The sequence below is a fragment of the Pseudonocardia alaniniphila genome, assembly GCF_022524485.1.
GTDB lineage: Bacteria > Actinomycetota > Actinomycetes > Mycobacteriales > Pseudonocardiaceae > Pseudonocardia > Pseudonocardia alaniniphila.
Genome location: NZ_JAKXMK010000050.1, coordinates 1 through 56945 on the forward strand (window position 1 = coordinate 1; position 56945 = coordinate 56945).

The window sequence follows — 56945 nt, forward strand, 5'->3', positions numbered from 1 at the left end:
AACCGGATGCGATCGCGCCGCCCGTTGACCAGCACTTCACACCACTCCTCGTCCTGGTCGAGGAGCAGGTCGCCGTCGAGTGCGGGAAGAAATACTTCGAAATCTGCCGATGAGGTGACTCCGGAAAGCATCAGCTTGTTCGGGTTACTGGTGGTCATTACCCCTCCGTGCGACCTCGTCCAGGTCAACGGAAGCGCGAATCGCCACGCGTCACACGTCACGCGTCGCGCCTCCGGCTTCTGGCTGCAATGACGATACAACGGGTTTCGTGACGTGCATGGAAATCTATACGGAAATCAACATAGACTTGTACGAGCGGCGGTGATCGCGCTCACGAAAAGCTTGGCGCGTTCTCTGCTCACCCCTAGGATCCGACCAATTCCCGATGCGCGCGAGCAGGACGCACATGGCACGTGTGCGCCATCCTGGTACTGCAACCTCCTGGTACCAGGATGCGGGCGGTGCTTACCTGGGACGATGAACTCCGTCGTCGAAGAACGCGTCCGCCGTGGTGACCTCGGCGCGTTCCTGCGCAGTCGGCGCATCCGCATCACACCCGCCTGGAACAACGGTGCTGGAATGTATTTCTTGTGACGCGGAGGTCGTCTCGTGGCGGCTGGGGCTGAATAGACCTTGCCGGAGCCATCTGCGTCCACCGCGGCGAATTCCGCGTGACCGCATCAGCGGGCGGTGTGAGGGTACGGATCATGACCACTCGAGTACGCACGTCCGCAGGGGCGGTCCGAGGAAGCTGGGAGGACGGGGTAGCCGTGTACCGCGGCGTGCCCTTCGCCGCGCCCCCTGTCGGACGGAACCGATTCGCCGCCCCCCGCCCCGTCGTCCCGTGGGACGGGGTGCGTGATGCCACTCGGTTCGGCGCGCCCCCACCGCAGCCTGACCGGCCGACGGAGGGAGTGGACTGGTTGAACCTCGCGGTCTGGACGCCCGATCCAGGTCGGACCGGCCTCCCGGTCCTGGTGTGGATCAGCGGTGGCACGTACCTGAACTGCAACTCAGCCAATCCGCACCTCGCGGGCGCGACGCCGGCGCGAGACGGTGCGGTCGTGGCGAGCGCCCACTACCGGACCGGGGCCGAGGGCTTCGCCCGGCTCGACGGCGCGCCGGACAACCGCGGTCTGCTCGATCAGATCGCCGCACTCCGGTGGGTGCAGGACAACATCGCCGCCTTCGGTGGGGACCCGGGCAACGTCACCGTCTTCGGGCAGTCCGCAGGAGCGGGCTCGATCGCTGCGCTGCTGGTGATGCCCGAGGCGGCCGGCCTGTTCCGTCGCGCGATCCTGCAGAGCCTCCCGGGCACCTTCTTCGCTCCCGATCTCGCTGCGGACGTCGCGACGGAGGTCAGCGCCGAGCTCGGCCGCTCGCCCCGTGCCGAGGAACTGGAGGCCGTCGCGCCCGATGATCTCGTTGCGGCGGCCCGGTCCGTGACCGACCGTCTTCCGCAGCGCGTGGGCCGGTGGGGTCCGGTGGCGTACACGCCTACGCCGTTCTCCCCGGTGGTGGACGGTGAGGTCCTGCCGGCGTCTCCGTGGGCCGCGCTCTCCGATGGCGCGGCGCGTGATGTCGATCTGCTCGTCGGGCACACCCGTGACGAGTTCAGCTTGCTCGCCGCAGAGCTCGGTACGGCGCCCGTCGACGACGCCGAGGTGGACACGCTGCTGAACGTGCTGACACCGACGCCGGGCGTGCAGCGGTACCGAGCGGCTCATCCGTTCGCCTCTCCGATCGAGCTGCGCGATACGGCCATGTCGGACTGGTTGTGGCGGATGCCGGCCCTCCACCTCGCCGAGGCTGCCCGCGCCGGTGGAGCGCGGGTGTGGCTCTACGAGCTCTGCTGGGGGTTCAACTCCCTGGGCGCCTCGCACGGCCTCGACACCTTGCTCGTGTTCGGCACCGCCGAAATCGAAACGGGGCTCACGGAAGCAGGCTCGGACGCCGTGGCGCAGTCCCGTGGCTTGTCGAACCTGATGCGGGCCGAGCACCTGTCGTTCGCCGCCACCGGCAATCCCGGCTGGGCCCGCTACACACCCCACGAGCGCAACACGCGCGTGTATGACACCCGGTCCACCATCACCCGGTACCCGGAGGAGCGGTCACGCAGGATCTGGCGTGATCGACGGTTCGGCGCCCTGGGCCTGACGACGTGACAGAGCGACAGATCCGGCGTGCGACTCACCCGGCCACGGGCCTGTTCCCCCGGCGCCCGCGGGGTCAGAGCCTGCAGCGGGCGTCGGGGGCGGGGGTCTGCAGGTCGATGAGGTAGGCGGCGACCACGTCGTTCACGCATGGGCTGGTGCCGGACAGCGCGACGGTGTGCTGCTCGCCCTCGACCGTGAGCATGCTGCCGCCGAGGGACCTGGCCAGACTGGTTCCCGCCTCGAACGGGGTGGAGGGGTCGCCGGTGATGGAGATGGTCAGCGTCGGCGGCAGGCCCTCGACCGCGTCGGCGTAGGGGTAGTCCAGCGTCGGTTCGACCGGCCAGAACTCGCAGCCGTCCCGGGTGCCGGCGACGCCTGTGCCGGAGTCGAGGAACGGGGCCGCTTCGAACAGTTGCCGGCGCAGCTCCGTCTCCTGCTCGGGTGTGCGGCGCTGCTCGTCCAGGCAGTTGATGGCGTAGTTGGCCTCGGCGTAGTTGGTCCACCGCCCGGTCGCGTCACGGCCGCCGAAGGCGTCGCCCAGCGCCAGCAACGTGTCGCCGCGGCCCTGCTGGACCTCGGTGATCCCGCGGAGGATGTCGGGCCACTGGGCGGCGGTGTACAGCCCCGCGATCACGGCGCCGGTCGCCTGGTTGTAGGTCAGCCGACGACCGGAGGCGGTGGGTACCGGCGCGTCGATGAGTGGCCGGACGATGCCCTGGAACACCTCGGCGGCACGGCCGGGATCGCCGCCCAGCGGGCAGGCCGGGCCCGCGGCGCAGGCGGTGGCCAGTTGCTCGAAAGAGCGCTGGAACCCGGCGTACTGGGTGAGCCGCCGCTCCACGGTCCCCAGCTTCGGGTTGACGGCGCCGTCGAGGACCATCGCCCGCACGTTCTGCGGGAACATCTCGGCGTAGACCGCGCCGAGGCGGGTGCCGTAACTCTGGCCGAGATAACTCAGCTGCTCGTCACCGAGCGCGGCCCGCAGTACGTCCATGTCCCGGGCTGCATCGCGGGTGCCCACCGTGGCCAGCACCTGCTCACCGCCTGAGCCCGCTGCGCACGCCGTCACCAGCCCTCGGGTGTCCTCCTCGGTCCACTGCCCTTCCTGGCCGATCAGCGTGGTCATCGGCCCGTCGTCCATCTCCGCGTCGGTGAAGCAGCTGATCGCAGGGGTCGAGGCGCCCACGCCGCGCGGGTCGAACCCGATCAGGTCGAACCGCTTGGTGACCGGGCTCTGCGCGAGCAGCTTCGCCGAGATCGCGGCCTGCAGGAGCCCGGCGCCGCCCGGGCCGCCGGGGTTGATCAGCAGCGACCCGAGCCGCTCGCCACGAGCGGGCACGCGCAGCACCGCGATCTGTGCGCTCGGCCCGTCCGGGTCGGCGTAGTCGAGAGGCACCTGCATCCGGACGCACTCCAGCTGCGGGTTGGCGGCGTAGACCTGCTCCTCGGTGGTGGTCGTGGCGTACTCGCCGCATGGCCCGAAGGGCAGCGGCTGGTCGTAGAAGCGAGCCAGCGCCGTGGCCGGGGACTCCGTCGCGGTGTCGACGGCGCCGCTCGGGGCGGCGCACGAGACCACAGCCAGCAACAGCGGCAGGCCCGTGGCCGCCAGCCGGCGCCGGGCCCGGGAAGAACGAACGGCCATGATCTCCTCCTCGGGCAAGGGTCTCGGGCAGTTGATCATCTCCCGTCGATCGACACCCTGCACGTTGAGTGCTTACGTCCAGCAGAGACAGGCTCGAATCGGGCGCGTTGCTTGGCGCGGGGCTACGCGCTATCGCGGGTCGGTCACGAAGACGTCCGCCAAAGCGGGGTTGTAGGCGTGCACGAGGATGCCGAAGATGATGGCGTCGAAGGTCAGATGGACGGTGACCACGTAGGGCAGTGATCGGGTGCGCTGGAAGATGTAGCCCTGCAGCAGGGCGAAGGGCACCGTGAGCAGCGGGCCCCAGCCTCGGTAGCCCAGCTCCCAGAGGAACGAGACGAACACCACGGACTGCAAGAGGTTCGCCTGCCAGAACGGGAAGTGGTGGCGGAGCAGGGCGAAGACGATGCAGATGAAGAACAGCTCGTCCCACAGCCCGACGGCGTTCACCCCGATGAACAGCCGGATGATCTCGTTGGCGCCGGTGATGTCAGGCCAGTTCCGGTAGGCGCCCGAGCCCAGGAAGTACACCGGCAGGATCAGGTAGCCCCCGACGACCACCAGCGCCAGGTAGCCGAACTCGAACCGGCTCCACCGGTTCCCGGTTCCGACCGGGAACGTGATGATGTTCTCCCGGTACCACCATCGGGAGAGGGCGTATGGCAGGGCGACCGCCGCTGACAGGGTGATCGCGAACCGGACCATCGCGGCGTTGCTCAGGTCCGCCTCCAGCGACATCGTGCTGATGACGACCAGGCCGGCGGCGATGAGGATCAGGTGCCGGAGCAGCAGACGGTCCACCACCGCTGCGACGACCAGACCGGCGACGATCAGCGCGTATCCGATCGGTCGCTCCTGCAGGCCGAACAGCGCGATCGCGGACACCACCACCAGTGCCGCGGCCAGCAGCCGGTTCCACGAGGGCCGTGCGATGGACCGGCCCTCGTGGCTGTCGGGAGTCGTCACACTGCCGCTCACCTCGCCAGCATGGCGGGACCTCGTCGGTGCGGACAACTTCGCCACGGGATCCGGGATCGCAGCCACCGCCGACCCGTCCATCGGCACGTGAGGCGCCCACCGTCACGGACGTCCTCAAAGACGGACCGACGGCTCGTGGCGAGCGTCGGCCGTAGCGGGCTGAAGCTGAGCCGGACCTTGGTCAGGGGAGCCGTATTTCCTTGAGCTGCCGGCGGGAGGTGATGCCCAGCTTGCGGAAGATGCTGCGCAGGTGGGCTTCGATCGTGCGTGGGCTCAGGAACAGCTGCGCGCCGACCTCTCTGGAGGTTGCGCCGGTGGCGACCAGCCTGGCGATGTGCAGCTCCTGGGCGGTGAGTGCGTCGGCGGGTTGGGCGGTTCGGCGGCGCGGGTGCTCGCCGGTGGCACGGAGCTCGCGGGCGGCACGGGCGGCGAACGCCTCGGCGCCCATGTCGGACAGCATGTCGTGGGCGATGCGGAGGTGCTCGCGGGCGTCGTGACGGTGGCCGCCGCGGCGCAGCCACTCGCCGTAGACGAGGTGCGTGCGGGCGAGGTGGGTGGCCATGCGGCAGCTTCCGAGCCGGTCGATGGCCTCGCGGTAGTGCTCGTCGGCGGTGATGCCGGTGCTGGTCAGCGCCTGTGAGCGGGCGGCCAGCCCGAGTGCCCAGTGGGTGGCGCCGGCGCGGGCTCGCGAGGTGAGTTCATCGAGGGCAGCGGCCGCCCGCTCCGGCTGGCCGGCGCGGGCGGCCGCCTCGACGAGCTCGGGCAGGGCGAGGTTGCGGTGCGACAACTCGTAGGACTGGGACGCCCGCGTGGCGGCGTCCAAGGCTGCCGCGTAGTCGCCGACGCCGTTGTACAGCACGGACATCGAGTAATGGGCCAACGTGACTTCGGTGCCCTCCTCCCGTCCGGTCGCCTGCTGGACGCTGGCCGCGAACAGCTCGGCGGCTTCGGATCGGCGGCCGCACCATGCAGCCAGGAGGAGCCGGGCGTGGCGTAGCGGAACGGCGCCGGTCGCCCGGGTGATCGCGGTCTCCTCGGCTGCGAGCTCGGCGGCGTGGGCGAGTTCGCCCGCGAGTACGAGCGCGGCGGACTGGAAGATGAGCGCGGCGGGGAGTTCGGCCAGCGCGCCCGCTTCACGTGTGAGTTGGACGTTCCGGCCGGCGAGCTTGTGGACCATCTCGTCGTCGAACAGCGCCGCCGCGGTGCGGCCTGCCAGCCACAGCGAGCGACGGCTGTCGGTGTCGAACGCATCCAGCGCCCGGCGTAGCCCGGGCACGCCCACCTCGTACCCCTGCGTGTATGTCGTCACCAGTCCGTCGAGCAGCAGATCGATCGGCGTTGGCGACCCCGGAGCAGCGGGCGCGGCCTGTGCCGCTTCGGCCACCTCCGGCACCCCGCGGCCGTACCGGAGGGGGCCGGTGATGATCGCCGCGTCGAGCGCATGCAGGTAGGTCTCGCGGGCCAGCGTGGCATCCAGCGGGGCGAGCGTCCTGGCCGCATCCAGCAACATGCCCGGCGCCTCGCTGCCGCGCGTCAGGTGGAACGCGATCTGGGCGCGCAGCAGCTCGAGACGGGCGCGTTGGAGGGCGTCCAGCGACCCGGCAGCGGCGATCGCCAGCAACTTCGAGGCGGCCTCCGACGCTCCGGCCTCGTGCTTGGCGTGCGCGCCGTCCAAGGCACGGCGGCGACGGCGGGTGGGTTCGGACGACAGTTCGGCTGCCTGCTGCAGGAACGCGGCCGCAGCGGCCAGCCCGCCCCGGCCGCGGGCCCGACCGGCTGAGCGCTCCAGCTCCGTGGCGACCTCTTCGTCGACGCCCGACACCGCCTGCGCACGGTGCCACGCCCGCCGGTCGGGATCGGACCACGGATCCGTGGCGGTGGCCAGCGCACGATGCACGCGGCGCCGGTCGGTCGGCGTCGCGGCCCGGTACACCGCCGAACGCACCAGTGGATGACGGAACCGCACCACGGTGTCGATCTCCACCAACCCGGCCGTCTCCGCCGGCCCGGCTGCCTCGTGCTCGATCCCGAGGTCTCCAGCTGCGCGCCACAGCAGCGCCACGTCACCGGTCGGCTCGGCCGCGGCGACCAGCAGCAGCAACCTGGTCTCGGCGGGCATACCACCGGAGCGCCGGCGGAAGGCATCCTCGACGCCGCGCGGGACGTCCAGGACGTCCGGCCGTCCGAACCCACCGGCCAGCCGCGCGTGCTCCGCGCCTCGGGGCAGTTCCAGCAGCGCCAGCGGGTTGCCGCGCGCCTCGGCGATGATCCGGTCGCGCACCTCGTCGTCCAGCGTTGTCCGGGCCGCGCCGGCCAGCAGTGCCCGCGAGTCAGCCTCGCCGAGCCCGTTCAGGCGCAGCTCGGGAAGCCCGGTGAGCGCCGGGAGGTCGCTCTCATCGGGGTCGCGCAGCGCGAACACCAGCCCGACCCGCTCGGCCACCAGCCGCCGCGCCACGAACGCGAGAACCTGGGCGGACGCCTGGTCCAGCCACTGGGCGTCATCCAGGAGGCACAGCAGCGGCCGGTCCTCGGAGACGTCGGCGAGCAGGTTCAGGGTGGCCAACCCGACCAGGAACCGGTCCGGCGCGGTGCCGCTGCGCAGCCCTAACGCCACACCCAGGGCAGCCTGCTGTGGCTCGGGCAGGGCACCGGCCCGGTCCAGCAGATGCGCGCACAGCTGGTGCAAACCGGCGAACGCGAACTGCGTCTCGGACTCGACGCCGCATGCGCGCTCCACCCGGAACCCCGACGAGGTCGCGGTCGCCGCGGTGTGCTCCAGCAGCGCGGTCTTGCCGATGCCCGCCTCACCGCGCACCACCAGCACCCGGCTGCGCCCGGCCCGAGCCTCCGTGAGCAAGTGTTCGACGGCCTCGCGCTCGGCGCGCCGGCCCAGCAGGTTCGCCAGATCCATGCCCCGTCCGACTCAGGCCGAGCCCTCCGTACCTGGTCGTGAGACTAGGCCATCGGCACCGATGTCGATCAGGTCGTCGTCGACGCGACGACGTCGAACCAGGCCGCGGCCTGCGGTCATCGACCAGGCGTGATCAGCCGCCTGGTGCTGCGTCGGCAGAGTGGACGACACCCATCGGACCGCCCATGCGGTCCAGCACGGTCGGTCCCGGCTCGCCCGCTGCGGAGGTCAGCGGAGCGAGGGGCTCGGTCGGAGGTGTGTCGTCGGGTCGGGGTGCCGGTCGGTCGTGGACATGTCCTCTTCCCAGGTCGTCGCTCGTATCGGGGACCAGGGAAGGCGGTGCCGCTGCGGCATGCTCAACCCGCTGTGAGGCAGCACACCCCACGGTCGGTTATGTCCGGCTTGCGTGTGCCGTGGCGGCACGGTGTCGGGTGGTGCTGTCGGCACAGGGTCGACCGGGACGGGACGGGGGGCTCCGGTGAGTGGGTACGTCGTGACGGGATCGGCGTCGGGGATGGGTGCCGCGGTGGCCGAACGGCTGCGCGCGGCCGGTCGGCCGGTGATCGGGGTGGACCTGCATGACGTCGACGTCGTCGCCGACCTCGGTACGCCGGAGGGCCGTTCGGCCGCTGCCGAGGCAGTGCTGGAGTGGTCGGGGGGCCAGCTCGACGGCGCCGTACTGGCGGCCGGGATCAGTCCGGTGCCGGGGCCCGACCGGCCGCGGCGGATCATGCAGGTCAACCACCTGGGCACGGTGGAGCTTCTGGCTGCGCTGCGGCCCGCGCTCGCGGCGACCGGCGCTGCCCGGGCAGTGGTGTTCGGCAGCAACTCGGCCACCATCACCCCGGGCGTCCCCCGGCACGTCGTCCGGGCGCTCCTCGCCGGAAAGGTCGACCGGGCAGCGCGGACGCTGCGGCTGGCCGGGGCGGTGGCGCCGAACATCGCCTATGCCGCGTCGAAGTCCGCGGTGGCCGAATGGGCCCGACGCGCGGCCGTGACCCCGGAGTGGGCCGGGGCCGGGATCCGGCTCAACGTACTCGCGCCCGGTCCGGTGGCGACCCCGCTGCTCGACGGGGAACGGGCACACCTCAGTCCGGCGGCGGCCGCGGCGTTCCGCTCGCTGCCTGTGCCTGTCGGCGGTGTCGGCGACCCGGGAGATCTCGCCGAGTGGGTCATGATGATGCTCTCGCCCGCGGCGGCCTTCCTGTGCGGAAGCGTCGTCGTCGTCGACGGCGGCACCGAGGCGTGGCTGCGTGCGGGTGAGTGGCCACGGCCCGTGCCGCTGCATCGGGTGCCCGGTTGGCTGCTGCGGTTCCGGGCCTTCGCCCGGTCCCGGTGAGCTGCCCGCACCATGCGACGACGAACCACTCCGCGGCCCCGACCTGGCCGGGGTCACTCGTCCCACAAGAGCGCGCTCACCCGGCGGATGACATCGCGTTGCGCCGGGTTGTAGAACTCCGCCATGACGGCCGCGGCCGTCTCGACGACCCGTCGCTCCTCGCCGCGGGCGCCAGTGGCCCGCGTCATCACCAGCGGGTGTTCGGCCCGGATCCGGCGGATGTACGGGAGCATCCGTGCGGCCAGGTCCTGCCGCGCCGCGGGGTCTGCGTCGGCGGGCAGGGCGTCGAACTCGGCGTCGGTCGGGTCGGTCGGCACGCTGCGCAGCAGGTCGGTGTAGGCCGCCAGACGATGCGCCCCCATCACCCGGGTCATGACGGCGACGAGCGCGCGGTCGGCATCCGACAGCGCCACCCCGTCCGCTGCCAACCCGACCTCGGACGGCAGGTCGACGGGCGTGTGGTTGCTCAGGATCAGGCCGAGCTCCAGCCGCACCCTGTGCAACCGGTCGATGGTGGCGGCCAACTCGGCGTCGATGGCGCGCAATGCCTCCGCCGGCGGGTGCTCGTCCTCGTCCATGGCGGCGATCTGGGCCAGAGAGAAACCGAGGCCGACCAGGCGCGTGATCCGCAGCAGGCGCACGAGGTCCCGGACGCCGTACTGCTTGTATCCGTTGGCGCGCCGCTCCGGCTCGGGGAGCAGGCCGAGATCGTGGTAGTGCCGCACCGCCCGCAAGGTGGTCCCGGCCAGCTCGGCGAGCTCACGGGTGCTCCAGGACATGGCTCCATCCCACATCGTGCCGCAACGGCATGGTCAAGCCCGCGTGCCGGGCGACCGTTCGGCACGCAGGCCGCGTGACATCAGGTCGCCGAGCTCCGATCGGGCACCACGCGGTGTCCGGGGTGGGTGAGCGCAGCCCGCCGGCCGTTGTCGATCGGACGCCGCGGACCCGGACGACAGGGCGACCAACAGGAGCACCGGAAGGGCGCCGGATCGAGGTCGATCGCGCCCTGCCGGCTGACGCCCGGCTGTCCTCGCACGGCCGCGTCGATCAGGTGGTTCATCTCCTGGTAGCGCCCGTCCGTCACGGACCTCGCGGAAGGAGTACCCGGCGTACTCGACCGTGGCACCGGTGAGGGCTGCACCGAAGCACTCCTCGATGGAGTGCTGGGAGAGCTCGCACAGGTCGGTGTTGGACATGATCGCCTCTCTGGCGGATGACGTTCGGCGTCTCGTGCACGCCACCTCGACAGGCTCGCGTCGTCGGCGGTGCGTTCGCGTCGGTAGAAGTCCCGTATGTCCTGGACGTCCTCCGCCGTGCGTGTGTCCCGGATCACCGACCGCGGACCGGGCCGCCGACTGGACTGTGCCGTGACGTCCACGTGTCTGATGCAGGGGTGTCCATCTCCGACCCCGCCTCCGACCCGGGCAGGCCGTGGTCCGCGGCGGAGGCTCCGCCGTTGCCGCACCAGCTCTTCCTGCTCAGCTACGACCCGGCCAGAGCCAGGCTGGACGACGACAGTGCCGCGGTCCGCGGGTCGCTGCTGCGGGCCGCCGCGATCGCGGAGCTGCGCATCGCCGGGCTGCTGCGCGACCGGGACGGTCGGGCCGAGCGGACGAGCGCGACGGTCACCACGCCTCTGCACCCGTTCCTCGCCGAGGTGCTCGACGACGTTCCCCAGGACCGTCCGCGCCGCTGGTTCGGGGTGCTGGAGCGGCGGTGGTACCAGGCCGAGGGGACCGTCCGCGATCAGCTCGCCGCCGCGGGTGTCGTCAGAGTCGAGCGTCGCCGGATCCTGGGGCTGATCCCGACACGTCGGATCGAGGTCCCCGATCCTGGGCCGGTAAGGGCGCTCCGGGCGAGTGTCCGGGAGGTGGTCCGAGCCGGCGCGGATCCCGCGGCGGTCCCGCTCCAGGAGGCCCTGCTGGCCGTGCTCGCAATCGACGGCGACGTGAGCACCATGTTCGGGTGGCGTGAGCTGCGGGCGCACAAGCCTGCGGTACGTGCACTGGCTCAGCGGATCGACCGGGAGCTGACAGGTCTACGCCCGGCGCTGTTCGCATCGATCGCGGCGCGCCGAGCCTCCGGGTGAGCGCCGGATCGGCACACCGCGGGCCGCTCGGGTCGATGACCGTCACGCAGACTTCCTGGAACACGCGCGCCAGTTCGTCGTATCAGCTGTCGAGCGCGCGCCGGACCCGGCGGTCAGCCGGTCAGCTGCCGCTGCAGAGCCTCCGCGTCGTGCATGGCCGACATGTGCCGGAACCGCCCGTCACGGACCGTGTAGATGGCGAACTCGACGATCTTGATCGAGGCGCCGCTGGGGGCCGCCCCGAGCCACTCCTTCACCGGGGTGCCGGTGTTGATCAGACGCGCGGCCAGGCGATCGCCGTCGATGGCCAGCTCCTGGGTCTCCCAGTGGAAGTCGGGGACCGCGTCGGTGATCCCGCGCAGCTGCGCGACGAGGTCATCCCGCGTTCCCGGCTCGCTCTGCAGGGTGATCGTGTCGTGGACGAACTCGTCCATGCGGTCGAACTCGTGGGCGTTGAGCGCCTCGATGTAGCGCTCGTAGAAGTTGCGCAGGTCGGTGCCGGACATGGGGACCTCTCTCTCTGCGCCCCGGATCGGGGCTGAACGCCGGTGTGCCGTGCGGGGGAGATCGATGGGGTCCCGAACTCCCTCGTCGGCCCCGACCCATCGGACACCGTGCCGTCGGGGCACACGCAAGTCCGGCGCGCGCCCGGCAGCCATGGCGGTGTGGTCCCGCTCTCATGGGCTGGAGTGTGCCGCGACGGCCGGGTGTTCGGTCGCGCTCGACATGTTGTTCGCATCCAGGGAAAGGTGACCATGCGGAAGCCGTTTGCCATGCACGTCACTCTCTTCATCCGCCCGGAGTGCCGCGAGGAGTACCGCGAGGCTCTCGACAAGGTCATCGATCAGGCGCGGGCCCGGCCGGAGTGCCGATACCTCTACGTCTACGAGACCGTCGACGATCCCGACACCATCCAGCTCGTCGAGAGCTGGTCCGACTGGGACACCTTCCAGAACGAGATCCTCGGGCTCGACTTCTACCGGGAGTACGCCGCGGCCAGCGAATCGATGTACGCCGCGCCGCGGAAGGTGGTGCTCCTGACTCCTCTGCACGGAAGCGAGTGGCGCTGAGCCGGCGACCAATGAGGATCAGGAACGGCGAAGATCGTCCCCGGCTGGATGCGCGAGCTGTCCGGGCCGGGGTCGTCGCGGCGATCGAACGCACGCTGATGCTCCGCAACACCGTGAGAGGAGCACGCATCATGTTGCCCTTTAGACGGCGGGTGTCCCGGAGCGGCGTGGCCGTCGCCGCCGCTGCGCTGGTCCTGGCCGGGTGCGCCGGTGGGGCCGCCGGGTCCGGTGCCGCATCGGCGAGGATGTCGGACGCCAGTTCGTCCACCTCGGCCCCCGATCCGATCGCGTGGAACGAGTGCGGACCGAACCTCGACTGCGCCACCGTCGAGGTGCCGCTGGAATACACCGAGCCCGACGGCGCGCAGATCCCACTCGCGGTCATGCGGCACCGGGCCACCGACCCGACGCAGCGCATCGGCAGCCTGTTCTTCAACCCGGGCGGGCCGGGGGTCGCCGCCACGGACACGCTGCGGAACATGCCCGCCACCGCAGGCGCCCCGGGCACGTTCTCGCCCGACCTGCTCGCCCGGTTCGACGTCATCGCGATGGACCCCCGCGGCGTCGGGCAGTCCGGTGCCGTCCGCTGCCTCACCGATGAGCAGCGCGCCGAGGCTGCGGGCACCGGGTCCGACCCGGCCGTTCCCGGGGGAAAGCCGCTGCCCGAGTTGCTGGCCGACGCCACCGCGTTCACCGACGGTTGCGCGGCGCACCAGAGCATCGAGTTCCTGGCAAGCCTGTCCACCGACAACGTCGCCCACGACATGGACCGGATCCGGGCCGCGCTCGGCGAGAACCAGATCACCTACTACGGCATCTCCTACGGCACCGTGGTCGGCCCCATGTACGCCACGCTCTTCCCGGACCGCGTCCGGCAGATGGTGCTCGACGCGCCTGTCGACACCGGACTCTGGTTCGGCGATTCCCTCGAGTTCCTCAACGAGGTCGCCGTGGCCAGTGAGCGGACGCTCAACGCGTGGTTCGAGACCTGCCGCACCGAGGGTGCCGCAGTATGCCCGTTCGGCGGCGGTGACCCGGAAGCGGCGTTCGACGCGCTGATCGTCGCGCTGGAGGCGCAGCCGCTGCAGGTCGCGCCGGTCGAGGGCGTCACACCGGGCGGCATGCTCGATGGCGCCATGGTGCTCGAGGCCGCCCGGGGCCTCGCAGGCGACCGGGTCACCTGGCCGGCGCTGACCTCCGCCCTGCTGGGCGCACAGAACGGTGACGGCACGCTGCTGCATTTCCTGTGGACCAGCATCACGGTCTCGCCTTTCGGGGTCCCGACCGCCATGCACGAGGTCCACACCGCGGTGCGCTGCGCCGACTGGCAGACGCTAACCGACGTCGCCGCGCACACGGCTGCTGCCACCGAGGTCGTCGCGGCGGTCGAGCGGATCGGCACCCGGGCCGCCTACAGCGCGCTCAACTGTGCCCTGTGGCCCGCGCCGAACGAGGACCGCGTCACCGGGCCGCTCACGGCCGCCGGCGCCCCACCGGCACTGGTGATCGGCGGTCGGCTGGACCCTGTCACCCCACACCACTGGGCCGAGTCCATGGTCGAGACCCTGGACTCCGCCGTCCTGCTCACGCGAGAGGGCGTCGGTCACGGGTCCTACGGCACCGTCCCGTGTGTCGACGCCGCGGTGGACGCCACCCTGATCGACGGCGTCCTGCCCGCCGACGGCACCGTCTGCAACCTTGAACAGCCAGGCACTACCGCCCCTGTCGCCTTCGCGCCCGGAGGGGGGAACTGAGAGCCTCGTGCCTCAACTGCCGCTCGGACGGCTGACGGACGCCAGGTATTCGATCCCTGCGAGATTCGTCCGAGCCTGTGTGAGCTCACGCGACACCGGTCGTCCGGCGGTGGATGGGCGGAGCACGGATGACAACGGTCAGGCGGTATGGCGCCGCAGGGGGCCGATCCGAAGCGTTCACGTCGCCCGCCTGCGCGAGGGTCACGGCTCCTCGACCAGAGACTCCTCGCCGGCAGGGATCTCGTGCCGCGGGCACGATACGGGCACGAATGGCCGCAACCGCCCGACCACGGCCGGGCACTACCGGAGATGACAAGATCGGCCCCCTACCTGTTCAGCAGGTAGGGGGCCGATTCTCGCTGCTAGCGCCGGGTGCCCCCGGCAGGATTCGAACCTGCGACACACGGTTTAGGAAACCGATGCTCTATCCCCTGAGCTACGAGGGCGTAGCCATGAGCATCGTAGCGGCGCCAGGTGCAGGTGCCCCGGTCCAGGGGGCGTTGGGGTGGTGAACACGACCGCATCGAGCGCGGCGTGCAGGCGCGGGATGTCTCGTGCCCGGCGTGCTCATCAGGGCTGATGATCCCGTGAGTGCCGGGTAACAGGCGGCGATCAGAGCGGCGACAAGGAGGCAGGCACAGACCGCGACTCCCAGGGACACCCTCGCCATGACCGCACCGTGGACGCCGCAGCATCAACAGATCGATCCACAGGCCGAGGGTTCGGCTGTCCCGGCGCAGGGTGGCAGGCCGCCTCTGCTGCGTCGTGGGGCCTGGCCTGTCGTCGTCGCGATCCTCACGGGCCTGGTGGTCGTCGGCAGCGTCGTCGTCGTGGCCGTCAATGTCGACGGCGCTGCCCGGCGCCCAGCCGATGCCGTCGCCGCGGAGAGCGTCGTCCCGGCCGCGGGTCGTGCCCCCACCGCCGCTGACGTTCCGGTCACGGTCCCGGACCTGTCGGGCAAGACCGGGAACGCGGCCTCGGAGGCTCTGGGATCCGCCGGGGTGCTGAACGTGACCTTCGCCCGGAACGACGCCCTCATGACGCAGCCGGTGATCGGTCAGAGCCCGGCGGCGGGTACGCGGCAACGGGCAGGTGACCCCGTCCACGTCACGCTGCAGCCCGCGGCTCCGGCCGCGCCGCCCTCGGAGTCGCACCGGAAGCTCAGCTCACGGGATTGGCTGGTCATCGCGAAGAACCCCGACGCGCACGTCGGCGAGCGGGTGATCGTCCACGGGCGGGTCACGCAGTTCGACGCGGCGACCGGAACCACGGCCTTCCGCGCGTCGGTGGACGGGGTGCGGCAGAAGCAGGCCTACGACTACGACACGAACACGCTGCTGGGCGGAGACGCTGCCGATCTGGAGGACATCGTGGTCGACGACGAGTTCACCGCGGAGGTCACGGTGATGGGGTCGCTGACGTACAAGACGCAGATCGGCGGGAGCACGACCGTTCCGGTGCTGCTGGTGCAGACCATCTCCAGGACGTCCTGACGGCCGCACCGCTCCTCGAACAGGCGTTCCGTGATTCGCACAATGGGATGATCCCTGTGGGGCCTGCTCGAAGCAGGCATGAAGAGGAGGCCGAAGCGCTCGTGGACGTCAAGACGCTCGTCGAGGTCGCGCCGCGCGACCGGTTCACCCGGGTCTGCGCGCTCACCGGCGCCGGGATCAGCGTGGCGGCCGGCTTGTCCACGTTTCGCGGGCCGGACGGCCTGTGGCGGCTCTCGCCGGAGATGGAGCGGGCGATGCACGCTCAGCTCCTGCCCTCGAACGTCGACGCCCTGTGGTCGGTCTGGGGCAGCATGTTCCACGTCGCCGCCCGCTCCGGGCCTACGGCGGCCCACCGGGCGCTGGCCGACGCGGGGGCCTCGGTGATCACGCAGAACGTCGACGAGCTGCACCAGCGGGCGGGGTCGCATGACGTCGTGGAGATCCATGGCTCGGCGGGGCGGGCCCGCTGTCTCGACGAGGACTTCTGCGGCTGGATCGGCCCGCGGGAGGAGGCCGAGCGCACGGATCCGCCGCAGTGCCCGCAGTGCGGGGAGCCGGCGCGTCCGGCGGTGGTCCTGTTCGGCGAGATGCTCGACCCGGAGGCCCTCACCACGGCACGCAAGCTCGCGTCGGAGTGCGACCTCTTCCTCGCGGTGGGCACCTCGGGCCGGGTGGCCCCGGCCTCCTGGCTCGCGCCCACCGCCCGCGAGGCCGGCGCCTACTGCGTGAACGTCGACCTGTACCCCGACGGCCCCCTCGACCCCGCCTTCCACGCTCGTGTGGTCGGCGACGCGCAGGAGGTACTCACGGAGTGGGCGCGCTGACCGTCGACGACGGGTCGTGCGCGGCGAGGTAGCCGGCGACTCCGTCGAGGAAGAGCACGAGTCCGAAGTCGAACTCCGCGTCGACATCCTGGTCGTCGAGCAGCGAGTCGATGTCGAACACCCCGGCCGCCACCACCCTGCTGAGCGCAGGCATCCGGCGGGGGTCCACAACGCGGGCCAGCACGGCGGCGTACTGGCGGCTGAACGCGTCCGGGTTCTCCGCGTAGCCCGCCGCGAGCTCGGAGCCGAGCCGGATCTGACCGTGCACGTAGGTCAGAAGGCTCATCACGATGCCCACCTTCTCGCCCTCGTCGATCGAGGTTCCGGAGAGTGCGGCAAGCGCGGATTCGAACCACGCGAGGTTCTTCGGGCCGACCGGCGGTCCGGTGATCGGTAGCCGGGCGAACCACGGGTGACGCTTGGCCACGGCCACGATGCTGTGCGACCAGAGCGTCAGACCCGATCGCCAGTCACCGCCGGCGGGCAGGTCCGGAGGGTCCCCCAGCGCGACGTCCGCCATGAGCACGAGCAGCTCGTCCTTGCTGCGCACGTGGCGGTAGAGCGCCATCGTCGAGTTCCCGAGCTCGGCCGCCACCCGGGACATCGAGACGGCTGCCAGGCCCTCCGCGTCCGCCACCGCCACCGCGGCGCGCGTGATGTCGGCAGCCGTGAGGGTGGGCTTCGGCCCTTTGCGGGGGGCTTCACGCAGTCCCCACAGCAGGGCGACCTCCTCCGGCAGGTCCATGTCGTCCGCCATGTCGCCCTCTCGTTCGCCGGCCGGATGTCAAGTCTAGGAAGGGGCTTCCGCTCGTTACTGCGTAGGCTATACGCTTTCTTGCGTATCTCATACGCAGAAGGAGGCGGGATGATCGTCGAAGCATCGGGGCTGTGCAAGGCCTACGGGTCCACCGTGGTCCTGGACGGGCTGGACCTGCAGGTGGAGGAGGGCTCTGTGCTCGCCCTGCTCGGCCCCAACGGGGCGGGGAAGACCACGACCGTCCGCATCCTCACCACGCTGTCGCGGCCGGACGGGGGCCGTGCGACGGTCGCAGGCCACGACGTCGTCCGCGAGGCGGCGAAGGTGCGCGCGGCGATCAGCCTCACCGGTCAGTACGCCGCCGTGGACAACGAGCAGACCGGCCGCGAGAACCTCGTCATGATCGGCAGGCTGATGCATCTCGGCCGGGCGGGAGCCCGCCGGCGCGCACTGGAGCTGATCGAACGGTTCGAGCTCGTCGAGGCGATGGACCGGCCGGTGAAGGGTTACTCCGGGGGCATGCGCCGCCGGCTCGACCTGGCGATGAGCCTTGTCGCCGCGCCGCGGGTGATCTTCCTGGACGAGCCCACCACGGGCCTCGACCCCACCAGCCGCAGCACGATGTGGGCAGCGATCACGGAGCTGGTGCGGGCCGGAACGACGATCGTCCTCACCACCCAGTACCTCGAGGAGGCCGACCGGCTCGCCGATCGGATCGTGCTGCTCGACAAGGGGCGGGTAGCCGCCTCCGGCACCGCGGACGCACTGAAGGCACAGGTCGGAGGGGAGCGGGTGGACCTGCACTTCGACGACCCCATGGAGTTCGCCCGCGGCGCCGAGATGTTCGCCGGGCGCGGCGGCCCGACCGATCCGGAGCGACTCGTGCTGAGCGTCGCCTCCGACGGCAGCGCCGAGCACCTGCACCGGGTGCTGGACGAACTGCGCGGCGGGCGGATCGCGGTCGCGCGCGTGACCTCGCACCGGCCCACCCTCGACGACGTGTTCCTCGCGGTGACCGCCCCGGCCGGCGAGCAGGCCCGTGCCGCCGTCCCCGCCTGACCACCACCCCGATCGGAGGACCACCATGACGACCACACCGACCATCACGACCGCCCCGGCCACGGCCCTGTCACCGGCCCACGGCGGAGTCACGAACGCGCTCAGCGACGCTTCGACCCTGATCGGGCGCAACGTGCGCCTGGCCCGGCGCAACCTCGACACCCTCATCGTGTCGATCGCCCTGCCGCTGCTGATGATGCTGCTGTTCGTCTACGTCTTCGGTGGGGCCATCGAGACCGGCACGGAGTACATCAACTACGTGGTGCCCGGGATCGTCCTGCTGTGCACGGGCTACGGCGCGGCGAACACCGCCATGTCGGTGGCCGCCGACCGCGCCAGCGGCATGGTCGACCGGTTGCGGTCGTTGCCGATCCGCAGCTCGGCGATGCTCACCGGGCACGTCACCGCCAGCGTCCTGCGCAACGCGGTCTCCACCACGATCGTCGTCCTGGCCGCGGTCGCCATGGGCTTCCGGCCCACCGGCTCGTTCACCGACTGGGTGCTCGCGGCCGGGCTGGTGCTGCTGTACGTGCTCGCGCTGTCCTGGGTCGCGGCAGGGATCGGGCTCATCGCGAAGAGCGTGGAGTCGGCGAGCGTGCTGGGTTTCGTGATGCTGTTCCTGCCCTACCTCAGCAGCGCGTTCGTGCCGACTGCGACGATGCCGTGGATTCTGCGGGCCGTCAGTGAGAACCAGCCGATAACGCCCGTCATCGAGACGGTCCGCGGCCTGCTCACCGGCACGCCGATCGGCGCGCAGGGGTGGGTGGCGCTCGCGTGGACGGTCGGCATCCTGGCTGTTGCCGCCACGGGCTCGACGTGGCTCTACCGGCGCCGCAATCTCACGTGACCGGATACCGGACGGGCGGCGCGAACACGTGGTGCTCTGCACAAGTACCTCTCAGGCGCGTCTCAGACGCGCAGGTCACACTGGCTGCATGCGCATCCTCGTTGTCGACGACGACCGGGCCGTCCGCGACTCGCTGCGCCGCTCGCTCGCGTTCAACGGCTACCAGGTCGAGCTTGCGAACGACGGGCAGGCCGCGCTCGACGCAGTGCTCGCACAACGCCCGGACGCGATGGTGCTCGACGTGATGATGCCTCGCCTGGACGGCCTGGAGGTGTGCCGTCGCCTGCGGGGAGGCGGGGACGACCTGCCGATCCTCGTGCTCACCGCGCGCGACGCCGTCTCGGACCGGGTGGCCGGGCTCGACGCCGGCGCCGACGACTACCTGCCCAAGCCGTTCGCGCTGGAGGAGCTTCTCGCGCGGCTGCGCGCGCTGCTGCGCCGCCGCACGCCCGAGGAGCTCGCCCTCGCCGACGGGCACGGCAAGACGCTGGAGTTCTCCGACCTGAGCCTCGATCAGGACACCCGCGAGGTTCGTCGTGGAGACCGGTCGATCAGCCTCACCCGCACCGAGTTCTCCCTGCTGGAACTGCTGCTCGCCCATCCGCGCCGGGTGCTCACCCGCGCCCAGATCCTCGAGCAGGTCTGGGGGTACGACTTCCCGACCACCGGCAACGCGCTCGAGGTCTACATCGGCTACCTGCGCCGCAAGACGGAGGCGGACGGGGAGCACCGGCTGATCCACACCGTGCGGGGCGTCGGATACGTCCTACGTGACACGCCGCCGTGAGGCCAGGCATCGCGACGGTCGGTGAGCGCGCGCGGGCGTACTTCCTCGCGCTGAGCGACCGCGCACGGCCGCGCCATGCGGACCCCCGTCCGCCCGCCGAACAGCACGCGGTCGCGAACGCCCCCACCGCCCCGATGCGCCATGGCCGTCCGGACGGATCGGTCCCGCGCATCGCCGCGCTCGACCAGGTGTCATTGCGCGCTCGCATCGGGATCCTGGCCGCGCTGGTGGCCGCGCTCGCAGTGGTGCTGGTGTCGATCGCGGCATTCGTGACGGTACGCGCCAACATCCTCGAGACCCTCGACGCCAACCTGCTGCAGCGCGCCTCCGCCGCCGCCCAGAGCGAGCTGGCCGACCCCCGGCAGCTGGCCACCATCCCCACCGAGGTGCTCGGCGCCGGCGACATCCGGCTCGCCCTCCTGCTCTCCGACGGACGGGCGAGCTCCGCGGAGGGCCAGGCATCGGCACCACCGCTCGGGGTCGACGAACTGGCGGTCGCGCAGGGCGTCGAGACATCCTCCGCCCGCACGGCGTCCGAGGACGGGATCCAGTACCGCGTAGTGGCCGTGCAGGCAGGGCCGGGGCAGGCCCTGGTGATCGCGCAGCGGCTCGACTCCACCCAGCAGGTGCTCACCAAGCTCGGCGTGGCCCTGCCGATAGTCGGCGGGATCGGTGTGGTGCTCGCCGCCTTCGCGGGCTTCTTCATCGCCAGGGCCGGGCTGCGGCCCGTGGACCGGCTCACCGCCGCCACCGAGCGGGTGGCCGCTACTGGCGAGCTGCGGCCGATCCCCGTCGAGGGTTCCGACGAGCTGGCCCGGCTCACCCGCAGCTTCAACGACATGCTCGGCGCGCTCGCCGCGTCCCAGGAACAGCAACGCCGCCTCGTCGCCGATGCCGGCCACGAGCTGCGCACACCGCTGACCTCGATGCGCACCAACCTCGAACTGCTCGCGGCAGCCAGCAGGCCCGGTGCACCCACGCTCCCCGACTCCGATCGCGCGGAGATCCTCGAGGACGTGCAGGCGCAGGTGGCCGAGCTGTCCACGCTCGTCGGCGACCTCGTGGAACTGGCCCGCGACGACGTTCCCCTCGTGGTGCACGAGCCGCTGGAGCTGACCGACGTGGTGCTCCGCGCGCTGGAGAGAGCCCGGCGGCGGGCCGGGGACGTCGAGTTCGTGCCGATGCTCGTGCCGTGGACGCTCGTGGGCGACTCGACCGCGCTCGAACGCGCCGTGCTCAACCTGCTCGACAACGCCGCGAAGTGGAGCCCGCCCGGGGGCCGGGTGCGGGTGCAGATGCGTCCGCTCGACGAGTGGTGGATCCTGCTCGAGGTCGCGGACGCCGGGCCCGGCATCGCCGAGGAGGACCTGCCCCGGGTCTTCGACCGCTTCTACCGCGCGGCCACGTCCCGCACGATGCCCGGCTCGGGCCTCGGCCTGGCGATCGTCCGCCAGGTGGCGGTACGGCACGGCGGCGCCGTGTGGGCCGGACGCGCCCCGGAAGGTGGAGCCCTGCTGGCGGTACGCCTGCCGGGGCGCCAACCACGCTTCTGACGCCCTCACCCGCTCGGCGATCCCCCCGGCTGCCTCTTAGGCTCGACCGTCACGAACTCGGACCTCTCGGACACGGTGGAAGCAATGGCGAACGAGAACCCCGACCCCCACGCGACGCCCCCTGGGCCGCATGATCGCGTGCCGCCGGCCGGGGTGGGCGGTTACGGCGGAGGGCCCACCTACCACGGTGACCCCTACACCGATCCCTACCGCACGGTCGGCTACGCCGCAGGAAACGGGCCCGGCTACCCGCCGCCGTCACCGCCACCGCGCCGGTGGGGGACCGGCCGGCTGGTGGCGATCGGCCTGGCCGGGGTGTTGCTCGCCGGAGGTGTCGGGGGATCCGTCGGTTACTCGCTCGCCGAGAGCAGGCAGACCAGCGGTTCCAGCGGTGTGCTCGGTGCCCCCCTCCCGGAGGTCGCGGACAACGCGCTGCCGATGGGCCCGGTGGAGGCCGTCGCCGAACGCGTGCTGCCGAGCGTGGTCCAGCTGCGCGTGGAGGGCGCCGGTTCGAGCGGTGAGGGCTCGGCGATGGTCCTGAGCGCCGACGGGCTGCTGCTCACCAACAACCACGTCGTGGAACCGGCGGCGAACCGGGGCCGGGTCACCGCCGTGTTCCAGAACGGCGCCACCGCGCAGGCCGCGATCGTCGGCCGCGACCCCAGCTCCGACCTCGCACTGATCCGGGCCCAGGGCGTCAACGGGCTCACCACCGTCGAGCTGGGCAACTCCGACTCCGTGCGTGTCGGCCAGCAGGTGGTGGCGTTCGGTTCGCCGCTCGGGCTGGGCGGCACGGTGACCACCGGCATCATCAGCGCGCTCAACCGTCCCGTGAGCGTGGGCGGTGACCAGGCCGCCAGCGAGGCGACGGTGCTGAACGCGCTGCAGACCGACGCCGCGATCAACCCCGGCAACTCCGGTGGCCCGCTGGTGGACATGCAGGGCCGCGTGATCGGGATCAACTCGGCGATCGCCACCACGGGAGAGCAGGGCGGATCGATCGGCGTCGGCTTCTCCGTGCCGATCAACCAGGCCAAGAGGGTGGCCGAGGAGCTCGAACGCACCGGCAAGGCCTCCCGCGCGGTCCTGGGCGTGAACGTCAGCAACGACCCGCAGGTGTCGGGGGCCCGCATCCAGGGCGTGGCGCCGGGCAGTGCCGCCGAAATCGCCGGTATCAAGGCCGGTGACCTGGTCATCGGCTTCAACGGCCAGCGCATTCTGGCGGGCGACGGGCTGCAGGCCGCGGTACGGTCGCGCGCACCGGGTGAGGTGGTCGAGATCCAACTCGCCGATCGGTCGGTCTCCGTGACACTCGGCGCGGCGTCCTGACAGTGACCGCTCATGTGCTCGCAGTGGTTGACGAGACCCATGCGGGGATGATTCCGTTCCGGAAGTCCCGCCTGCGGTGCCCCGCAGCCGGGACAAGTGGATCGCGTCGGCGCCGGCACCCCCTCCCAGCGCCGGCGCGATTCAGGAACCGGTGACGCTTACCGATCGGTGACGTCCTTCGCGTCGTCGTCCGCGGCCTGCTCGCGCGGTTAGCCTCGTAGTGTGCGGGGACTCACGTGACCGACCAGCCGCTCGCCCTCGTCGTCGACGACGACGTGATGGTGCGGGACGTAGTGACGCGCTACCTGGACCGCTCGGGCTATCAGGTCCAGGTAGCAGGCGACGGCGAGCAGGCCATGCATGCCGTCGCCGGGCGCGTCCCCGACATCGTGATCCTCGATCTCATGCTGCCTCGCCTCGGCGGTCTGGAGGTCTGCAGGCGACTCCGCAGCGAGTCGGCCGACCTGCCCATCGTGATGCTCACCGCGCTCGGTGAGGAGGAGGATCGGGTGCTCGGCCTGGAGCTGGGTGCCGACGACTACGTCACCAAGCCGTTCAGCCCGCGGGAGCTGGTGCTGCGGGTCGCGTCGGTGCTGCGCCGGTCGCGCGAAGTGCCTGCTGCGCGTGAGGCGGAAACCGCGCACGTCACGGACGGCGACCTGCGCGTGGACGTCCTGGGCAGACGCGCCTCCCTGGGTGACCGCGCGCTCGCGCTCACCGTGCGGGAGTTCGACCTGCTGGCGTTCCTCGTGCGTCGGCCGGGCCAGGTCTTCACGCGGGCCGAGCTGCTGGAGCAGGTCTGGGGCTGGAACTTCGGCGACCAGTCCACGGTCACCGTCCACGTGCGCAGGCTGCGGGAGAAGATCGAGGCCAACCCCACGAAACCGACGCGAATCGCCACCGTCTGGGGGGTCGGCTACCGCTACGACGGGCACAGCTCCCCGTGAACGAGCAACCCCACGTCGTGGTGGCGGTGGCGCTGGCGTTCTCGGTGCCGGTCGCCGCCCTCGGTGCGGTGGTGCTGCACCGGATGCGCCGTCGCTCGATCACCGCAGCGGTCACGGTGCTCGTGCTGGTACCCGTGCTCGCCGCGCTGGTGGGCGTGATCGGCGTCAGCGGCTTCATGTACACCCCGTTGCTCGCGGGCGCCGTCGTCGTGTGCGCGGCAGTCGCCGTCGTCACCGTGCCCGCGGCGATGATGCTCGGACGGGGCATCGCGAGCGACGTCATGTGGTTGCACGAGGCGCGTGACGCCGAGCGGACGGCCGAGGCCTCCCGCCGCGAGCTGGTGGCCTGGATCAGCCACGACCTGCGCACCCCGCTCGCCGGGATCCGCGCGATGAGCGAGGCGCTCGCCGACGGCGTGGTCGCCGAGCCCGACGAGGTCGCCGACTATGCCCGGCGGATCCGTGGGGAGACCGTGCGCCTGTCCGGGATGGTGGACGACCTGTTCCAGCTGTCCCGGATCACCTCAGGTGCGCTCCAGCTGACGCTGTCCGCCGTGCCGCTGCACGACGTGGTGTCCGAGGCCGTGGCCGTCGAAGGGGTCGCCGCTGCCCGCAAGGGTGTCGTGGTGCGGGCCGATGTGCACGGCAGCTGGCCCGTGGTGCGGGGCAGCGACCCCGAGCTCGCACGGGTGGTGCGCAACCTGCTCTCCAACGCGATCCGGCACACGCCGCCCGACGGCTCCGTCGTCGTCGTGGCCGGTGTGTCGGGCGACAAGGCGTGGCTGCGAGTCGACGACGCCTGCGGCGGGATCCCCGAGGAGGACCTGGACCGCGTCTTCGACGTCGCGTTCCGCGGGGTGACGGCCCGCACTCCCGAGGAGCGCTCCGGCGGGGGGCTCGGGCTCGCGATCGCCCGCGGGCTCGTCAAAGCGCACGACGGTGACATCCAAGCCTGCAACCACGGGCCGGGCTGCCGGTTCGAGGTGTCCCTGCCGCTGGCGACCACGGCCGGCGCCGAGAGCTGAGCGGCGTCGCAGGGTCAGTCGCCGTTCCCGGTCGGTAAGCAGAAGGGGTGCCATGGCGGCCCGGTCCGCCCCGCTACGGTGAGCGCCATGGAGATGGCACCGCCCCAGATCGGACGAGCTCTCGTAGTGGTCGTGGACGACCGGGTGAGCCACGGGGAACGCGAGGATGCCATCGGACCTCTCGTCACGGAGTTGCTCGAGGAGGCCAAGCTGGTCGTCGACGCGGTGGTCGTGGTTCCCGGCGACCCGGTGGCGATCCGCAACGCTCTCAACACCGCAGTGATCGGTGGAGTCGACCTCGTGGTCACCGTGGGAGGCACCGGTGTCTCGCCGCGCGACGTCACCGCCGACGCGACCGCAGGAGTGCTCGACCGCCCGATCCCGGGCATCGCCGAGGCCATCCGCGCCTCCGGGCTCGCGGCGGGCGCGGTGGATGCCGGTCTGTCCCGTGGGCTCGTCGGGGTGTCGGGCAGCACGCTCGTGGTGAACCTCGCGCCCTCCCGTGCAGCTGTCCGGGACGGTATGGCCACCCTTACGCCGCTGGTCGGGCACGTGATCTCGGAGCTGTCCGGGCTCGACTGAGCGCTCGGCCCGGCAGGCCGCAGGTCAGCGCGTCGGGCCAGGGATGGTGCCTGGGCCGGGACCGCCGGGCCTGGTCGTGCCGGGCTCATCCGGCTTGGTGGTGTCAGGTGTGGTGGTCGCCGGGGGCACCGGCCCTCCCGCCGCGGACGCCGGCGGTGCGCTCGGTGTGGCGCTGCCGGGCGCTGCGGTGCCCGGGGTGCGGTCGAGCGTGTGGCTCAGCTTGGTGCTGGCACCCTCGATCTTGTCGTGGTACTTGCCGCCGGTGGCCTTGTCCACCCGCGCCGCGGTGCTCTCGACGGCCCTACCGGCCATATCGGCCGCGCGGTCGAGGTAGCCCGGGGTCTTCTCCCGGGCCACACCCGAGAACTCGGCCACCTTGGTGGCAGCCCGCTCCCCGAACAGCTCCAGCTTCCCGAACAAGCGGTCAGCGAACTCCTTGGCCTTCTCCGTGAGTCCCATCGCCCCATAGTCGCACCAGACATGCAGGATGGCGGGATGGAAGACGCTCCGGATCGGAAACGACGCAGACTCGACGAGGTGTTCGGGGACGTGCTGCCGACCACCACGTCCGACGAGCGGGACGCCCGCGACGAGCCGGTGCCGACGACCAGTGACGAGGAACTGCTCGCCAACCGGCCGCCGCACCACGATCGGGACTGACGGCCCCGTCTCGGCGGTGGTCAGCTGCGCGGACGCTCGCGCAGCAGGTCGCGGATCTCGGTGAGCAGCTCGATGTCGGTGGGGTCGGCCGGGCCGGTCTCGATGCCGCGCCTGCGCCGCTCCTGGATGGTCTTGAGCGGGTAGACGATCACGAAGTACACCACCGCGGCGACGATGAGGAAGTTGAGCACAGCGGTGACCACGGCGGAGAAGTCGATGTAGGTGCTGGCCTTGCCGCTGACGAGCTGCACGCCGAACCCGGGACTGCTCGGCGGCGTGACCGTGTTGATCAACGGCTGGATGATGCCGTTGGTGAAGGCGCTGACGATCGACCCGAACGCCGCGCCGATCACCACGGCGACGGCAAGCTCGACGACGTTGCCGCGGAGGACGAAGTCCTTGAAACCCTTGATCACGCGCGGAGGGTAACGGCGACCTGTTCGGTGAGCGAAGCGGCCGCTACCTGTGCCGCCTGTCCCGGCGCCGTGGCGACGAGCACCAGCCGCCCGGATGTGCCGCCGTCCTCGGGAAGCACGGCCAGCACGGTGGCGGCAGCGGCGAGCACGACGGGCTCGTCGGTGCGGGCCCCGACGGTGACGACGTCGACGCGGCTGCCGGGCACGAGCATCGCCGCGACCCCGGCGTCGGCCAGGCGGATCGGCACGGCCGTGGCGCCAGGGGAACCGGCGGGGGAGAGGCCGGCTCCGGCCAACCGGACGTCGGTCAGAGGCTCACCGGCGCGCGCGGCTCCGACGAGCACACGCCCGTCGGCGACCGGGATCTCGCCTACCGCGCCTGCGGGTGCGAGCGCGGCAGGAAAGTGGCGGACCGCGAGGTGCTCGGCCCGCAGGGCGGAGCCCGCCGGCAGGTCGGCGGTGGTGACCACCACCGGGGTGCCGCTCATTGCGGGCTGGGGTGCAAGGGCCAGCACGAGGGCGGCAGCGGCCAGCACCGTGGCCGCCACCCGGCGGAGCAGGGCCAGCCTGCGCCACCCCGGACGCGCCAGGAGCGTGCCGAGGCGGTTCGTCGTCATGGCCTCGACGCTAGGTCGCGCAGGCCCTCACGACGGGGCGATCACCGGTCCTGTGGACAACCGGGCAGGGATGTGGACAACCCTGCCCCGAAGGTCAGGACGCGGCTGCGGCGGGCGTGCTGCTGGACGAGGAGCTGGTCGACGAGGAGGTGCTCGAGGAGCTCTCCTTGCTGCTGCTCGACGACGAGGCCGAGCCGTTGGACTCGGACTTGCTCTCGCTCTTCGTCTCGGTCTTGGTCTCGGGCACCGTGGCGCCCGAACGGCTGTCGGTGCGGTAGAACCCGCTGCCCTTGAACACGATGCCGACGGACGAGAACACCTTGCGCAGGCGCCCGGAACACACGGGGCAATCGGTCAGCGAGGGGTCGCTGAAAGACTGCACCGCGTCGAACCTGTGGTCGCAGGCGGTGCAGGCGTACTGGTAGGTCGGCACGTGTCCCTCCGGACTGGCACTGGACGAGCTGGCACTCGAACGCACTGAGTGCCAGCATAACCTGCGGGGATCAGCTCCTGTTCCCGAGAGGATCGCCTCTCAGCGGAGTGTGACCGGCATCAGCGAGGAGCGCGGCGGTCACCCGCCGGTCGTGCGGCTCGGCAGGCAACTCGTCCACGAGCTCGTCGTCGTTGAGCACCACCACCAGCGGCACGTCATCGGCCACCAGCGGGAGGGTGCGGTCGTAGTAGCCGCCTCCCCTGCCCAGCCTGCGGCCACTGCGGTCGGCGGCCAGCGCGGGAACCAGTATCAGGCGGGCCGTGGCCACGGCGGCCGGGCCGAGCCGCGGCCCGGTCGGCTCCTGTAGTCCGAGCGGGCCTGCCGCGGTGGCTCCGGGGCCGTCGTACCGGGCCCAGTCGAGCGGACCGGGCACTGCGGGCACGACCGGCAGCAGCACCTCGTGGCCTGCGGCGTGCAGGGCCGCCACCAGCTCGGGTGAGCCCGGTTCGATGCCCACCGGGAGGTAGGCGCACACGGGTCCACCGGTGGTGGCGGCCAGGTCCACCGCGCTGCGCGCCAGCGCCACCGCCCGTTCTGACCGCACGTGGGGCGGGATGGCCCGGCGCGCGGCGAGGAGGCGGGCCCGCCACTTCACCTTCGCGGCGACGACCGCCCGTTCGGTCCGATTCGCGCGTGCCGTCACGCGGCCACGCTACCGGCGCCGATAGGCTCGCCGACCATGAGAGAGGCTTCGACCGAACCATCGGCACAAGCGGCTCGGCCGTTTCGCTCGGCCGTGGTTCCGGCCGCGGGTCTGGGCACCCGATTCCTGCCCACGACCAAGACCGTCCCCAAGGAACTGCTGCCGGTCGTCGACACCCCGGGCATCGAGCTGGTGGCGGCGGAGGCGGCCGAGGCAGGGGCCGAGCAGCTGCTGATCGTCACGTCCCCCGGCAAGGACGCGATCGCGGCCCACTTCGCCGACTCCTCCGAGCTGGAGAAGGAGCTCCAGGCCCGGGGCAAGGAGAACCTGATCGCGAAGGTCCGCCGCGCCCACGAGCTGATCACCGTGCGCACCGTCACGCAGGACGAGCCGAAGGGCCTAGGCCACGCGGTCGGCTGCGCACGCGACGCGATCGGTGACGACGAGGAGGCCTTCGCCGTCCTGCTGCCCGACGACCTGGTCCTGCCCACGGGCGTGCTCGCGAAGATGGCGAAGGTGCGCGAGCAGCACGGGGGCAGTGTGCTGTGTGCGTTCGACGTCCCGCGCGAGCAGATCGCTGCCTACGGCGTGTTCGAGGTCACCGACACCGCCGATGACGACGTCAAACGCGTGCACGGGATGGTCGAGAAGCCGGCACCGGACGAGGCGCCCTCGACCTTCGCTGCCGCCGGACGGTACTTGTTGGACCGGAAGATCTTCGACGCGCTCGACCGGATCACGCCGGGTGCAGGGGGTGAGCTTCAACTCACCGACGCCGTCGCGCTGCTGATCTCCGAAGGGCACCCTGTTCACGTGGTGGTTCATCGAGGGGGACGGCATGACCTTGGCAACCCGGGCGGCTACGCGCGGGCGTTCGTGGACTTCGCGCTGGAGGATCCGGACTACGGTCCCGACCTGCGCGCCTGGCTGGCTGCACGCCTGAACGGCTGACCCGTGCGATCGGTCGACGAGCAGCTCGAGCGGGTGCTGGCCAGTGCGGTCAAGCCGGCGCCCGTCCGGGTGGCGATCTCCGAGGCGCACGGGCTGCGGTGCGCGGAGGAGGTCGTCACGGCACGGCCGCTGCCCGGCTTCGACCAGGCGGCGATCGACGGCTACGCCGTGCGCAGCGTCGACCTGGCCGGTGCGACCGAGATGGCACCGGTCACCCTGCCCGTGGTGGGAGAGATCCCGGCCGGGTCGCGGCAGCCGCTGCGTCTGCAGCCGAGGCAGGCCGTGCGGGTCACGGCGGGGGCGCCGTTGCCCACACTGGCCGACGCGGTCGTCCCGGTCGGCTACACCGACGCGGGGAGCGCCCGCCTCACCGTGCACCAGGGCGTGCCGTCGGCCGCGTTCGTGCGACGGATCGGGGAGGACGTTCAGCCCGGTGACGTCGCCGTGCGCCGGGACGCGGTGATCGGAGCGGCCCAGGTCGCCCTGCTCGCCGCCGCCGGGCGCGACAAGGTGCTCGTGCACCCCAAGCCGCGGGTCTCGGTGATCTCCGTGGGCGACGAGCTCGTGGACCTGGCCCGCACCCCGGGCGCCGGGCAGGTGGCCGACGTGTGCTCCCACGCACTCACCGCGGCCGCCCGCGAGGCCGGGGCGGAGACGTCGCGGGCCGGTCTCGTCCGCGGCGACGCCCGCGAGATCACCGCGGCCATCCAGGGCCGGCTGCCGTTCAGCGACGTCATCGTCGTGTGCGGGGCGGTCGGCGGCAGCGCGGGTGCCGAGGTGCACGCCGCGTTCGCCGATCTCGGAGAGCTGGACACCACCCGCGTCGCGATGCATCCCGGTTCCTCCCAGGGGTTCGGCCGGCTGGGCCCCGAGGGCGTTCCGACCTTCCTGTTCCCGTCGTACCCGGCCACCGCGCTGCTGCTCTTCGAGGTGCTGGTGCGCCCGCTGCTGCGCCTCGCGCTCGGCCGTACCGACCCGCACCGGCGTCTGCTCTCGGCACGGCTCACCTCGCCCGTCAGCTCCCCATCGGGGCGCCGTGGCTACCTGCGCGGCCGGTTGCTGCGCGAGCAGGCCACCGGCGAGTACCTCGTGCAGCCGCTCGGCACGTCCGGAACGCACCTGCTGTCCTCGATCTCCGAGGCCAACGGGTTGATCGTCTTGCCGGAGAACGTCACTGAGGCCACAGTGGACGAGGTGGTCAGCGTGGCGTTCCTGCCGGCCCCCGCCTGAGTCGGCGATGGCCCATGCCTACCCGGCGCCGATCGCGGGGCGCCACCCCGGTTGGCCTGCCTCGCTCGGGGGCCTCCGGGTCTCTGCCGGTGTGGTGGCGCTGCGGCCTGTGCGTCTCCGCGACGGCAGGACGTGGTCGGCGATCCGGATCCGCGACGAGCAATATCTCGCACCGTGGGAACCCAGCATGCCGGGCGGATGGGCCCAGCGGCACGCCGCGAGCGAGTGGCCTGCGCGGTGGTTGCAGCTGCGCGGGGCCGGTCGGAGGGGGGCCGTGCTGCCGTTCGCGATCACCCTCGACGGGCGGTTCGTCGGGCAGGTGATGGTCGGCAACATCGTGCGCGAGCCGCTGCTCTCGGCCTACGTGGGCTACTGGGTCGACTCCTCCGTGGCCGGCCGCGGTGTCACCACGGCCGCGGTGGCACTCGTGGTGGACCACTGCTTCGGCCGGGTCGGGCTGCACCGGCTGGAAGCGACCGTGCGGCCGGAGAATCTCGCGAGTATCCGCGTGCTGTCGAAGTTGGGTTTCCGCAAGGAAGGGCTGTTCCGGCGCTACCTCGACGTCGACAGCGCATGGCGCGACCACTATTGCTACGCGCTCACGGTGGAGGATCTCGAGAAGACGGGCGGCCTGACCACCCGGCTCGTGATGGAGGGCCGGGCCGAAAGGGTCTGACCACACTCCGCGACCATTCCCGTCGGTTTCCCACCTCACAATAGTCACAGCTGTCACAGCGATCACCTCCTGCTCAGCAGTGATGTCATCCCTTACGGCGCGTCGCCGCCCGTCGCCCGCTCTCGCTCACTACCGTTGCCGTTTGGGGTGTGATTCCGGCCGGGGAGACCGGGGTCGCAACCGGACTGCGCCGTGGGGAGGAAGCAGCCGTGCCGAGCTCGATGATTTTCGCGAGCCTGGTCGTCCTGTGGTTGCTGATCCTCGTCCCCGCGATCGCCCGGCACCGTCAGGAGGTGGCGCGCCCGACCGTGGCGGCGCTATCCGGCCGCGTTCTCGAGCGGCCTCGGCGGCGACATGGTCCGGATGTGGACAGCGAACTGGAGGTGGACGTGGACGAGGACGTGGACCAGGTGGACGAGGGGCACCCCACGGCGACTCGGACCGACCACGACGACCGCGACGACCGGAACGACCACGACGACATCGACGACCGGGACGACCGGGACGACCGGCACGCCGGCGTGAGCGACGACAGAGACGGTGACCGGCACGGCGAGGCCTACAGCGACGACCGGGACGACCGCCTCGACGACGACGAGGCCGACGACTACGACGGCCCCGAGGCCCGCGACGACCATGAGGCGGACGACGACCCCGGAGTCCACGACGACCCCGGAGTCCACGACGACGACGGGTGGGAGCGCCCGCCGCCGCGGTACCGGCCCGGTCGTGGTGGGTTCGACCCCGAGGCCGCCGCGGTCGCCGCCAAGGCCCGCTACGCCTTCCGGCAGCGGGTCGTGCTCTCGATGCTGATCGTGGCGATCCTCAGTGGAGTGATCGCGGCGATCGCCGTTCCCAGCGCCTGGTGGCTGCACGGCGCCGTCGACGTCCTACTCGTCGGGTACCTGATCTACCTGCGCCGCCAGGTGCGGCTGGAGGAGGCGATCCGGGAGCGCCGCGCCTCGCGGATGGCGGGTACGCGGCGTCCGCGTGCGGCCGATGACCCCGACCTCGACGAGTGGGCCCGCCGGGGCCGCGACGCCACCCGTAGGCCGGCAGACGACCGGTACGACGAGGACGACTACGACGACGAGGGCTACGAGGTCGACGGCTACGACGCCGATCACGACGACGACGCTGATCACGACGACCACGATCACGACGACGACCACGGCCGCGAACGGCGGGAGCGGGTGCGCAGTGAGTCATCGGCCGACGCCGTGGAGGGCGAGCCCGCACTGCCCCGGTTGCGCCCGGCTCCGCCTCCGCCGCTCCCTGCGGGCACGGCACTGGTCGAGGCGACCGAGGACGACCCCGAGCTGCACGATCTCGCCGGCCCGGCCCGACGTGACTACCGGCATGCGGTGGGCGAATGACCGACTGGTAGGCTTCCAACGTCCGGCGGGAACGACGGACGCCGGGGCTGTGGCGCAGTTGGTAGCGCGACTCGTTCGCATCGAGTAGGTCAGGGGTTCGATTCCCCTCAGCTCCACCACGAATTCGATTCTCGCGTTCTCACCTGCGGTTTCGGACGCAGAGCAACCCTCTCGCTCACAACACGAGCGAGAGGGTTTTTGCTGTGGTGTCGTTCGGATCAGGCGGTCCTCGGTAGGCGGCGCCCGCCGTGTCAGGAGCGGTGTCAGGAGTCGTGTCAGGTCGGTGTCAGGCCGGCCGATGACAGTAGTCGCATGACAACTTCAGCGATTGCAGCTTCGTCACTTCGCAAGCCCTTCGAGTTCGCCACGCCGGGCCCCATCGCCGCGACCGTGGAGGTCGCCGGAGCGCAGGTGCGGGTCACCGCGAGCGACCGGACCGACACCGTGGTGCTGGTCGAGCCCATCGACGAGGCGAACCGGTCGGATGTCAAGGTGGCCGACAGGACCAAGGTCGAGTTCGCCGACGGTCGGCTGTCGATCAAGACGACCGTCTCCGGGAGAAAGAACGGGTCCGTCGCCATCACGATCGCCCTGCCCGCCGGCTCCGACCTGGCTACGTATCTGGCGTACTCGGCCGTGCACGCCGACGGCTCGTTCGGCGAGTGCGAACTGCACATGGCATCGGGTCAGGTCCAGCTGGATCGCGTCGACGCGCTGCAGGCGAGCATCGCGTCCGGTGAGGTCACGATCGGCCACGTCTCCGGGCGTGCCGACATCGACGGCGGGGCGATCGCGATGCGCATCGGCGAGGTCGAGGGCACGGTCGGGTGCTCCACCTCGGGCGGGCAGGTCTGGATCGGCCACGCCTGCGCCGACCTCGATCTCAGCAGCAGCAGCTGCGACTTCGAGATCGACTGCGCCGACGGCAGCGTCACCGCCACGCAGGCCGGCGGTGCGATTCGGATCGGCCGGATGACGCACGGCCGGGCGAAGCTGATCAGCGGCTCGGGAGACATCGAGGTCGGCATCAGCGAGGGCGCCGCTGCCTGCATCGACGCCAACAGTGATCGAGGGGCGGTGCACAACTTCATCTCGCAGGGAGATGCCGGCCCGTCGGACGACAAGGTCATGGTCCACGCCCGCACGCGGCACGGCGACATCATCATCCAGCGCGCAGCGAGCTGACCCTCACGACGCGAGCGTGACCTCGACCAGCTCGGACCAGCTCGCCTGCGCACCCTCCCGCGTCACCTCGGCGAACCGTACTTCGCCGAGGTGACGCCGCGCGTCCCGTTCGATCCTGGCCGCGTCCGGGCGGGAGCGATCCGGCAGGCCGCGTACGCCGACGGCTGCCGCGAGCAACCGCGCCGCCTGGTCGTACAGGCCGAGACGATCCGCCAGGTCCGCGATCCCGACGAGGATCTGGGCGATCAAGAAGGCATGTCCCGCCTCGGTCGCCGCCTGCCAGGCTGCGATGCGGTGGGTACGGGCCTCACGGAGATCGCCGGCGAGGTAGCCGAGCACGTCGTGTATCCCCGCGCGGATGGTCGGCTCCGCTGCGTCGTCGCCCAGAAGGACGGTCGCGAGGCCGAGTTGATGGCGGGCCCCCTCGACGTCACCGCCCCAGCGAGCGAGCTCCGCCTTGGCGCGCGCCACCTCGACCAGCGCGTACGGCCAGGTGACACCTTCGGCGATCCGCTCGGCCTCGGCGATGGCGTCCGCGCTGGAGTCCCGGTCGTCGTCGAGCCAGTACAGCAGGGCCTGCCTGGCCCGCAGGCTGATGACGTCTTCGATGGCACCGACCTCGGAGACGACCGCGACGGCCTGTTCGTAACGATCGCAGGCATCGGCGAACTCGCCACGCTTGGCGAGGTGGTCACCCAGCTCGGAGAGGGCTATCGCAATCCCGAACCGTTCGCCGAGCGCCCGGAACTCGGCGAGGGCCACCTCCAGGTGCGTTTCCGCGTCCTGCGCGCCCTGCCCGATCATGATCAGCATCTTGCCGACCTGCCAGCGGGCCAGTGCGCGTACCCAGGGGTCTTCGCTGTCCAGCAACGACTCGAACGCAGACACTGACGAGTCCGGAGCCTGCAGCATGTGTTCGAGCGGGATCACCAGGTCCAACACCGGGTTATGGTGCTGACTGAGCCGCCCGAACCGGTACGCCTTGTGGATCCATTCCGCGCCCTGGTGCTCGCCGCCCGGCCCGGAGGTCACGAAGAGCACCACCATCGCGTACGTCATGGCCCGGACGTCATCGCTCACCTCGCCGGGGATGTCGGTGGCGGCGATCATCAGCTCGATGCCTTCGGCCCGGCGCCCGCCGAGCCACCAGTACCAGCCGGCGGCTGCCGCGAGCCGCATCGCCCCCTGCGCCTCACCGGCCGCGAGCGCACCGCGCATCGCGGCGCTGATGTTGTCGTGCTCGGCCTCGAGCGTGGCGAGCCATTCCAATTGCTCGGCGCGGCGCAGATGTGGCTCGGCGGCCTCGCCGAGTTCGGTGAAGTACGCGAGGTGCGCCTGGCGCGCCAGATCCGATTCCCCCGCCTCCGCGAGCCGCCGGCGGGCGTACTCCTTGATCGTGCCGAGCATCCGGTAGCGCGGTGCGCCGTCGGCCTCGGTGAGCAGCAGCGACTTCTCGGCCAGCGCGGTCAGCAACTCGAGTACCTGCTCCGCCTCGACCGCATCGCCTGCGCAGACCCGCTCGGCCGCTTCCAGGCTCGCGCCGCCGGAGAACACGGAGAGCCTGCGCAGGACCATCCGTTCGGCGTCGGTGAGCAACTCCCAGCTCCAGTCGACCACCGCGCGCAGCGTCTTGTGCCGCGGCAACGCGGTACGGCTACCGCTGGTGAGCACGCGGAACCGATCGTCGAGCCGGTGGGCGAGCTGATCGATGGACATGGTGCGCAAACTGGCTGCGGCCAGTTCGATCGCCAGCGGCATCCCGTCGAGCGTCCGGCAGACGCGCACCATCGTCGACAGCGTGTGGTCGTCGACCGCGAGATCCTTGCGCGCCGCACCCGCCCGGTCCCGCAGCAGCCGGACGGCCGGAGAGGACTCGATCTCGCCGGGGCCGGCGTCCGCCTCCGGCAAGGCCAGCGGCTCGACCAGCCACAGTGCCTCACCGGTGATGCCGAGCGGTTCCCTGCTCGTCGCCAGGATCCGCAGCCGTCGGCACTCGCCGAGCACCCGATGGGCGAAGGCCGCCGCCGAATCGATCACGTGCTCGCAGTTGTCCAGGATCAGCAGCGCCTCCCGATCCCGGATCGCGGCGATGAGCCGGTCCGTCAGCACCGTGTTCGGTGCGCCGCCGAGCAGAGCATCCCGGAGGCCGAGCGCGGCGAGCGTCGACTGCGCCACGTCGCCGTCCGAGCCGATGGCTGCGAGTTCCACCAGCCAGACCCCGTCCGGAAGGTCGCCGAGCAGCGTGCGCGCGGTCTCCGTGGCCAGCCTGGTCTTCCCCGAGCCGCCCGGCCCGGTCAGGGTGGTGAGCCGATGTCCGGCGATGAGGTCGCGGACCGCGGTGACATCGGCGTCCTTGCCGACGTAGCTGGTCAGCTCGGCCCGCAGGTTGGTCTTCCGGTTCTCCTCCCGCCGTCCCAACTCGCCCCGCAGCAGCGCGACGTGCAACGCCGACAGCTCCGGTGAGGGGTCGACGCCCAGCGTGTCGGCCAGGGTTTCCCTCGTGCGCTGGTACACGAGCAGCGCCTCGGTGTCGCGACCGGTCGCGACGAGGGCACGCATCAACGCGGCGACGAGCCGTTCCCGCACCGGGTGCGCGGCCACCAAGTCGGTCAGTTCCGTGACCAGCTTCGCGCCGTGGCCGAGGCTGATCTCCGCATCGAACTGATCCTCCATGGCCGCCAGGCGTAGCCCCTCGAGCCGGGTGACCGCCGCGTCGAACGCTGCACTGTCCTGCAGACCGACGTCCTGCATGGCCGCACCGCGCCACAATCCGAGGGCCTCACGCAACAGCCGTGGATCGTCCTCGTTGCGGGCCTGGCCGACGAGGCGTTCGAACCGCACGGCGTCGACGGCGTCGGGCCCCACCGTCAACCGGTAGCCGTTCGGCTGTCCCTCGACCGCCCCGTCCGGCAGCGCCTTCCGCAGCCGGGACGCCAAGCGCTGCAAGGCATTCGCCGCGTCGGTGGGCGGGCGCTCACCCCAGATCCAATCGACGAGCGTCGCCTTCGGGACGACGTGACCTGGTTCGAGCGCGAGGGCGATCAACAGTGCGCGCAGCCGGGCGCCGGGCACGTCGGCGAGGATTCCGTCATCCGTGCGAACCTCGAATGATCCGAGCATCCCGATCTGCACCTGGCCGATCTTGCCACGGGCGATGGGCCGGTCTCCGACTGCTGACGCGGCCTGAAAGGTGTCCAGGAATGGCCTCCGGAACCGCCGGGCGGTGATCCCGCCACAGCCCACGACTCGGTCGTGGCCGGTGTCAGAGCCGTGTCAGTCGTGTGTCAGGCCCGTCGGCGAATGTGGTCACACCAGCCGCCACGAGAGGACATTCGATGAGTCACACGGTTCCCGTTCCGCACGGCCTCCTGACCGAACGCGACGCGGGCCCCTTCGACCCGCCCCGCCAGATCACCCGGCTGCGTGAGGCTCGCCCCGTCAGCCCCATGGTCTTCCCCGACGGGCACGAGGGCTGGATCGTCACCGGCTACGACGCGGTCCGCCGGCTCATGGCCGACACCCGGTTCAGCTCCCGCCAGGACATCGGCGTTCTCCACGAGCCGTACGAGATCCCGGGCATGCCTACATTCACCGAACCGTCCCCGCAGCAGCCGGGCCTGTTCATCAGCATGGACCCGCCGGACCACACCCGGCTGCGGAAGAAGCTCATCGGTGCCTTCACCGTCAAGCGCATGAAGCAGCTCGAAGAGCACATCATCGACATCGTCGAGCGGCAGCTGGACGAACTGGCGCGCCTCACCCCGCCGGTCGATCTGGTCAAGGAGTTCGCGTTGCCGGTGCCGTCGCTGGTGATCTGCGAAATGCTCGGTGTGCCCTACACGGACCGGGAGAACTTCCAGGTCAACACCGCCAGGTTCCTGAACACGGAATTGCCGTTCGAGGAGAAGATCGCCGCGTTCACCGAACTGTCCACCTACCTCGCCGCGCTGGTCACGCGCAAACGCGCCGAGCCCGGCGAGGACATCCTGTCCGACCTGGCCCGCCATGACGACCTCACCATCGAGGAACTGACCGGCGTCGCCTTCCTGCTGCTGCTCGCGGGCCACGAGACCACCGCCAACATGCTGGGTCTGGGCACCTTCGCGCTCTTGGAGCACCCCGAACAGCTGGCTGAGCTGCGCGCCGACCCTGATCTGATGCCCGGCGCCGTCGAGGAACTTCTGCGGTACCTGTCCATTGCCGACATCTTCTTTCGCTACGCCGTGGACGACATCGAATTCGGCGGCGAAACAATCGGCAAGGGATCGACCGTCATCGTCTCGCTGCTGGCCGCCAACCGCGACCCCGAGCGCTTCGAGAACCCCGACACCCTGGACGTGCGCCGCGAGGCCCGCGGTCACCTGTCCTTCGGTCACGGCATCCACCAATGCCTCGGCCAGCAGTTGGCCCGCATCGAGATGCGCGCCGGTTTCGCCGGCCTGCTGCGCCGCTTCCCGACCCTCCATCTCGCCATTCCCGCCGGCGAGGTGAAACTCAGGACCAACATGCGGATCTACGGCGTCCACGAACTGCCGGTCACCTGGACGGAAACGGCCCAGTAGAAATCGACGGCCGAGCGCAACACCGCCGAGCCGGAAACGCCGGTCGGCGTCAGGGTGTCAGTGTGTATTGCTCGCGCAGCTTGTGCTTGCGCATCTTGCCGGTGGCGGCCCGGGGGAGCTCGTCGACGAAGTCGATCCGGCGTGGCACCTTGTAGTGCGCAATGCACTCGCGCAGGTAGGTGAGCAGCTCTCGTTCGAGCTGGGGCCCGGAGACGATGCCGGGGGCGGGCTGGACGACGGCCACCACCTGCTCGCCCATGTCGGGGTCGGGCAGGCCGAAGACCGCGAGGTCGAGGACCGCGGGGTGGAGGGTCAGCGCGTCCTCCACCTCCTGCGGGTAGATGTTCACCCCGCCCGAGATGATCGTGAAGTCCGCGCGGTCGGTGAGGAACAGGAAGCCGTCCGCGTCGACGTACCCGATGTCGCCGGTGGTGCCCCAGTTGTCGTGCAGCGGGTGCTGCGCCTGCCGCGTTCGCTCGGGGTCGTTCTGGTAGGCGAACGGGAAGTTGTTCCGCTCGAAGTAGACGAGCCCGACCTGGCCCGGCGGTAGCTCGTCGCCGTGGTCGTCGCACACGTGCAGCACGCCGAGCACCGCCCGCCCGACCGACCCCGGCCTGCGCGGCCATGTCGCCGAGTCGATCATCGTGAGGCCGAGGCCTTCGCTCCCGGAGTAGTACTCCTCGAGGATCGGGCCCCACCACTCGATCATCTTCCGCTTGACCTCCACCGCGCACGGCGCCGCGGCGTGGACGGCGACACGGTGCGAGGACAGGTCGTGGGCGAGCCGTTTCTCGTCGGGGAGCTTGAGCATCCGGACGAACATCGTGGGCACCCACTGGCTGTGCGTCACGCGGAAGCGCTCGATGGCCTCCAGCGCGGCGGCCGCGTCGAAGCGAGGCATGATGACGACGGTGCCCCCGACCTCGTGCACCAATCCGGTGAAGCGCATGGGCGCGGTGTGGTACAGCGGGGCGGGGGAGAGGTAGACGGTGTCGGCGTCGATGCCGTAGGGGTCGCCGAACAGCCGGCGCACCGGGTTGCGGTGCCGGTCCACCTGCTCGCCGGACATGGGCACGGTGATGCCCTTCGGCCGGCCCGTCGTGCCGGACGAGTAGAGCAGCTCGGCACCGCGCGGCTGGCCGGGGAGCGGTTCCGGCGAGGCGGCGGCGATGGCGGCGGAAACCTCGGTGTGCGCGTGGAGCGGGCCGCCGACGGCGAGCCGGAACGTGACGCGCGGTGTGTGATCGAGCAGTTCGGCGGCGACCCTGGGGAACGTCGCCGAGACGACGAGTGCCGTCGCCCCGCAGTCGTCCACGATGTAGGCGATCTCGGACGTCGTCAGGTGGTGGTCGATCGGGGTGAAGTACAGCCCGCTGCGCATCGCCGCCCAGTACACGACGTGGAACTCGGCCGTGTTCTCGGCGAGGAGCGCGTCGCCGTCGCCCGTGCGCAGGCCGGCATCGCGGAACGCGCGCGCCAGCCGGGTGGAGCGCTCGTCGAGCTCGGCGTAGGTCAGAACAGCCCCGCTGTCCGTCATGACCACGGCAGCCTTGTCGGGGGTGAGGGCGGCGAACGTTCCGGGGAACAACGTGCTCCTCTTCGGACGCGGGAACAGTCAATCCTGACCGTCTGTGGCGCTAAGCTACCGTCGCCACCGATCACCGCCACGGGTGGGCCGTCCGACGGGCCGTCGGCGGCGAAATCAGGCACGATGCCGCGGTGCCGAGACTGCGCCGTGCCGTCATCCTCGCCGTCCTCGCCGTGATCGTGGGCGGGCTCGCCGCACTAGCCGTGTTGGACCCGTTCCACCTCCGCCACGCCCGCTGGTTCACCTCAGGTTTGGTGCTGGTGGCGATCCTGCTGATGACGGCCGCGTTCGCCGTCATCGTCCGGGGCATCGGGCGCGCACTCGTGCTGGCTCTGGGCGCGGTCGCAGTTCTCGGCTGGGTGACCGTGGTCTGGCTGGCGTCGCAGGTGGCAGGCGTCGACCGTGAGGTGTCGCAGGTGGCCGACGGTGGGCGGCGCCTGGTCGTGGTCGAGGGCGCGCCATACGCCATCGACCCCATCTACGCGGTGGTGATCCGGTCGGGCAGCGGGCCGTTCGAGCAGGAGTCGGTGGTGTACCAGGGGGTCGAGCAGGCACCTGCGCCCAGCGGGGTGCGGTTCGTCGACCCGGACACCGTCGAGGTGCGTACCAGCGGCGGGTGCCTGTACCGCTCGGAGGTCGAGGCGGTGACGCTCGCCGTCGACCCGGTGCACCGCCCGCTGCGGGCCGACGGCTGCTGATCCGCGGTCACACGAGCGGGATCTCGGCCTCCGCGATGCTCGTGGGTGGCACGAGCCCGGCGTCGCCGGGCTGCAGGACGACCATGACGAACCGCACCGGCGTGCCGTCGCCGTCCTCGGGAGCGTCGTTGCTGTAGCGGTGCGGGGCGTGGGCCTCGAAGAGCACGGTGTCGCCTGAATCCAGGTGCTGCACGCTGTTGCCGACGCGCAGGCCCAGGTGTCCGGACAGCACCGAGAGGACCTCTCGCGTGCCCATCGGGTGCGCCTCGCCGTCGAAGCTGTCGCCCGGTTGCAGCGTCCAGTCCCACAGTTCGACGACGTCGGGCGGGTCGGTGCCGATCCGGAACACGGCGCTGCTGCCGGCGGCGCCGGCCCACAGCCGGGCGGCCTCTGCTGCCCTGCGCACGACGATTCGCGGCTCGGAGTCGCCGTCCACCAGGGAGGCGACTCCCACTCTCAAGGCTGCGGCCAGGCCCACCAGCGTGGCGATGCTCGGGTTGCCGCGGGACGTCTCGATCTGGATCACCGTGCCACGGCTCACGCCCGCGGCGGCGGCGAGCGCGTCGATGGTCATCCGGCGCTGCTGGCGCAGCGCGCGGACGTTGCGGCCGACGGTGGTGGCCACCTCCTCTGGCGACTGCATGTAGGTCAGTGTGCCGTACTTCCTCGGATACTTGGTTGTACTTCCCGAACCTCAGAGCTAACGTCCAATGAGATGTCCTGTTGAGTACGTTCTAGTGAACTGAGGTGCGATGTCCGTCCCTGTCGCGTTCCCCGCGGCGCTCGCCTACGGCGTGTGCGACTTCGCCGGCGGACTCGCCGCACGACGGGCACCGGTACTCGTCGTCACGCTGGTGGCCCAGACGGCCGGTCTGTTGGTCCTGCTGCCGGCGTTGTGGCTCCTGCCCGGGCAGCCGTCCGTCACCACGTTCGCGCTCGGTGCGCTGGCGGGCATCGCAGGCACCGCCGGGCTGCTGCTCTACCTGCGGGCGCTCGCGGTCGGGCCGATGGGAGTGGTCGCGCCCCTGTCCTCCGTGGTCGGCGCCGGGCTCCCGCTCGTGGCGGGCGTGCTCTCCGGGGAACGTCTCGGACCCCTCACCGTGCTCGCGATCGTTGTGGCGCTGGTCGCCATCCTGCTGGCCACGGCAGGCACCCGCCGCGATGCCGCGGCGACCACCGGGCTCCTGCTCGGACTCGCCGCGGGCGTCGGCTTCGGCCTGTTCTTCGTCGGCCTGGGCGCGACGAGCGACGACTCCGGGCTCTGGCCACTGCTCGCCGGGCGAGTCACCTCGCTGACGCTGGTGACCGCGCTCGTGCTGCGGCACCGGTTGCCGCTGCGGACGCGTCGCGCCGTGCTGCAGCCCGAGCTCGCCGGTCCGGCCGCACCGGTGCCCGTGCCGGCGCCTGCGCCGTCGCCCGTCGGTCTGATGATCGTCAGCGGGATCTTCGACTCCATGGCGAACGTGCTGTTCCTGCTCTCGGCCCGGCTCGGGGACCTGGGAGTCAGCGCCGTGGTCGTGTCGCTCTATCCGGTGGTGGTGGTGCTGCTGGCGCGCGTGGTGCTGCGCGAACGGCTCACCGGTATGCAACTCGCGAGCGCGGGGCTCGCCCTCGGAGCGAGCGTGTTGCTCGCGGCGGTCGGCTGACGGGCGCCGGGTTGTGAATGAGACCCGGCACCATCACGCGCGCCAGGACGGCAGCCACAGCTGCGCGTCCCACATCTCCGGGGTGATCGGCTGCCCGATGAGAATCGGCCAGAGCCACACGAAGTTGGCGACGACCGCGCCCACCCAGAGCCCGACGACGAGCAGCCCGGTCTGGCGGCGTTCCCGGGGTGCGTTCGACTTGCCCAGGATCCCGCCCATGACGAGCACCGTGCCGAAGATCAGGAACGGCACCACCGGCGTCATGTAGAAGAAGTACATCTGCCGGTTGATGTCGGCGAACCACGGGAGGATGCCCGCCCCGTAGCCCACCAGCACGGCGGCGTAGCGCCAGTCGAAGCTGGTGAAGGTGCGCCACAGCGCCACCGCGAGCACGCCGAGCGCGGGCCACCACAAGGCGGGCGTGCCGATCAGCATCACGGCGCTGATGCACGTCGGGGCGCCGCATCCGGTGATCTGGCTGCCGGAGCTGTAGTAGTAGAGCATCGGTCGCAGGCCCATCGGCCACGTCCAGGGCTTGGACTCCCACGGATGCACCCCGCTGGCCTGCGTGGTGAGCCCGACGTGGAACTCGAGCACCTTGCTGCTGTAGTACCAGAGCCCGCGCAGCGGGGCGGGGATGAACGACCACGGGCCGCCGAGGCCGATCTTCTCGCCGACGGCGTAGCGGTCGACGGAGGTCTCGCTCGCGAACCAGGCCCACCAGGCCGAGAGGTAGGCGAGTATCGGCACCAGCGCGAGCGCCCACAGGGCCGGCGCGAGATCGCGTCGCAGCGTGCCGACCCACGGACGCTCGACGCCGGCGGCGCGGCGGGCCGTGAGGTCCCAGACGAGGGCGAGCACCGCGAACGCCGCGAGCCAGTACACGCCCGACCACTTGACCGCGCAGCCCAGCCCCAGAAGCACGCCGGTGGCGAGGCGCCACCAGCGCACGCCCAGCCGCGGACCGTACGGGGAGTCGCCCACCCGGCCCTCGGCGATCACGATCGCCATCCGGGCGCGCACGTCGTCGCGGTCGCAGAGGAGCGTGGCGAACGCGGCGAGCACGAACAGGGCCGAGAACACGTCGAGCATCCCCATGCGCGACTGCACGTGGGACATCCCGTCGCAGATCAACAGCACGCCCGCGATCCCGCCGAGCAGCGTGGAGCGGGTGAGCCTGCGCCCGGCGCGCACGATCAGCAGCACCATCAGGGTGCCGGCCAGTGCGGCAGAGACCCGCCAGCCGAACCCGTCGTAGCCGAAGGCGTACTCCCCGAGCGCGATGAGCTGCTTGCCCAGCGGCGGGTGCACCACCAGCTCGTACCCGGGGTTGTCCTCGACGCCGCCATTGCGCAGCATCTGCCACGCCTGGGGCACGTAGTGCTTCTCGTCGAAAACGGGTGTGCCGCCGTCGGTCGGGCGGCCCAGGCCTGCGAAGCGCACCGCTCCCGCGATGAGCGCCAGCGCGATCGCGACAGCCCAGCCGCGCAGCCGGTCGGACGGCGGCGGGGCGCCGAGCCGGACCGTGGGGTCGGCGGGATGAAGCCCGGGTGCCGGGGCGTCCCCGACGGGGCGGTTGCCGATGGGGGCGTCGCTCCCCGCGGCCCGGGTGGCTCCGGCACCTCGCGTGCGGTCGACGCTGCGGGTGGCCACGAAGGCGATCGTAGGCTGCGATCCATGTCTGCTGAGCCGGTGTCCGGCCGTCTGGTGCTGGCGGCAACCCCGTTGGGTGATGCGGGTGACGCCTCGGAGCGCCTGCGGGTCGCGATCGGCACGGCTGACGTGGTGGCCGCCGAGGACACCCGACGGCTGCGTTCGCTGGCCGCCGCGCTCGGGGTGACCGTGACCGGCCGCGTGATCAGCCACTACGACGCCGTCGAGGCCAGCCGCCTGCCCGGCCTGCTCGACGACGTCCGGGCCGGGCGGACCGTGCTGGTCGTCACGGACGCGGGGATGCCTGCTGTGTCCGATCCCGGCTACCGGCTGGTCGCGGCCGCGGCCGCGGAGGACCTGCCGGTCACGTGCCTGCCGGGGCCGTCCGCGGTGACGACGGCGCTGGTGCTCTCCGGGCTGCCGTGCGAGCGGTTCTGCTTCGAGGGTTTCGCGCCGCGCCGCGCGGGTGAGCGCCGACGGTGGCTCGCGACGCTCGTGGCCGAGCCGCGGGCGACGGTGTTCTTCGAATCGCCGCACCGCTTGGCGGAGACGCTCGCGGACGCGGTCAGTGTCCTCGGACCCGAGCGGGCCGCCGCCGTCTGCCGTGAGCTGACCAAGGCCCATGAGGAGGTGCTGCGCGGCCCGCTCTCGGAGCTCGCCGAGTGGGCCGCCGTGGGCCCGGTGCGCGGGGAGATCACGGTCGTGCTGGCAGGCGCAGCGCCGTCGGCGGCACCGAGCGTCGAGTCGCTGGTCGATGCCGTCGAGGAACGGGTGGCGGACGGCGAGCGCCTCAAGGACGCGGTGGCAGCGGTGGCGCAGGCGGCCGGAGTGCCGAAGCGCGAGCTCTACGCAGCCGCGCTCGCCGCCCGCTCCTGAGTCCCGCCCAGGCGCGCTCCGGGCCCGCCGAACCCCCGCCTCGACATGGTCACGTGTCGCTGTTCTGAACGTCGGCGGATGCGCGTCAGGTGACCATGTCGTCGGGCGGAGGGTCAGTCGGGCGGAGGGTCAGTTGCCGGCGGACGGGGCGGGCGCGGTGGACGGGCGCTTGGCACGTGCCCAGCGCACGACGGGCTCGACCACCCGCGCGGCCACCGGGCCGATCACGGCCATGAGCAGCACGTACGTGGTGGCGAGGGCGGCGAGCTGTTCGTCCACCGCCGCGTAGCCGACAGCCAGCCCCGCGATGACGATCGAGAACTCGCCGCGTGCCACCAGCGCGGCGCCGGCACGCGCCCGGCCGAGCGTGCCGATCTTCACGCGACTCGCGGCCCACCAGCCGGTGGCGAGCTTCGTGAGCGTGGTGGCGACGGCGAGAACGACCGCCCAGCCCAGCACCGGGGGGATCGATGCGGGGTCGGTGTTGAGCCCGAACACCACGAAGAACACCGCGGCGAACAGGTCGCGCAGCGGCTCCAGCAGCTTGGTGGCGTTCTCCGCGGTCGATCCCGAGATCGCGATGCCCAGCAAGAACGCGCCGACGGCCGCCGAGACCTGCATCGCCGAGGCGAAACCGGCCACGAGCAGCGCGGCCCCGAGCACCTTGAGCAGGAAGACCTCACGGTCCGGGGAGTCGACGAGCGCGGACACGAACCGGCCGTAGCGCAGCGCCACCAGGAGCACGACGGCGAGCACCGCCACCGAGATCCCGACTGCGGTGAGACCGCCGGCGAGGCTCACGCCGATCAGCACCGCGGTGAGGATCGGCAGGTAGAGCGCCATCACGAGGTCTTCGAACACGAGGATCGACAACACGACGGGCGTCTCGCGGTTACCGAGGCGGCCGAGGTCGGAGAGGACCTTCGCGATGATCCCCGACGAGGAGATGTAGGTGACGCCGCCCATCACGAGCGCCCCGACAGGACCCCAGCCCAGCGCGAGCGCGACAGCCGCGCCGGGTGCGGCGTTGAGGACGATGTCGAGAATGCCGCCCATCCAGGACCGGCGTAGGCCCGTGACGAGCTCGGCCGCCGAGTACTCGAGCCCGAGGAGCAGGAGCAGCAGGACCACTCCGACCTCGCCTGCCAGCGACGTGAAGCCCTCGATGCCGCTCAGCGGAATGATGCCGCCGGTGCCGAAGAACAGCCCGCCGAGCAGGTAGAGGGGGATGGGGGACAGCCCGATCCGGCCGGCGAGCCTGCCCAGGATGCCCAGGCTCAAGAACACGGCGCCGAGCTCGATCAGTTCGAGCGCGGTGTGGTCCACGCGCGATCAGCCCCGCTTGAGGATCTTGACAGCGTTGTCGAGCCCCTCCGACGTGCCGACGGTGACCATCAGGTCCCCGGCGGTCAGGGTGAAGTCCGGCGTCGGGCTCGGGTGGACCTGGCCCGCCCGCATCACGGCGACGACGGAGACGCCGGTGCGGGTGCGCAGGGCGGTGTCGCCCAGCGTGCGTCCGTCGAACGGGGCGCCGACGGGGATCTGGCGGGTGTGGATGCCGGGCAGGTCGCGGTGCTCCTCGGTGAGCTGAGCGACGAGCTGCGGTGCGCCCAGCAGGTTGGCCAGCGCACTCGCCTCGTCGACGGTGAGCGGCAGCTCGGCGAGACAAGCGTCGGGGTCGTCCGACTTGGAGATGATCAGCTCGATCCTTCCGTCCCGATGCGTGACCACGCCGATCCGTCTGCCGCCCCGGATGGCGAAGTCCTTACGCACACCGATCCCGGGCAGTGGCGTGACCTCAACGTTCACGATGTCCACGGTAATGGAACGGCCCGCTACTCTGAGCGCATGCGGGTCCTCATGCTCGACGCGCCCCAGGCGATGCTCGACGAGCGCCGCCGGCTGGGTCACGACGTGCGCGACGAGATGTGGGACGGGGTACTACACATGGTTCCGCCTCCGGGTGGGCCGCACCAGCGGTTCAGCTTGAGTTTCGTGAGAGTCGTGAGTCCGCTGGCCGAGCGTCGTGGGCTCGTCCCGCACATGGAGACCGGTCTCTTCCGGTCCGATGACGACTACCGCGTGCCCGACCAGCTGTACTGCCGCCCGAAGCACCTCTCGGAGCGGGGGGCCGAGGGCGCCGAGCTGGTCGTCGAGGTCCGTTCGAAGGGCGACGAGACCTACGACAAGATCGACTTCTACGGCCGGGTCGGCGTCCGCGAGATGATCGTCGCCCACCCCCGCGATCGCCGGGTCGAGCTGTTCCGCGCTCTCGGCGGCCGGCTCGTCCCCGTGCAGCCGGGCGCCACGGGCGAGCTCACGAGCGAGGTGCTCGGGATCGTCCTGCGCACCGTCGACGGGAAGTTGGAGATCTCCTGGTCCGAGGGCTCAGCCACGGTCTGAGCACCCGCGGAACCCGGTGGCGGGCTGGGCCTAGTCTTGATGCATGAGTTCCCCCGTGCTGACCGCCGTGGCATGGCCCTACGCCAACGGCCCCCGGCACATCGGCCACGTCTCCGGTATCGGTGTGCCCTCCGATGTGTTCTCTCGCTACCAGCGGATGGCGGGCAAGCGGGTGCTCATGGTCTCGGGCAGCGACGAGCACGGCACCCCGATCCTGGTGCAGGCCGAGAAGGAGGGCCTGACCCCGCAGCAGACCGTGGACAAGTACCACCGTGTCATCTCGGAGGACCTGCGCGGGCTCGGCGTCACCTACGACCTCTACACCCGCACCACCACCGGCAACCACGCCGAGGTCGTGCAGCAGATCTTCCTGGCCCTGTACCGCAACGGTTACATCGTCCCGAGGACCACCACCGGCGCCATCAGCCCGTCCACCGGGCGCACGCTGCCCGACCGCTATGTCGAGGGCACCTGCCCCATCTGCGGCTACCCGCACGCCCGCGGCGACCAGTGCGACAACTGCGGCAACCAGCTCGACGCCACTGAGCTGATCAACCCGCGGTCGCGGATCAACGGCGAGGTACCCGCGTTCGTCGAGACCGAGCATCTGTTCCTCGACCTACCCGCCTTCACCGAGGCGCTCGGTAAATGGCTCGCCACCAAGACGGGGTGGCGGCCGAACGTCCTGAACTTCACCAGGAACCTCGTCGACGACATGCGTCCGCGGCCCATCACCCGCGACCTCGACTGGGGTGTCACGATCCCGCTCGACGGGTGGCGTGACCAGCCGCTGAAGAAGTTCTACGTCTGGTTCGACGCCGTCATCGGCTACTTCTCGGCGAGTGTCGAGTGGGCCCGGCGCACGGGTGACGCCGACGCGTGGAAGGCGTGGTGGAACGATCCCGACGCCGAGCACGTCTACTTCATGGGCAAGGACAACATCACCTTCCACGCCCAGATCTGGCCCGCGCTCCTGCTCGGCCACAACGGCCAGGGCGACCACGGCGGCGAGCCCGGCCCCTACGGCGTGCTCGACCTGCCCACGGAGATCGCCTCCAGCGAGTTCCTCACGATGAGCGGATCGAAGTTCTCCACCTCGCGTGGCACCGTCATCTACCTGCAGGACTTCCTGCGCGACTACGGGCCGGACAGCCTGCGGTACTTCATCTCGGCCGCCGGGCCGGAGACGCAGGACGTCGACTTCACGTGGGACGAGTTCGTCCGGCGGGTCAACTTCGAGCTCGCCAACGAGTGGGGCAACCTCGTCAACCGGTCGATCTCGATGGCGCACAAGAACAACGGCGCGATCCCGCCTGCCACCACTCCGGCTCCGGCCGACGCCGAACTGCTCGCGCTCTCCCGCGCGGCGTTCGACACGGTCGGTGGGCACCTCCAGCGCTCGCGGTTCCGGGCGGGCATCAGCGAGGCGATGCGGGTGGTCTCGGCGGCCAACCGGTACCTGTCCGAGCAGGAGCCGTGGAAGCTGGGGGACGACCCCGGCAGGCGCGACGCCGTGCTGCACACGGCGCTGCAGGTCGTGCAGGACGCCAACACGCTGCTCACCCCGTTCCTGCCGCACGCTGCGCAGAAGGTGCACGAGGCGCTGGGAGGCACCGGGGTGTGGGCTGCCCAGCCGGAGCTGGTCGACGTCCCGGACCTGGACATCCCCGGCCGGATCAACCCGATCCTGACCGGCGACTACACCATCGAGCAGGCGCGCTGGGAGTCCACGCCGATCCAGGTCGGTCGCCCGCTGGCGAAGCCCACGCCGATCTTCCGCAAGCTCGACCCGGAGCTCGGCGAGACCGGCCCGGAGTGGGCGCCGATCCAGAAGTGAGCGCAACCCGGAGCGGGGGCGGGTGTCGGTGAGCGGGGCGGATGGGCGCCGCGAGCGGCCGCCCGCCCCGGAGCCGCTCCCCGCGCCGACCGTCGACGCGCACACGCACCTCGACGCCTGCGGCTGCGTGGACGCCGCCGACGTGGCGGCCGCGATGGACCGGGCGGCCGCGGTGGGCGTCACGCGCGCCGTCACTGTCGCGGACGACCTCGCGTCCGCCCGGTGGGCCGTGCAGGCGGCGCACTGGGACGACCGCGTGGTCGCCGCGGTCGCGCTGCACCCGACGCGCACGGCCGCCCTCACCGAGGACGACCACGCCGAGATCGAACGGCTCGCCCGTGACCCGCGGGTGGTCGCGGTGGGGGAGACCGGCCTCGACTACTACTGGGACTACTCGCCGCCCGCCGCCCAGCAGGAGTCCTTCCGCAGGCACATCGACCTCGCCAAGCGGATCGGCAAGCCGCTGATGATCCACGACCGCGACGCCCATGACGACGTGCTGCGGATCCTGCGTGAGGAAGGAGCGCCGGAGACGGTGGTGTTCCACTGCTTCTCCGGCGACGCCGCGATGGCCCGCGAGTGCTCCGCGGCGGGCTACGTCCTGTCCTTCGCAGGCCCCGTGACCTTCCGCAACGCCCGCGCGCTGCAGGAGGCCGCGGTCGTGGTGCCGGAGGACCAGTTGCTCGCGGAGACCGACGCTCCGTTCCTCACCCCGCACCCGCACCGCGGCCGGGCGAACGAGCCGTACTGCCTGCCGTGGACCGTGCGTGCTCTCGCGACATTGCGCGGTGTCACCGACGAGCAGCTCGCCGCGAGCACCGCGGGCACCGCCCGGCGAGTTTTCCGTCTCGATGGGCTACTCGCTGTCGCGGATTTACCTTCGGCAGGCGCGGGCGACTCTCGTTCGGCGTAGCGAAGGGTCCACTCGGCGCTATCGGCGTGTCGGGAATAGGCGAGGGCTTTGACTGCCCGTTACGGTTCCGTGATCGCTAAAGCCGGGGTGGGGAACGCTCCCCAGCACAGCGGTCACGGTGGACCGGGGCGCTCCCCCTGATCCTTGCCTCCGGGCCACCGTGATCGATGCCTCCCCTGCCCGGTCCGACGAGGTCTGGAAGCCAGTGGTCGACGTCTCTCCTCGCGCGCGGCACCGTGCCCCGCGTGGGCGTGGGGGTCGAAAGGACACCGCGCCCCCTGCCGTGGTGTCCACGGAGGACCCTTACGCAGAGTGGTACAGCGGTGGGGACACCGGGACGTTCCCGGCATCCCCCGCCGAGCTGCTCGCGCATGCGCGCGAGTCCGCGATCGAGCGCAGCGGCCGAACCAGGCCGGCGCACGGCGGAACCGGGCCTGCGCGCCGCGACCTGCGGCGCCAGGTTCCCGTGATGACCCGGCCCGCCCGCGGTTCCATCGCCGTCGACGCCGGTGCCGACCCCTCGACAGGCCCCTTCGAGGTCGTTCCGGCGCAAGAGGTCACCGGCCGGATCGCGCCGATCGACGACGACATGACGGGCCCGATCCCGGTGGTCGCGGCCGTCGCCGCTCCCGAGGTCGAAGCCGAGCCGCTGACCCACCCGTTCGCGGCTGTCACGGCTCCGCCGGCTCCTCCCGGCGCAGCTGCTCCCACCCGTGCCGACCGGCGCCGCCAAGAGGCCGCCGCTCGCAGAGGCCACGCCGGCGTCGTCGTGCGCGGCACCGTGCTCGCGACGCTCGTCGCTCTGGTCGGCGGCAGCGCCACCGCGTTGGCGATGGACAAGACGATCACGATCACGGTCGACGGCGAGGACCGTGTCGTGCACACGTTCGCCGACGATGTCGCCTCCGCGCTGGAGTCGGCCGGGCTCGACGCCGCTCCGCAGGACCGTGTGGAGCCCGCGTTGCCCACCGAGCTGGTCAACGGCGACCACATCATCGTCAGCAAGGCACGCAAGCTCACGCTCGTCGAAGGACCGTCGGAGCGGGAGGTCTGGACCACGGCGGCGTCGGTGGGCGACGCCTTGGCCGTGCTCGGCGTCGACGCCAGCCCGATCCAGATGTCCGCCGCGCCCACCACGAGCATTCCGCTGGCCGGTATGGCGCTCAAGCTGAACGTGCCGAAGGCCGTCTCGTTCACCGACGGCACCAACGCCCTCGAGCAGCTCACCACCTCCGCGGGAACGGTGAGTGGCCTGCTCGCCGAGCGGGGCATCCAGCTCGGCCCGGACGACGTCTCGGTCCCGTCGGGCGACACTCCGCTCACCGACGGTGCGTCGGTGCAGGTGGTGCGCAACGGTGTCGGCGAGGTCGTGGTCGTCCGGCCGATCCCGCCGCCGGAGCAGCAGATCGAGGACCCCGACCTGCCCAGGGGCAAGCGGGTGGTCGTCGACAGGGGCAGGGCCGGCGAGCAGACGGCGATCATGCGCGTGTACGTGCAGAACGGCGCGGAGGTCCGGCGCGAGCAGGTCCGTGCGGGCGGCATGACCCCGCCGACGCCCCGCATCGTCAAGATCGGCACGAACGACGACATCCCGCAGGCTCCGGCCGTCACCGACGGCAGCGTCTGGGATCGGCTCGCCTATTGCGAGGCCACCGGCAACTGGGGGATCAACACCGGCAACGGCTACTACGGCGGCCTGCAGTTCGACGCCGGCACCTGGCGCGCCTACGGCGGCACCGACTACGCGCCGCTGCCCCACCAGGCCAGCCGCGAGGAGCAGATCGCGGTCGCCAGCAAGGTCCGCGACGACCGGGGCGACTACGGGGCCTGGCCGGCGTGCGCGAACAAGCTCGGGCTGCCCCGGTGACACCGCGCAGAGTGGGCCGGTGCACCCTCCGGGGGTGACGGACGAGCGGTCGCGGCTGTTGGGGCCGGCGGAGGTACGGGCCCTGGCCGGCGAGCTGGGGCTGCGTCCGACGAAGCGGCTCGGGCAGAACTTCGTGCACGACCCCAACACGGTGCGCCGCATCGTCCGGGAGGCCGAGCTCGCGCCGGACGACGTCGTGGTGGAGGTCGGGCCGGGTCTCGGATCGTTGACGCTGGCCCTGCTCCCGGCGGTGCGCGCGGTCCATGCCGTGGAGATCGACCCTCTACTGGCGGCCCGGCTGCCCACCACCGCTGCCGAGCGGGCGCCCGCGCTGGCCGACCGGCTCAGCGTCGTCACGGCCGACGCGCTGCATCTGCATGCCGCTGATCTCCCCGGGCCGGCGCCCACCGCGATCGTCGCGAACCTGCCCTACAACGTCGGCGTGCCCGTGGTGCTGCATCTGCTGGCCGAGCTGCCGCTGATTCGGCGTGGGCTCGTGATGGTGCAGTCGGAGGTGGCCGAGCGCCTCGCCGCCCGACCCGGCAGCAAGACCTACGGCGTGCCCAGCGCGAAGCTGGCCTGGTTCGCCTCGGCCCGCCGGGCAGGTCCGGTGCCACGAGCGGTGTTCTGGCCGGTGCCGAACGTCGACTCCGGGCTGCTGGCCTTCGACCGGCGCGAACCGCCGCCCGGCGACCGCACCGAGGTGTTCACGCTGATCGACGCGGCGTTCGCGCAGCGCCGCAAGGCCCTGCGATCGGCGCTGTCGGGCTGGGCGGGCTCGCCTGCGGCGGCCGAGGAGGCTCTGCGCGCGGCCGGAATCCCGCCGCTGGAGCGCGCCGAGAAGCTCGACGTCACCGCATTCGCCCGCCTGGCCGCCGCGCGCCCTTAGGGCTCGCTGAACAGCTCGGCCCTACTGCGCGGCGCCCGCCCGTGTCGATGAGGGCGGAAGTTCCGTGTGTACTATTCCGCGCGGAATAACCCTGGCGGAACGATCTGGGCGGAGTGGTGGGTGCAGTGGCGGCACTGACGTCGCTGGCGACCAGCATCCTGGCGCTGCTGTGTGAACGGCCGATGCATCCCTACGAGATGTACCGGTTGATGATCGACCGGTTCGAGGACCGGGTCGTCAAGGTGCGGCCGGGTTCGCTGTACCACACCGTCGACCGGCTGGCGGCCCACGAACTGGTCGAGGCGATCGGCACCGACCGCGAGGGTGCGCGTCCCGAGCGCACCACGTACCGCATCACGGCCGCCGGGCGCGTCGCGATGCAGGAGTGGATCCGCGGGGTGCTCGCCGAGCCGGTCAACGAGTTCCCCCGGTTCCCGGTCGCCCTCGGCGAGGCGCACAACCTGCCGCGCGCAGAGGCGATCGAGCTGCTCACAGCACGCATCCGCCACATCGAGGCGGAGCTCGCCGAGGTGGAGCCTGCCCTCGCACGCGGGGCGGCCAAGACCGCTGAAGCCCACCTGCTGGACGGGTACTTCCTCGTGGAGATGTCGCGGGCGGAGCTGTGCTGGCTGCGACGGCTCGTGGCTCGGCTCGAGACCAAGGAGCTGGGATGGCCACTCGACGACTGACCGACACGGCTGCCGAGGCCGCGGCGCCCAGCCCGTGGCCTGCGCTGTGGGCGCTGGTGGTCGGGTTCTTCATGATCCTTGTGGACTCGACGATCGTCTCCGTGGCCACGCCCGCGATCATGACCGGGCTCGGTGCCGGCGTGGACTCGGTCGTGTGGGTCACGAGCGCCTACCTGCTGGCCTACGCGGTGCCGTTGCTGATCACCGGCCGGCTGGGTGACCGGTTCGGACCGCGCCGCGTCTACCTCGCCGGGCTGGCCGTCTTCACGCTGGCGTCCCTGTGGTGTGGCCTGACCGACAGCATCGGCGAGCTCGTCGCGGCGCGGGTCCTGCAGGGCCTCGGTGCGTCCCTGATGACTCCACAGACGATGGCCGTGATCACGCGGACCTTCCCCGCGGAGAGCCGGGGCAAGGCGATGAGCCTGTGGGGCGCCACCGCCGGTGTGGCCACGCTCGTCGGGCCGATCCTGGGCGGAGTGCTCGTCGACAGCCTCGGCTGGGAGTGGATCTTCATCGTCAACGTGCCGGTCGGCATCGTCGGCTTCGTCGTGGCGGCCCGGCTGGTTCCCGAGCTCCCCACCCACGTCCGTCGCTTCGACCTGCTCGGTGTGGCGCTCAGCGCGATCGGCATGTTCCTTCTGGTCTTCGGCATCCAGGAGGGACAGACCTACGACTGGGGGACGATCGCCGGCCCGATCTCCGTGTGGTCGCTGATCATCGCGGGCCTGGTGGTGATGGTGGTTTTCCTGTTCTCGCAGGCGCGCACCCGCAGAGAGCCGCTGGTGACACTCGCTCTGTTCCGCGACCGGAACTTCAGCCTCGCCAACGTCGCGATCTCCACGGTGGGTTTCGCGGTCACCGCGATGACGTTCCCGATCGTCTTCTACGCCCAGGGCGTGCTCGGGATGACCCCGACCGGCTCTGCGCTGCTGCTCGTGCCGATGGCGGTCGTCTCCGGCGGACTCTCGCCGCTCGTGGGCGGATGGACCGACCGTATGCATCCGAGCTGGATCGCCGGTATCGGGATGGTGTGCTTCTCGGCGGCGTTGCTGTGGCTCGCGGTGATCATGGGGCCTGCCACGCCGGTCTGGCAGCTGTTGCTTCCCATTGCGCTGCTCGGCGTGGCCAACGGTTTCGTGTGGGCTCCGATCGGCAGCACGGCCACGCGGAACCTGCCGCCCTCGAACGCCGGTGGCGGCGCCGGGATCTACAACACGACCCGCCAGATCGGTGCGGTGCTGGGCAGTGCGGGGATCGCTGTGCTGATCGAGTCGAGGCTCGCGGCGAACCTGCCGGCATCTCCCGCCGGCGGAAGTTCGGAGGTCGGCGTGTCGCAGCTTCCGGAGGCGCTGCACGCCGGCTTCGCCACGGCGATGGGGCAGGCGCTGCTGATGCCTGCCGCGGTGCTGCTGATCGGGCTGGTGGCGGTGCTGTTGTTCGCGAGGCCGCGGCACCTGAGCCGCCCGTCGCCGGCCGAGGCGACGGCGCCCGTCCTGCCGGTTGTCAAGTAGCCCAGGCGCCAGGTTCGTGGCCCGCCCCGCTCGGGCCGGGAGCCGACGCACGTAGTGTTGTCGGGTGCTCGCTGCCGTCCCTCCCCCGGTCACCGTGCGCGTTCCGGCGAAGATCAACCTGCATCTTGCAGTCGGGCCGCTGCGCGAGGACGGCTTCCACGACCTGGTCACGGTGTTCCACGCCGTGAGCCTGTTCGACGAGGTGTCCCTCGCGTCCAGCGACGCGCCCGGGATCGAGGTGCACGGAGAAGGCGTCGCCGAGGTTCCCGCTGACGAGACGAACCTGGCCTGGCGGGCCGTCCAGCTCCTGGCCGAGCGCGCCGACCGTGATCCGGACGTGCGGCTGGTGCTGCGCAAGGGCATTCCGGTGGCCGGCGGAATGGCAGGCGGGAGCGCCGACGCGGCTGCGGCCCTCGTCGGGTTGTCGGCGTTGTGGAAGCTCGACCTCTCCCGCGACGAGCTGTCCGTGCTGGCAGCCGAGCTCGGCAGCGACGTCACGTTCGCGCTCTACGGGGGCACCGCTCTCGGCACCGGACGCGGCGAGCGGATCGTGCCGGTGCTGTCCCGGCACCCTCAGCACTGGGTGATCGCCCTGCACCGCGGGGGCCTGTCCACACCGAGCGTCTTCCGAGAGCTCGACCGGCTGCGTGGGGACGACGCCCCGCCGGATCGTCCTGTCGAGCCCGTGCTGGAGGCGCTGGCCGGCGGCGACCCCCGTCAGCTCGCGCTCAGCCTCGGCAACGACCTGCAGGCCGCCGCCGTCAGCATGGCTCCGGATCTGCGCCGCACCTTGCGCGCCGGGGTCACCGCGGGCGCGCTGGCCGGGCTCGTCTCCGGGTCGGGGCCGACCTGCGCGTTCCTGTGCTCTGGCGCCGACGCGGCGATCGACGTGGCCACAGAGCTGGCCGGCGTCGGTGTCTGCCGCACCGTGCGGGTGGCACACGGCCCCGTCCCGGGCGCCCGAGTCGTCGATCAGCACGAGCCGCCGGGTCCGCCCACGTCCTGGCCTCCGGTGCGTGCCTGATGCCTCCACGCGCAGCAGCCCAGAGATCCGCCCAGAACCTGGTCAACCTGGAGTCCGTCACCGCCCACGTTCCGGGCGACGCCTCGCGCGTCCTTCTCGATGCCGTGTCGCTCGGCGTCGAGCGTGGGGAGCGGGTCGGTGTCGTGGGACTGAACGGCGGGGGCAAGACCACCCTGCTCGACATCATCACCGGAGAGCGTCCGCCCGACGGGGGACGGGTGAGCCGCCTCGGCGGGCTCAACCTCGCCCACCTCGCACAGGGCGACGCACTCCCGGCCGGCGCCCGCGTCCGGGACGTCGTGCTCGCGGCCTGGAAGGGCGCGGCCGATCACGAGTGGGCGGCGGACGCCAAGGTCCGCGACGTGCTCGGCGGGCTCGGCATCGGCGATCTCGACCGCACCGTCGACGGCCTGTCCGGCGGCGAGAAGCGGCGGGTGGCGCTGGCGGCGGCGCTCGTCGGCGAGCCCGACCTCGTGGTGCTGGACGAGCCCACGAACCATCTCGACGTCGAGGGCATCGGCTGGCTCGCCCAGCATCTGCTGTCGCGGCGGTGCGCTGTCGTGGTCGTCACGCACGACCGGTGGTTCCTCGACGCGGTCTGCACGCGCACGTGGGAGGTCGCGGGCGGGCGGGTGGAGAGCTACCTCGGCGGTTATGCCGACTGGGTCTACGCCCGTGCCGAGCGCTCCCGCCAGGCGGACGCCGCGGAGGCACGCCGGCAGAACCTCGCCCGCAAGGAGCTGGCCTGGCTGCGCCGCGGCGCGCCGGCGCGCACGTCGAAGCCGCGGTTCCGGATCGAGGCCGCGGAGGCGCTGATCGCCGATGTCCCGCCGCCCCGCAACACGGTGGAGCTGCTCGGGTTCGCCACCAACCGGCTCGGCCGCACGGTGCTGGAACTGGAGGACGCCACCGCCGAGATCGCCGGCCGCACGCTGCTCGACCACGTCACCTGGCGCCTCGGTCCCGGTGACCGCGTCGGGATCGTCGGGGTCAACGGCTCGGGCAAGACCACGCTGCTGCGCACCCTGAGCGGTGAACGTCCGCTGCAGGGCGGCCGGATCGTCAGGGGCACCACGGTGCAGCTCGCCGAGCTGAGCCAGGAGCTCACGGACCTGCCCAAGGACATGCGCGTGCTGGAGGCCACCGAGCAGGTGGCGAAGTACGTGAGGTTCGGCAAGCTCGAGCTCACCGCGTCGTCGGTGCTGGAACGGCTGGGCTTTCCCGCCGCCCGCCAGTGGACGCCGGTCGGGCAGCTCTCCGGTGGTGAGCGGCGCAGGCTCCAGCTCACCCGTCTGTTGATGGCGGAGCCCAACGTCCTACTGCTCGACGAGCCCACCAACGACCTCGACGTCGACACGCTCTCCCGGCTCGAGGACCTGCTCGACGGATGGCCGGGC

Annotated in this window: 51 protein-coding genes and 2 tRNA genes (1 of these 53 running past the window's edge); 35 read left to right on the forward strand and 18 right to left on the reverse strand. The window is 71.4% G+C overall.

Annotation, left to right across the window (positions count from 1 at the left end; all coding sequences use genetic code 11):
- Positions 1–707 precede the first annotated feature (707 nt).
- Complete coding sequence (locus tag MMF94_RS39500) at positions 708–2165, forward strand: carboxylesterase/lipase family protein (protein ID WP_241042615.1); 1458 nt, start codon at positions 708–710, stop codon at positions 2163–2165.
- Between the two features lie 64 nt (positions 2166–2229).
- On the opposite strand, the gene MMF94_RS39505 is transcribed toward MMF94_RS39500, so the two are convergent.
- The 3 genes from MMF94_RS39505 to MMF94_RS39515 all read right to left on the reverse strand — a co-directional run bounded on the left by MMF94_RS39505 (position 2230) and on the right by MMF94_RS39515 (position 7687).
- Complete coding sequence (locus tag MMF94_RS39505; RefSeq protein WP_241042616.1) at positions 2230–3798, reverse strand: alpha/beta hydrolase; 1569 nt, start codon at positions 3796–3798, stop codon at positions 2230–2232.
- A gap of 129 nt (positions 3799–3927) precedes the next feature.
- Complete coding sequence (locus MMF94_RS39510; protein WP_241042617.1) at positions 3928–4764, reverse strand: CPBP family intramembrane metalloprotease; 837 nt, start codon at positions 4762–4764, stop codon at positions 3928–3930.
- A gap of 193 nt (positions 4765–4957) precedes the next feature.
- Positions 4958–7687 (reverse strand): helix-turn-helix transcriptional regulator, encoded by a 2730-nt coding sequence (locus tag MMF94_RS39515; protein ID WP_241042618.1) that lies wholly within the window; start codon positions 7685–7687, stop codon positions 4958–4960.
- A 478-nt stretch (positions 7688–8165) separates the two neighbouring features.
- Between MMF94_RS39515 and MMF94_RS39520 the strand changes: the two genes are divergently transcribed.
- The gene (locus MMF94_RS39520; RefSeq protein ID WP_241042619.1) at positions 8166–9026 is read left to right on the forward strand and encodes an SDR family oxidoreductase; all 861 of its coding nucleotides are present in this window, start codon (positions 8166–8168) and stop codon (positions 9024–9026) included.
- A 53-nt stretch (positions 9027–9079) separates the two neighbouring features.
- Here the strand turns inward: MMF94_RS39520 and MMF94_RS39525 are convergent, their stop codons facing one another.
- A complete protein-coding gene (locus tag MMF94_RS39525; protein ID WP_241042620.1) occupies positions 9080–9805 on the reverse strand; it encodes a MerR family transcriptional regulator in 726 nt (241 codons plus the stop codon).
- A 617-nt stretch (positions 9806–10422) separates the two neighbouring features.
- Between MMF94_RS39525 and MMF94_RS39530 the strand changes: the two genes are divergently transcribed.
- A complete protein-coding gene (locus MMF94_RS39530; RefSeq protein ID WP_241042621.1) occupies positions 10423–11118 on the forward strand; it encodes a GOLPH3/VPS74 family protein in 696 nt (231 codons plus the stop codon).
- 113 nt (positions 11119–11231) lie between these two features.
- Here the strand turns inward: MMF94_RS39530 and MMF94_RS39535 are convergent, their stop codons facing one another.
- Positions 11232–11624 (reverse strand): ester cyclase, encoded by a 393-nt coding sequence (locus MMF94_RS39535; protein ID WP_241042622.1) that lies wholly within the window; start codon positions 11622–11624, stop codon positions 11232–11234.
- 249 nt (positions 11625–11873) lie between these two features.
- Here MMF94_RS39535 and MMF94_RS39540 point away from each other — a divergent pair, with 249 nt between their 5' ends.
- Positions 11874–12188 (forward strand): putative quinol monooxygenase, encoded by a 315-nt coding sequence (locus tag MMF94_RS39540; RefSeq protein ID WP_241042623.1) that lies wholly within the window; start codon positions 11874–11876, stop codon positions 12186–12188.
- A 131-nt stretch (positions 12189–12319) separates the two neighbouring features.
- Positions 12320–13942: an alpha/beta hydrolase gene (locus MMF94_RS39545; RefSeq protein ID WP_241042624.1), complete on the forward strand. Its 1623-nt coding sequence runs from the start codon at positions 12320–12322 to the stop codon at positions 13940–13942.
- A gap of 373 nt (positions 13943–14315) precedes the next feature.
- Here the strand turns inward: MMF94_RS39545 and MMF94_RS39550 are convergent.
- Positions 14316–14388 (reverse strand) — tRNA-Arg (locus MMF94_RS39550).
- Between the two features lie 222 nt (positions 14389–14610).
- Here MMF94_RS39550 and MMF94_RS39555 point away from each other — a divergent pair.
- Together MMF94_RS39555 and MMF94_RS39560 are read left to right on the forward strand one after the other, a co-directional pair.
- Positions 14611–15435 carry a PASTA domain-containing protein gene (locus MMF94_RS39555; protein ID WP_241042625.1) on the forward strand — a complete coding sequence of 275 codons (825 nt, stop codon included), beginning with the start codon at positions 14611–14613 and terminating at the stop codon, positions 15433–15435.
- Positions 15436–15536: 101 nt separating this feature from the next.
- Positions 15537–16259 (forward strand): SIR2 family NAD-dependent protein deacylase, encoded by a 723-nt coding sequence (locus MMF94_RS39560; RefSeq protein ID WP_241042626.1) that lies wholly within the window; start codon positions 15537–15539, stop codon positions 16257–16259.
- Here MMF94_RS39560 and MMF94_RS39565 read toward each other — a convergent pair.
- A complete protein-coding gene (locus MMF94_RS39565; RefSeq protein WP_241042627.1) occupies positions 16240–17016 on the reverse strand; it encodes a TetR/AcrR family transcriptional regulator in 777 nt (258 codons plus the stop codon). The genes MMF94_RS39560 and MMF94_RS39565 overlap by 20 nt on opposite strands.
- A gap of 108 nt (positions 17017–17124) precedes the next feature.
- On the opposite strand from MMF94_RS39565, the gene MMF94_RS39570 reads away from it, so the two are divergent.
- From MMF94_RS39570 to MMF94_RS39605, 8 genes are all read left to right on the forward strand, one after another.
- Positions 17125–18075, forward strand: a complete 951-nt coding sequence (locus tag MMF94_RS39570; protein ID WP_241042628.1) for an ATP-binding cassette domain-containing protein — start codon at positions 17125–17127, stop codon at positions 18073–18075.
- A 25-nt stretch (positions 18076–18100) separates the two neighbouring features.
- Positions 18101–18922, forward strand: a complete 822-nt coding sequence (locus MMF94_RS39575) for an ABC transporter permease (protein WP_241042629.1) — start codon at positions 18101–18103, stop codon at positions 18920–18922.
- An 88-nt stretch (positions 18923–19010) separates the two neighbouring features.
- Positions 19011–19709, forward strand: coding sequence for a response regulator transcription factor (locus MMF94_RS39580; RefSeq protein WP_241042630.1), 699 nt, complete (start codon positions 19011–19013; stop codon positions 19707–19709).
- A 134-nt stretch (positions 19710–19843) separates the two neighbouring features.
- Positions 19844–21262, forward strand: coding sequence for a sensor histidine kinase (locus tag MMF94_RS39585; protein ID WP_241042664.1), 1419 nt, complete (start codon positions 19844–19846; stop codon positions 21260–21262).
- An 84-nt stretch (positions 21263–21346) separates the two neighbouring features.
- On the forward strand, positions 21347–22591 hold the full coding sequence (locus MMF94_RS39590) for a S1C family serine protease (protein ID WP_241042631.1): 1245 nt from the start codon (positions 21347–21349) through the stop codon (positions 22589–22591).
- Between the two features lie 236 nt (positions 22592–22827).
- Positions 22828–23538 (forward strand): response regulator transcription factor, encoded by a 711-nt coding sequence (locus tag MMF94_RS39595; protein ID WP_277398940.1) that lies wholly within the window; start codon positions 22828–22830, stop codon positions 23536–23538.
- Positions 23535–24563 (forward strand): sensor histidine kinase, encoded by a 1029-nt coding sequence (locus tag MMF94_RS39600; RefSeq protein WP_241042632.1) that lies wholly within the window; start codon positions 23535–23537, stop codon positions 24561–24563. Before MMF94_RS39595 ends, MMF94_RS39600 begins: the two co-directional genes overlap by 4 nt.
- 93 nt (positions 24564–24656) lie before the next feature.
- Positions 24657–25145 carry a MogA/MoaB family molybdenum cofactor biosynthesis protein gene (locus tag MMF94_RS39605; RefSeq protein ID WP_379659193.1) on the forward strand — a complete coding sequence of 163 codons (489 nt, stop codon included), beginning with the start codon at positions 24657–24659 and terminating at the stop codon, positions 25143–25145.
- A gap of 24 nt (positions 25146–25169) precedes the next feature.
- Here MMF94_RS39605 and MMF94_RS39610 read toward each other — a convergent pair whose 3' ends face one another.
- Complete coding sequence (locus MMF94_RS39610; RefSeq protein ID WP_241042634.1) at positions 25170–25604, reverse strand: antitoxin; 435 nt, start codon at positions 25602–25604, stop codon at positions 25170–25172.
- Between the two features lie 36 nt (positions 25605–25640).
- Between MMF94_RS39610 and MMF94_RS39615 the strand changes: the two genes are divergently transcribed.
- A complete protein-coding gene (locus tag MMF94_RS39615; RefSeq protein ID WP_241042635.1) occupies positions 25641–25805 on the forward strand; it encodes a hypothetical protein in 165 nt (54 codons plus the stop codon).
- 20 nt (positions 25806–25825) lie between these two features.
- Here the strand turns inward: MMF94_RS39615 and mscL are convergent, their stop codons facing one another.
- The 4 genes from mscL to MMF94_RS39635 form a co-directional block, all read right to left on the reverse strand.
- On the reverse strand, positions 25826–26221 hold the full coding sequence (mscL, locus tag MMF94_RS39620; RefSeq protein WP_241042636.1) for a large conductance mechanosensitive channel protein MscL: 396 nt from the start codon (positions 26219–26221) through the stop codon (positions 25826–25828).
- On the reverse strand, positions 26218–26838 hold the full coding sequence (locus MMF94_RS39625) for an SAF domain-containing protein (RefSeq protein WP_241042637.1): 621 nt from the start codon (positions 26836–26838) through the stop codon (positions 26218–26220). The genes mscL and MMF94_RS39625 overlap by 4 nt, the downstream gene beginning before the upstream one ends.
- Positions 26839–26932: 94 nt before the next feature.
- Positions 26933–27271, reverse strand: coding sequence for an FmdB family zinc ribbon protein (locus MMF94_RS39630; RefSeq protein ID WP_241042638.1), 339 nt, complete (start codon positions 27269–27271; stop codon positions 26933–26935).
- Positions 27272–27341: 70 nt separating this feature from the next.
- Complete coding sequence (locus MMF94_RS39635) at positions 27342–27974, reverse strand: 5-formyltetrahydrofolate cyclo-ligase (RefSeq protein WP_241042639.1); 633 nt, start codon at positions 27972–27974, stop codon at positions 27342–27344.
- A 36-nt stretch (positions 27975–28010) separates the two neighbouring features.
- Between MMF94_RS39635 and MMF94_RS39640 the strand changes: the two genes are divergently transcribed.
- The 6 genes from MMF94_RS39640 to MMF94_RS39665 all read left to right on the forward strand — a co-directional run bounded on the left by MMF94_RS39640 (position 28011) and on the right by MMF94_RS39665 (position 33392).
- On the forward strand, positions 28011–28925 hold the full coding sequence (locus MMF94_RS39640) for a UTP--glucose-1-phosphate uridylyltransferase (RefSeq protein WP_241042640.1): 915 nt from the start codon (positions 28011–28013) through the stop codon (positions 28923–28925).
- Positions 28926–28928: 3 nt separating this feature from the next.
- The gene (gene glp, locus MMF94_RS39645; RefSeq protein ID WP_241042641.1) at positions 28929–30155 is read left to right on the forward strand and encodes a molybdotransferase-like divisome protein Glp; all 1227 of its coding nucleotides are present in this window, start codon (positions 28929–28931) and stop codon (positions 30153–30155) included.
- Positions 30156–30162: 7 nt separating this feature from the next.
- Entirely contained in the window at positions 30163–30831 is a 669-nt protein-coding gene (locus MMF94_RS39650; RefSeq protein WP_241042642.1) for a GNAT family N-acetyltransferase, read from the forward strand.
- A gap of 209 nt (positions 30832–31040) precedes the next feature.
- On the forward strand, positions 31041–32207 hold the full coding sequence (gene sepX, locus MMF94_RS39655) for a divisome protein SepX/GlpR (protein ID WP_241042643.1): 1167 nt from the start codon (positions 31041–31043) through the stop codon (positions 32205–32207).
- 43 nt (positions 32208–32250) lie between these two features.
- Positions 32251–32326 (forward strand) — tRNA-Ala (locus MMF94_RS39660).
- A gap of 193 nt (positions 32327–32519) precedes the next feature.
- The gene (locus MMF94_RS39665) at positions 32520–33392 is read left to right on the forward strand and encodes a DUF4097 family beta strand repeat-containing protein (protein ID WP_241042644.1); all 873 of its coding nucleotides are present in this window, start codon (positions 32520–32522) and stop codon (positions 33390–33392) included.
- A gap of 3 nt (positions 33393–33395) precedes the next feature.
- On the opposite strand, the gene MMF94_RS39670 is transcribed toward MMF94_RS39665, so the two are convergent.
- Complete coding sequence (locus MMF94_RS39670) at positions 33396–36524, reverse strand: ATP-binding protein (protein WP_241042645.1); 3129 nt, start codon at positions 36522–36524, stop codon at positions 33396–33398.
- A 203-nt stretch (positions 36525–36727) separates the two neighbouring features.
- Between MMF94_RS39670 and MMF94_RS39675 the strand changes: the two genes are divergently transcribed.
- Positions 36728–37954, forward strand: a complete 1227-nt coding sequence (locus tag MMF94_RS39675) for a cytochrome P450 (protein ID WP_241042646.1) — start codon at positions 36728–36730, stop codon at positions 37952–37954.
- A gap of 49 nt (positions 37955–38003) precedes the next feature.
- Here MMF94_RS39675 and MMF94_RS39680 read toward each other — a convergent pair whose 3' ends face one another.
- Entirely contained in the window at positions 38004–39542 is a 1539-nt protein-coding gene (locus MMF94_RS39680; protein ID WP_241042647.1) for an acyl-CoA synthetase, read from the reverse strand.
- 131 nt (positions 39543–39673) lie between these two features.
- On the opposite strand from MMF94_RS39680, the gene MMF94_RS39685 reads away from it, so the two are divergent.
- Positions 39674–40240 (forward strand): hypothetical protein, encoded by a 567-nt coding sequence (locus tag MMF94_RS39685; RefSeq protein ID WP_241042648.1) that lies wholly within the window; start codon positions 39674–39676, stop codon positions 40238–40240.
- A gap of 7 nt (positions 40241–40247) precedes the next feature.
- Here MMF94_RS39685 and MMF94_RS39690 read toward each other — a convergent pair whose 3' ends face one another.
- On the reverse strand, positions 40248–40883 hold the full coding sequence (locus tag MMF94_RS39690) for a helix-turn-helix domain-containing protein (protein WP_241042649.1): 636 nt from the start codon (positions 40881–40883) through the stop codon (positions 40248–40250).
- Positions 40884–40992: 109 nt separating this feature from the next.
- Here MMF94_RS39690 and MMF94_RS39695 point away from each other — a divergent pair, with 109 nt between their 5' ends.
- The gene (locus tag MMF94_RS39695; RefSeq protein ID WP_241042650.1) at positions 40993–41886 is read left to right on the forward strand and encodes an EamA family transporter; all 894 of its coding nucleotides are present in this window, start codon (positions 40993–40995) and stop codon (positions 41884–41886) included.
- Between the two features lie 33 nt (positions 41887–41919).
- Here the strand turns inward: MMF94_RS39695 and MMF94_RS39700 are convergent, their stop codons facing one another.
- On the reverse strand, positions 41920–43470 hold the full coding sequence (locus tag MMF94_RS39700) for a dolichyl-phosphate-mannose--protein mannosyltransferase (protein ID WP_379660379.1): 1551 nt from the start codon (positions 43468–43470) through the stop codon (positions 41920–41922).
- A 93-nt stretch (positions 43471–43563) separates the two neighbouring features.
- Between MMF94_RS39700 and rsmI the strand changes: the two genes are divergently transcribed.
- A complete protein-coding gene (gene rsmI / locus MMF94_RS39705; protein ID WP_241042652.1) occupies positions 43564–44415 on the forward strand; it encodes a 16S rRNA (cytidine(1402)-2'-O)-methyltransferase in 852 nt (283 codons plus the stop codon).
- A 129-nt stretch (positions 44416–44544) separates the two neighbouring features.
- On the opposite strand, the gene MMF94_RS39710 is transcribed toward rsmI, so the two are convergent.
- Together MMF94_RS39710 and MMF94_RS39715 are read right to left on the reverse strand one after the other, a co-directional pair.
- The gene (locus tag MMF94_RS39710) at positions 44545–45741 is read right to left on the reverse strand and encodes a cation:proton antiporter (protein WP_241042653.1); all 1197 of its coding nucleotides are present in this window, start codon (positions 45739–45741) and stop codon (positions 44545–44547) included.
- Positions 45742–45747: 6 nt separating this feature from the next.
- Complete coding sequence (locus MMF94_RS39715) at positions 45748–46224, reverse strand: cation:proton antiporter regulatory subunit (protein WP_241042654.1); 477 nt, start codon at positions 46222–46224, stop codon at positions 45748–45750.
- A 39-nt stretch (positions 46225–46263) separates the two neighbouring features.
- On the opposite strand from MMF94_RS39715, the gene MMF94_RS39720 reads away from it, so the two are divergent.
- The 9 genes from MMF94_RS39720 to MMF94_RS39765 all read left to right on the forward strand — a co-directional run.
- Entirely contained in the window at positions 46264–46818 is a 555-nt protein-coding gene (locus MMF94_RS39720) for a Uma2 family endonuclease (protein WP_241042655.1), read from the forward strand.
- Positions 46819–46861: 43 nt separating this feature from the next.
- The gene (metG, locus tag MMF94_RS39725) at positions 46862–48655 is read left to right on the forward strand and encodes a methionine--tRNA ligase (protein ID WP_241042656.1); all 1794 of its coding nucleotides are present in this window, start codon (positions 46862–46864) and stop codon (positions 48653–48655) included.
- A gap of 28 nt (positions 48656–48683) precedes the next feature.
- The gene (locus tag MMF94_RS39730) at positions 48684–49568 is read left to right on the forward strand and encodes a TatD family hydrolase (RefSeq protein WP_241042657.1); all 885 of its coding nucleotides are present in this window, start codon (positions 48684–48686) and stop codon (positions 49566–49568) included.
- 286 nt (positions 49569–49854) lie between these two features.
- Positions 49855–51435, forward strand: coding sequence for a resuscitation-promoting factor (locus tag MMF94_RS43505; protein ID WP_277398942.1), 1581 nt, complete (start codon positions 49855–49857; stop codon positions 51433–51435).
- Positions 51436–51469: 34 nt separating this feature from the next.
- Positions 51470–52324 carry a 16S rRNA (adenine(1518)-N(6)/adenine(1519)-N(6))-dimethyltransferase RsmA gene (gene rsmA, locus MMF94_RS39745; protein ID WP_241042658.1) on the forward strand — a complete coding sequence of 285 codons (855 nt, stop codon included), beginning with the start codon at positions 51470–51472 and terminating at the stop codon, positions 52322–52324.
- A 125-nt stretch (positions 52325–52449) separates the two neighbouring features.
- Positions 52450–53013 carry a PadR family transcriptional regulator gene (locus MMF94_RS39750; RefSeq protein WP_241042659.1) on the forward strand — a complete coding sequence of 188 codons (564 nt, stop codon included), beginning with the start codon at positions 52450–52452 and terminating at the stop codon, positions 53011–53013.
- Positions 52995–54524 carry a DHA2 family efflux MFS transporter permease subunit gene (locus tag MMF94_RS39755; RefSeq protein ID WP_241042660.1) on the forward strand — a complete coding sequence of 510 codons (1530 nt, stop codon included), beginning with the start codon at positions 52995–52997 and terminating at the stop codon, positions 54522–54524. Before MMF94_RS39750 ends, MMF94_RS39755 begins: the two co-directional genes overlap by 19 nt.
- Positions 54525–54588: 64 nt before the next feature.
- Positions 54589–55548, forward strand: coding sequence for a 4-(cytidine 5'-diphospho)-2-C-methyl-D-erythritol kinase (locus tag MMF94_RS39760; RefSeq protein ID WP_241042661.1), 960 nt, complete (start codon positions 54589–54591; stop codon positions 55546–55548).
- Positions 55548–56945, forward strand: the 5' portion of a protein-coding gene (locus MMF94_RS39765) for an ATP-binding cassette domain-containing protein (RefSeq protein WP_241042662.1). Its footprint extends 420 nt past the window's final position; 1398 of the gene's 1818 nt are visible here — the first part of the coding sequence; the start codon lies at positions 55548–55550; its stop codon lies off the right edge, out of view. Before MMF94_RS39760 ends, MMF94_RS39765 begins: the two co-directional genes overlap by 1 nt.

Bases quoted from the DNA above. Each gene is read 5' to 3' on its own strand.
- MMF94_RS39590 (WP_241042631.1), top strand. From the start codon at position 21,347: ATGGCGAACGAGAACCCCGACCCCCACGCGACGCCCCCTGGGCCGCAT.
- MMF94_RS39545 (WP_241042624.1), top strand. From the start codon at position 12,320: ATGTTGCCCTTTAGACGGCGGGTGTCCCGGAGCGGCGTGGCCGTCGCC.
- MMF94_RS39650 (WP_241042642.1), top strand. From the start codon at position 30,163: ATGGCCCATGCCTACCCGGCGCCGATCGCGGGGCGCCACCCCGGTTGG.
- MMF94_RS39570 (WP_241042628.1), top strand. From the start codon at position 17,125: ATGATCGTCGAAGCATCGGGGCTGTGCAAGGCCTACGGGTCCACCGTG.
- MMF94_RS39515 (WP_241042618.1), bottom strand. From the start codon at position 7,687: ATGGATCTGGCGAACCTGCTGGGCCGGCGCGCCGAGCGCGAGGCCGTC.
- MMF94_RS39640 (WP_241042640.1), top strand. From the start codon at position 28,011: ATGAGAGAGGCTTCGACCGAACCATCGGCACAAGCGGCTCGGCCGTTT.
- metG (WP_241042656.1), top strand. From the start codon at position 46,862: ATGAGTTCCCCCGTGCTGACCGCCGTGGCATGGCCCTACGCCAACGGC.
- MMF94_RS39605 (WP_379659193.1), top strand. From the start codon at position 24,657: ATGGCACCGCCCCAGATCGGACGAGCTCTCGTAGTGGTCGTGGACGAC.
- MMF94_RS39565 (WP_241042627.1), bottom strand. From the start codon at position 17,016: ATGGCGGACGACATGGACCTGCCGGAGGAGGTCGCCCTGCTGTGGGGA.
- MMF94_RS39555 (WP_241042625.1), top strand. From the start codon at position 14,611: ATGACCGCACCGTGGACGCCGCAGCATCAACAGATCGATCCACAGGCC.
- MMF94_RS39580 (WP_241042630.1), top strand. From the start codon at position 19,011: ATGCGCATCCTCGTTGTCGACGACGACCGGGCCGTCCGCGACTCGCTG.
- MMF94_RS39695 (WP_241042650.1), top strand. From the start codon at position 40,993: ATGTCCGTCCCTGTCGCGTTCCCCGCGGCGCTCGCCTACGGCGTGTGC.
- MMF94_RS39720 (WP_241042655.1), top strand. From the start codon at position 46,264: ATGCGGGTCCTCATGCTCGACGCGCCCCAGGCGATGCTCGACGAGCGC.
- MMF94_RS39585 (WP_241042664.1), top strand. From the start codon at position 19,844: ATGCGCCATGGCCGTCCGGACGGATCGGTCCCGCGCATCGCCGCGCTC.
- rsmI (WP_241042652.1), top strand. From the start codon at position 43,564: ATGTCTGCTGAGCCGGTGTCCGGCCGTCTGGTGCTGGCGGCAACCCCG.
- MMF94_RS39525 (WP_241042620.1), bottom strand. From the start codon at position 9,805: ATGTCCTGGAGCACCCGTGAGCTCGCCGAGCTGGCCGGGACCACCTTG.
- MMF94_RS39610 (WP_241042634.1), bottom strand. From the start codon at position 25,604: ATGGGACTCACGGAGAAGGCCAAGGAGTTCGCTGACCGCTTGTTCGGG.
- MMF94_RS39500 (WP_241042615.1), top strand. From the start codon at position 708: ATGACCACTCGAGTACGCACGTCCGCAGGGGCGGTCCGAGGAAGCTGG.
- MMF94_RS39535 (WP_241042622.1), bottom strand. From the start codon at position 11,624: ATGTCCGGCACCGACCTGCGCAACTTCTACGAGCGCTACATCGAGGCG.
- MMF94_RS39575 (WP_241042629.1), top strand. From the start codon at position 18,101: ATGACGACCACACCGACCATCACGACCGCCCCGGCCACGGCCCTGTCA.
- MMF94_RS39675 (WP_241042646.1), top strand. From the start codon at position 36,728: ATGAGTCACACGGTTCCCGTTCCGCACGGCCTCCTGACCGAACGCGAC.
- MMF94_RS39615 (WP_241042635.1), top strand. From the start codon at position 25,641: ATGGAAGACGCTCCGGATCGGAAACGACGCAGACTCGACGAGGTGTTC.
- MMF94_RS39540 (WP_241042623.1), top strand. From the start codon at position 11,874: ATGCGGAAGCCGTTTGCCATGCACGTCACTCTCTTCATCCGCCCGGAG.
- MMF94_RS39625 (WP_241042637.1), bottom strand. From the start codon at position 26,838: ATGACGACGAACCGCCTCGGCACGCTCCTGGCGCGTCCGGGGTGGCGC.
- MMF94_RS39665 (WP_241042644.1), top strand. From the start codon at position 32,520: ATGACAACTTCAGCGATTGCAGCTTCGTCACTTCGCAAGCCCTTCGAG.
- MMF94_RS39505 (WP_241042616.1), bottom strand. From the start codon at position 3,798: ATGGCCGTTCGTTCTTCCCGGGCCCGGCGCCGGCTGGCGGCCACGGGC.
- MMF94_RS39690 (WP_241042649.1), bottom strand. From the start codon at position 40,883: ATGCAGTCGCCAGAGGAGGTGGCCACCACCGTCGGCCGCAACGTCCGC.
- MMF94_RS39755 (WP_241042660.1), top strand. From the start codon at position 52,995: ATGGCCACTCGACGACTGACCGACACGGCTGCCGAGGCCGCGGCGCCC.